This window comes from Shinella sp. JR1-6, assembly GCF_004284735.1.
In the GTDB taxonomy this organism is placed as follows: Bacteria; Pseudomonadota; Alphaproteobacteria; order Rhizobiales; family Rhizobiaceae; genus Shinella.
The window spans coordinates 1-57,198 of the sequence record NZ_SHMI01000014.1; the positions used below are offsets into that span (position 1 = coordinate 1).

The following is a 57,198-nucleotide window of genomic DNA, read 5'->3' on the forward strand; positions in this document are numbered from 1 at the left end:
GCGCGTGATGAGCGGCGTCTGCTTCGGTTCCAGAAGCAGATGGCAGCCTACAAGCTGCTCATCATCGACGAGCTGGGCTTTGTGCCGCTGTCGAAGACCGGTGCGGAGTTGCTGTTCGAGCTGATCTCGCAACGCTACGAGCGCGGCGCTACTCTGATCACCAGCAATCTGCCTTTCGATGAATGGACGGAAACCCTGGGGTCCGAGCGTCTAACTGGTGCCCTGCTCGATCGCATCACCCACCATGTCAACATCCTCGAGATGAACGGCGACAGCTATCGTCTCGCCCAAAGCCGCGCCCGAAAGGCAGGCTGAAAACCTCCCGAAAAATCGCTACGCCGGCCCGAGACCCCCGCTCGGGCTTAAGCCCTCCCGGCGGTCTCAGGCCGGCGCCGCAGTGGCCGACTTTTGCTCCGCCCCGTGGCCGGTTTTTACTCCGCCGTTGACACCCGCCCTTGCCGCGCTCGCAGAGCCCGTAGCCGAGCCGCCGTTCGAGATTGCCGATATGCATGCTGATGTTCGACTGGCTCATGTTGAGTTCGGCCTGCGCGGCTGTAAAGCCGCCGCAGCGGACCACGCGGGCAAACAACCGCAACAGGCGCAAATCGACATCCGTGACATTCTTCAGCATCGCCCCTCCGGCGAGCGGCCGCATCGCACGGCCACCTCTTGCATGGCAACCATTACATCAGTTTCGATTGATGCCAACGCAATCAAATTGGAATTCCACCTGACGTTACCTTTGTCTACCGTATGCTTGGAGGCGGCCACGATCTCAAAGAAAACAGGGACCGGGCCGGGATTCTTTCAAAGCAACCCCGACCGCAGACCCGCGCAGGAAACCCCTCGCGGCCAATGGCGCCCTGCGCCCGGTCGCAAGGCGGACGACGGGAGGTCATCATGCCGGATACCAAGTCAGCAGCGTCAAGCAACGACGAGCGGTTCCTTGCCAACCACGGCTATCGACAGGAACTGGACCGCGGCCTCAGCCTCTGGTCGTCGTTTTCCGTGGGCTTCGCCACGATCTCGCCGGTCGTCGGCATCTATTCGGTGATGTCGCTCGGGGCGATCAGCATCGGCCCGTCCTGGGTCTGGATCGTCCCGCTCTGCCTCGCCCTTCAGTTCACCGTCGCCCTGGTCTATGCCGAGCTCTCCTCGCAATACCCCCTTGCCGGGGGATGCTATCAATGGGTCCGCCATCTCGTCGGTGACCGCCTCGCCTGGTTCACCGGCTTCCTCTACCTCGCTTCCGCTCTGGCCTCGCTGACCACCGTCTCCTATCTCGGCGGCTTCTGGCTCGGCCTCTTCGTCACCGGATCCCCGCCCTCGGCCGACGGCCAGGTGGCCTGTGGCGCGGCGCTGCTGGCGCTCGGGCTCGCCGTCAATCTTCTCGGCATCAACCCGCTCAAATACTTCGTCAATGCCGGCATCATCGCGGAAGCCATCGCCTCGATCGGCATCGGCGTCGTGCTCCTTCTGTTCTTCCGCAACCACTCCTTCGACCTGCTGTTCACGAGCATGGGTGCGGAAGCGGCCTCGGACGGCTCCTATCTGAGCGGTTTCCTCACTGCGCTTGCGGTCGGTGGATGGGCGTTCCTCGGCTTCGACGCCTGCTCGCAGATCTCGGAAGAGACGACCGACGCGCGGATCTCCGTACCGCGGGCCATTCTCCGCTCGATGCTGGTGGTCGGCGGCACGGTGATGCTGACCGCTTTCGCCGTCACCCTTTCCTACAAGGATCCGGCTGCCGTGGTCAGCGGGCAGATCATCGACCCCGTCACGCCGGCCGTCGTCGATGCGCTCGGCGCCTGGTCGGAACGCCCGTTCGTCGCCGTCGTCCTGGTCGCCTTCGTCGCTTGCGTCGTCTCCGTGCAGACCTATATCGGCCGTGCGATCTTCGGCATGGCGCGGGATGGCATCCTGCCCGGCTCCGCCCTGCTGCGGCGCGTCGATCGCCGCAAGGTGCCTATGGCCGCCATGCTGTGCAGCACCGTCATCGCCGCCTTCGGCCTGGTGCTGGGCCTCAACGCCACCGCCGTCGGCACGCTGATCGCCTTCGGCAGCGGCGGCTTCTTCTTCGTGTTCCTCATCGTCACGGCGAGTGCGCTGGTCGCCCGTCTCAACGGCCGGTGGAATCCGGCAAAGGGAGCCTTCCAGCTCGGCCGCTGGAGCCTTCCGGTCAACATCGTCGCTACCCTCTGGCTCGTCTTCGAGGCGATCAACGTGGCCTGGCCGCGGGTGCTTCTCGCACCGCCCGGCGCACCGTGGTTCCAGGTCTGGGCCGTCATCCTGGTCTTCTCCGCCCTCTCGGCTTTCGGCCTTCTCTACCTTGCCGTCGCCAAGCCGCACCGGCGCATCCCCACCGCCGCGAGCTTCGCAACGACGCCCCTTCCCTGAGGCCCGCGCCACCCGCCCCTCATTCCCTTTCAATGCCTGGACATCCAATGACCGACATCCACTACTGGACCTATCCGACCGAAATCTTCTGCGGCAAGGGCGCGGTCGAGCGACTTGCGCATCGCTGCCGGCTCGCCGGCGCAACCTATCCGCTCCTGGTCACCGACCCCGGCTTGCTGACGCTGCCGCCAATGCAGAAAGTGCGGGCATGCCTGGACGAGGCCGGCATGCGCTATGACGTGTTTCATGCGCTTTCCGGCAATCCGACCTTCGAAGAAGCCCAGGCGGGCGGCCGCGCCTTCGTTGCGGGCGGGCACGATCTCGTCATCGCCGTCGGCGGCGGAAGCGCCATCGACGTGGCCAAGGGCATCGTCCTGACCAGCCGCGATCCGCAGGGCCTCCGGCGCTTCGAGTGGAGCGAGCTGCTCGCCCGCTATGCCACGCTGGCGGATTTCCCGGCCCTGGCGCTCCCGTCCCTGTTCGTCGTGCCGACGACGGCGGGAACCGGCTCGGAACTCGGGCGTGAAGCCGTGCTGACCGATACGGCGCTGGGCATCAAGAAAATCATCGGCCACCGTGACCTTCTGGCGGCCTGCGTCTTCCTTGATCCCCTCCTGACAACGGGCCTGCCGCCGGCGCTCACCGCCGCGACCGGGATGGACGCTCTCACGCACCACCTCGAATCCCTGTTCTCGCCGCTGCACCACCCGATGTCGGCCGGCGTCGCCATGGAAGGCGTCCGGCTGGTGCATGCCTATCTGGAACGCGCGGTCAACGACGGCAACGATCTGGAAGCGCGCGAAGGCATGCTGGTCGCCTCTGCCAGCGCCGCAGTCGCCTTCCAGAAGGGCCTCGGCGGGGTCCATGCCCTGGCCCACCCGATCGGCGCGCGTCATCACCTGCACCACGGCCTGCTCAACGCCGTCCTTCTGCCTTATGTGCTCGTCGCCAACCGGCCGGCGATCGAGGAGCACGCGGCCCGGCTCGCACGCTATCTCGACCTGCCCGGCGCCGGCTTCGACGGTCTCATGGCATGGCTGCTGGCCCTCAGGACCCGCATAGGCATCCCGCCCTCCCTGGCGCATCTCGGCCTCGACGGCACGGATGCAGACTGGGTCGGAGCCCAGGCACTCGCCGACATCTCCTCCTCGGACACCAATGCGCGCCCGCTGGGGGCCGACGACTATGCGGTGATCTATCGAAAGGCGGTGGCCGGCTCACTCGAGGTGAGCACCACATAGGACGCAACCTTATACCTGCCCCGCCGATCGGATGGAGTGGGATAGGCGCGCAGTTTTCCTGTCCTATACAAAAAAAACCGCACAGTCTCTCCTTCCTGCATAAAGAGAGATAAGATTGCCTTATCGGTCATTCTGGTCTTTATAGGAGAGATGGCACGAATCATCGACGAAACCAGCGAAAACCACCACCAGGAGCATCCTGCACAGCCGCAGGAAACGCCAGTGGCTGACAGCAATTCCACTGCCCTCGTTGCGGCAGATGCGCCGCCGCCTTTGCCCACTCATCTGCAGGATCTCACGGATCGCGCCCGCGGGTATGTTGAGGCAGCAAGTTCCGCCAATACAAGGAGAGCCTACGCCTCGGACTGGAAGCATTTCTCGGCGTGGTGCAGGCGTCAGAACCTCGACGCCCTTCCCCCCGATCCGCAGGTCGTCGGCCTCTACATCACCGCCTGCGCGTCCGGTACGGCCGAACGTGGCGGCAAACCGAACACCGTTTCGACGATCGAGCGTCGCCTTGCGGCGATCGGATGGAACAGCGCACAGCGTGGCATGAAGCTCGACCGCAGGGATCCCGCCATCGCCACCGTCATGGCCGGTATCCGCAACCGGCATGCCGCCCCGCCGCGCCAGAAGGAGGCCCTGCTTCCCGAAGATCTCATCGCCATGCTGGAAACGATCGATCGCGGCACGCTGCGCGGCCTGCGCGATCGGGCCATGCTGCTCGTCGGCTTTGCCGGGGGCCTGCGCCGCTCGGAGATCACGGGGCTGGACCTCGGGCGCGACCAGAGCGAGGACGGGCGTGGCTGGGTCGAAATCTTCGACAAGGGCGCCCTGGTGACGCTGCGCGGCAAGACCGGCTGGCGCGAAGTGGAGATCGGCCGCGGTTCGTCCGATGCCACCTGCCCCGTGACCGCACTTGAAACCTGGATCCGGTTTGCGAAGATCGCCCGCGGGGCCCTGTTTCGCCGCGTCACCGGCCAGGGCAAGGATGTCGGACCGGACCGGCTGAACGACCAGGAGGTGGCCCGCCTCGTCAAGAAGGCAGCGCTTTCCGCCGGGGTACGTGGCGATCTGTCGGAAGCAGAGCGGGCACAAAAATTCGCCGGCCATTCGCTGCGCGCCGGTCTTGCCACCTCGGCCGAGGTGGACGAGCGCCATGTCCAGAAGCAACTCGGCCACGCCTCGGCCGAAATGACCCGCCGCTACCAACGTCGCCGCGACCGTTTCCGGGTCAATCTTACAAAAGCGGCAGGGCTCTAAAACGCCGCAAGCGCTTTCACCCACTCCCAGTGCTATCCCCTGATTGTTGCGCGCTGGCTCCGATCTGCGGCTCATTTTGTGTGGTATGCTTTGCTATCGCTGCACAGGATTGGGAGGGTTCCATGGGTTTGCGACTTGCCACAGCTGGCTACTGCATTTTCTTGTCTATGTCCGCTCACGCTCAATCGAGCACGCCAAAGGGCTGGTTTCTGCATGACGACCAGGCACCGACACTGACCCTCGCTTACTACGATCCCTCTTCCGGCAACGTGATCTTTGCCGCCACCTGTACGCAAGGCTACAGCGACACCATCATTGCCTTCTATCCCGAAGCCGCTCTTGCAGAGGGGAAGAAAAACGTGGAGCTCGCGCTTTCCCGTAGCGCCAGCAGGCTCGCCTTTGATGGAACCGCGCAAGTGTACAACGGCCGCTACACGATCGATGGCCAGACATCCATGGAGCCGGAACTGGCCGACCTGCTGCAGGGCGGCTTCACTCTTGCCGTGGATGGGCAAGAGATGCGGGTATTTACGGCCACCGAACAGGATAGCGCACACATTCGCAAACTCACCGAAGCGTGCCGGGGCTGACATTCATACTTTAGCAAGTTCCAACCCGGCGATCGAGAAGTAACGGGAAAGCTCCGAGGACGACGAAGACCCGGCCTCTCCGGGGTGCCGCAAAAGCGGCTCTCATTCTGTCCCTCCCCCCACTATGGCTCGCACACACGAGCCACCCAATAGCAGCCCGCCGTCGCTGACAATCAACGCATGTCTGCCTGAGCATTCCGAAAAAGCGTGAGCCATTGTCGCCTACCCTGCTTGCTGTTTCTTCCCGCCGACAACACGAATAATGAGTACCGCTTTCGCTTTTGGCGCATCGATATGCAGAACCTTCACGGCCGATGCATTGTTGACATCACTCATTGTGAAAGTGCCATTCGCCATTGGCTGCGGACTGCAAGAGCAAGCAATTTGCCCTCGCCGGATATCGTCTGGGTTGCACGCAAGGCTCGGGCGAGGTTTGTAAGGGTAGATTCTCCGAAACCCGGCACCAAACGCATCGGCAACAGGATACCAATATGAGCGAACTGCAGAACAAGGCGGTCACGCTGGCATCGCAGGGAGAAGACGATCTCTCCTCTCAAGCGTCCTCGGACCGATGCATTCCATTTCTCAAGAGTGCGCTGGATCTTCACTTCGCCCTTGGCGGCAATGTCGAGGCATTGGATGCGCTTCTCCAGGCACATCGTTCACGGCGCCAGCTCAAGGTGGACGCAGCCGTTGCCAACGTGGTGATCGAACTGGCCGTCGCCAGCCACCTCAGCGATATCGACATGGTCCAGGCCACCTACAATCGCCTGGACGCAGAGCTCGACATATCCCGCCATTCGAAATAGTCCGGCTACAAACTACTGTTCCTGAGGCCGAGCAGGTAAACCGCAGCCTCCAAGCAGTCTTGCCCTGATGATGCTACGAAGTTCAAAACGGGGCTGCGCCTCGATGGCATCGACGGCTTGCTCGATTCTCTGTCTTCCCGATCGAGTTCTCACAAGCCTCTACCCTCAGCCTGACCGGGGTATAGATGTAGCGAACCGAACAGTAGGAGCCGAAGGAAGACAAAAGGGAAACGTAAGACGGCTCCAAACCCTGACAGCTGTCAGGGTTTTCTGATGTCCGCCATCATCCCACCTTTCTGCCTGTTCCGCCCTGTCCCCGAAGAAGCGCCATCAAAGCCGGCCCCAGCGAAAACTCGCCCCGCTCTGCCCGGCGCGTCAAATCCCTGAGATATCCCCCGGGAGAGTTGATGTGCCCCGCTCGTTCGAGGATGCAGGCGATCGCGACGGCCGCATTTTCTGCTCCCATTACCTCGCAGGCCACCTGATAGGCAGAAGGACTGACGCCCAGCATCGACCGGACCACCACGGCCGCCGACATCAGGTCCCTCCATCCATCGATTTTGCCGCCGGGACCGTACATCACGATCTCAGGGCATGCGTTCAAAACCATGCCAAGTGGGAAATTACGGATAGGCGTCCTCGGGATTTCGTCGTTCATCCTCCACGTCGCTCCCTGCTCTTTTTCAGAGCGAGGTTCAAATTCATGGATGGAGTCGGATTTTGAATTCTGTATGTGGCGCCCACAATGAGCATCATTGGTGCTTGAATCTTCAGAAAATTGCTGCCTTTCCAGAAGGTTGACGATCTCGCTGCGCAGAAGTTCCATCTCGACGAGCGCCGTATGGATGTCGTTTCGCGTGGGTGTCCGCGGGAGACTTGCGAGAATGTCGATGTAGGTCGCTTCGATCGCCCCCCAATCTCCCTGGGCGCCCTCTTCCATCGCGGCGGTAATCAGCTTGCGGACATCCCTCCGGCAGATCGTCAGGTTCTCCTTGGCCCGCCGAAACGCCATGCGATCCGCAACGACCTGCTGGGCCAGCATGGCCAGCTCCTCCGCGCGCGAGAGCAGCGGCGACATGTCGAAGCCGAACGCCGTTTCGATGCCGCCCGCATCGTCCTTGCGCGCATAGCGCTTGCCGTTTGCGCTGTCCTTGCGCACGATCAGGCCCGCGTCGACAAGCAAGGCGAGATGCCGCCTCAAGGTCGCGCCGGCGATGCCATGGGCCCGCAGGGCAAGCTGGGCATTGGACGGAAAGACAACAAGCTGGGCGTCCTGGCGCAGTTCGCTTTCCGGGTAGAAACTCAGGAGGGCGTCCAGCACAGCCAGACTCCTGTCCTGCAGGCCAAGCAGTATTCTCGCCTCCGAGACGTCCCGGAAGACCTTCCATTTGTCCGCTATCTTGCCTGGCTTGATTTCAGCCGTCGCCAATTGCCGGCGTACGAGCGCAAGCGACATCGGCCGCCGCCCGAAGGGCGTCGTCACATTTCCACTCTGCATTTTCCTTCACCTTGCAAAAGGCAAAAGAAATCCGCCCGCCAAAAATGGCGCCAAAGACTCTTGACTACGATTCGTGGAAATGCGATCCTCGGGGTGCTAAATCAGAGAGGGGCTTCCACGACGGCAACGTTTTGGGGGCCTTTTTCTTTTGCTGCGCTTCCTTTCATTTTCCAGAATCCTGACAGCTGTCAGGGTTGTCATTCATCCCGCAAGCGGGCAAATCGATCGGCAAGGCCCGGCAGTTCGGCCTCCACGAATTTCAGGAAAGCCATGCCAAGGGCGCCTTCCGCCGAAATCCGGACTTCCCTCGCCGATGCCGTCACGGCACCAAGCTTCCTGCCACCCGCATCCGCAAGCGCGGTCACTGAAGTGTTCTTCCCTGGAGCGGCGGGTTTCACCGCATCGAGCACGCGCTGAAATCGTTGATCGGACAGCTGGGGGCTATCTGTCCCGTTCGACAGGACCGCCCTGATCGTGCCGAGAGACTGCGCATCGCCGGCAACGATCTTGGCAAGGTCGAGCCAACGCGGTCTGCCGACCTTCGGAGCCCGGCCGATTGCCTCGATGATATCGGCCGGGAGCGCGCGGTAGACACTGCGCATCCTTGCAAGCTCGGCATCCTCGATCGAAAGCGCCGCGTAGATGTGACGCGCCTTTATTCCCGCATCATCCATACGCGACGCGAAGAGGGCACGCTCGATCCACGTCAGGTCCTGGCGGCTGGCATTCTCGATGCCCTGCGCAAGAACCAGATCGAGATCCGATATCTCCACCTCGATCGCGCGTATGGGCCTGCCGAGCAGCCTGGCGGCAAGCCAGCGACGGTGGCCATAGACGATCTGGTAGCGCCCGGCGGAGGAGGGGTGCTTGCGAACCTGGATGGGAACCTGTTGTCCCTCGCTCTCGATCGAACGCCTGAAAGCCTCGAAGCTTGCCGTATCGTCATCGGGCAACCGGTCGGGATAGGGCGAGGGGTCGATCAGCGCAGTATCCAGCTCCCGTACGGAACCGCCGCCGGCCTCTACAAGCGCCTTGAGCCGGTCCCGTTCCGAGCGGATATCGTCGATTGCACGGTGGGCAGCGCCAATCACGCCGGCACCGACACGCTGCGTCGGAGCCGCAGGGGCCGGCTGCTCGTCGCCCGCCAGCTTGTTCTCCAGTTCCGCCGACAGCAGGCCGAAGCTGGCGACAATCGATTTGCGGGAGGATTTGCTCATGTCCGCCCCCAGCTGTCATTGATGAGCCGGATGATCGCTTCATTGACGCCATCGACGGCTTCGCGCGCGCGCTTGTGGGTGTCCCGCCCGATCTGGCCCATTTCCAGCTCGTAGATCGAGCGTTTTGCGAGGCCGGCCGCTTCGACTGCCGTGCTTTCGATCGCGGTCGGAAGAAGCACGTCCGTGCCGAACATATGCCGCAGCATCGCGACGACCTGTGATTGCGGCGCATCGTTCGGATCATGGCGCGTGACCAGGTACCGGATGAAGTCCTGATCCAGCTGCGCGCCGCTTTCGTTCAGAACGCTGATAAGGTCACCCATCATCAGCAGGAACTGGCTCATTGATGCGACATCCAGCATGGCGGGATGCACGGTGATAATCATGCTGGTCGCGGCGTAAATCGCGCTCAGGGTCAGGAAGCCGAGCGAAGGCGGCGTGTCGAGGATGACGACGTCATAGTCTGCCTCGACCTCCGCGAGGGCGAGCTTCAGCCTTTCGAAGAAAATTGCGCCCGAACCTGACTTGCTCGCCAGAACACGGGGCGTTTCGTGCTCGTATTCCATGACCTCCAGGTTGCCAGGAACAAGATCGATCCCTTCGAAATAGGTCTTGCGAATGACCTCGCGGATCGAGCGCCGCTCGGTATCGTCATAGCGCAGCGCTGCATAGATCGTCTCGTTCGAGCCGACATCCACTTCCGGCTGAAAGCCGAACATGGCGGACAGGGACGCCTGCGGATCCAGATCGAGCGCAAGAACGCGATAGCCCTGGAGGGCGAGATAATGGGAAAGATGCACACAGGTCGTCGTTTTCGCACTGCCGCCCTTGAAGTTGGCGATCGCGATGACCTGGAGATGCTCGCCCGGGCGACGGCGGGGAAGAAAGCGCAAAGCCTCGGCCGGCTTCTGTTTTGCAAACAGCGCGCGAAGCTCGTTGATCTGGCCCAGCGTGTAGACGCGATGATTGTTCTCGAGCCGGCTTGGAACAGGTCCGCGTCCCTCGGTAGACATGAGCTTCAAGGTGGAATCAGGTATGGAAGTGAGCTTCGACACCTCGTTGGTCAAAAACGAACGAAGGGTCTTCTCCGACTTCGGAGGATACATACGCGTTCTGAGTTGCTGCAATTGCGCCGACAGAAGCCCCGCATGGCGCATGATCTTGCCGCCTGCGTCTTCCTTGGTGCCAACAATTGGGTCTACTCGGTTTGCTATCGCCATGTCTTCCTCTTGGCGGCCTTAAGCCGGTTTGCCGGCCATTGCCCGCCAAAGATAGAACACGATTCTCCCGGACCGTCCAGAAGTTTAGGGTTAACAAAAGGTTAATAAGAACAGTTGCGCACCTGCGGGAACGCTCTTTTTTCAGGCGTTGCACAGATGATCTCGCAAATGGCGTACCCGCCCAATACCCGTGTAAAAGCCGGCGCCGGCGACCTTGCCCTCCCTGTCAGCCGGATTCTACATGGTCCAGAGCAGGGAAATCGGCGCGGCCTGCAGCTTCTCCCCGAAGGGCGTGATGCGGTCATGATCGTGCAGGACCAGTCCCCGCACGAACCGGTCGCCCACGGCATCCTTGAGCTGGCGCAGCCCGCGGAAATCATCCGATTTTACGGTCGCAGACGCCTTCACCTCAATGCCGACGATACGGCCGCGACGGTCCTCGATGATCACATCCACCTCGTCCTGATCCTTGGTCCGGTAGTGCGAGAATGCGAGGCGCCGCTCGGACCAGGAAGCCAGTTTCAGGATCTCCGACACGACGAAGCTTTCGAGCAGCGGGCCGAATCGCGTCCGATCCCGGATCAGCCGCTCCGCCTCGTCTTCCCGCAAGGCCGCGAGCAGCCCGGTGTCGATGAAATGCAGCTTCGGCGTCTTGATCAGCCGGCTGAGGCGGTTGTTCGACCAGGGAGAAAGCGTTCTCACGAGGAACAGCCGTTCGAGGATAGCGACATATTTCTGGGCCGTGACGCTCGAAAGGCCCAGCGCTGCACCGAAGCTGCTGTGGTTGACCAGTTGTCCGGCATGTTCGGCAAGCACGCTCAGGAGACGCGGCAAACGATCGAGCTGATCGATGTTTGCGATGTCGCGCACGTCGCGGTCCAGGATCAGAGCCACGTAGTCCTCAAGCCAAGCGGTACGCCGGGCCGCAGTCGTGCGCCGAAGGACTTCAGGAAAGCCGCCCTTCACGACCACCCCCACCAGGTCATCGCCAAAGACGGCCCCGCCGCCGGCCACCGGCTCTTCGCCGTCAAAGAGACGATCCAGCAAGCGGCCGGGGGTCGAAAGGATCTCGGACTGGGCGAATGGAAAAAGGGAAATCACGGCCATCCGCCCGGCCAGAGAATCGGCAATGGCAGGCATCGTCGCCAGATTGGCCGAGCCGGTCAGCAGGAACCGTCCCGGCTCTTCATCGCGGTCGACACTCTCCTTGATCGCCAGCATCAGTTCGGGCGCGCGCTGCACCTCATCGATGACGGCCCGCCTGATGCCCCGTATGAAGCCGATCGGGTCGGACTTCGCAGCACTGAGAGTGCCGGCATCGTCCAATGTCATGAACGGCCGATCCTCGCCGGCAAACATCCGCGCCAATGTCGTCTTGCCGGCTTGACGAGGGCCGGCAATCAGGACCACACGCGTGTCGGCCAAGGCGGTTTCGACGTTCTGTCGGACCTTGCGTTCGATATGGAGACGGGGTAGGGGAGGGGAAATCATGCGGCCATTCTTAGCGAAGAATTCGTCTGATTTAAAGCCGACGTTCGTCTATTTTTAAATCAAAGGATGTCCGAATTTAAGCACCCGACGTCACATATGAGGTTATGGCCCTGAAATCCCCGCCGTTTTACGTGGTCTCGGCGCACGCCATTTTCGTGCTCCACCTGACGACACCGATCAAGCAATCGGCAAGAGAAATGTGCCTGCTCGAATACTGAACCGTTCCGGGCAACATTTCAGATGTCCCTCCTTGGCCCCCATTTCTGAGCAAGGGACAGGCATTCGCGCCAGAAAAGCATGGCTCCCGTCGTCGACACGCTGCGCAGCGAGACGGCGGCGGCGGCGTGAGCGAGTTCGAGGCACTGGGCAAGGGGCCACCCCTCGTGAAGACCGTAGAGCATGCCGGCAGCAAAGGCGTCGCCCGCCCCGTTCGCGCCCTTAATCTCCACTTCAGGGATGGCGACGGAGGGCGCGACCGCACTATCCCCGTCACGGGTGACGGCAATGGCGAAAGCCGGGCAGTGTACGGTGACGAGCCCCATCGCACCCCGTTCCAGCACCATGCGCGCCGCGCGAAGGCACGCGTCCTTGTCCGAAGTGCCGTCCAGGATGGTCTCGACACCGGCGATGGCACCGATTTCCATGTCATTGACGATGAGGAGATCGAGATGCGGCAGGCAAGGCGCGACAAGCCGGGCCATCAGACCACGGTCGATGCTCGCCAGCTCCAGATTTGTCTGAAGCCCCGCCGCGCGCGCATTCTTCAGCACCGCCACCCATCCGTTCGGCTCGCCTTGCCAGGGCGCGTCGAGAATGCGGTGCACGCCCGGTAGGCCGAGATGCAGGTAGCGCATACGCGTCTGGGAAAAATCGAAATGATCGGGCGTCAGCTGCGCGCCGGTTCCGGCATGGAAGATATGGGTACGCCGGTGCGAGCGCAGCGAGACATAGGCGTCGCAGAACTGCGTGGCGGCATCCGGCGTCACCGTCATCTGGCGCGTGTCGATCCCCGCTGCCGCAGCCGTCTTGCGCAGATAGCGGCCATCGTCATCATCCCCGACGAGGCCGATCGTCTCGACGGGGATCGACGGATCGAGCCGCTTGACGTCAAGCGCTAGATTGCAGCTGGAGCCGCCGCCGTGACGCTCCTCCTCGAAAAGCTCGGCAAGGCCGTCCTCACCCGGCCAGTGGCTGACCGTGCGGTTGTAATCCGCACACCACGTCCCACCCGTCAGGATGCCTCGCCGCCCGCCCGTCATCTGCTCTGTTCCGGCTTGAGCACAGCTTCCGTGACGACGTTATCGTTGGCGAGCTCGCGCAACGGCTTGATCCCGTCCTTGGAAAGGCTTGCGTGATAGGCCTTCACCGCCTCCGAAGGCGCAATCGTGCCGGATGCTACCTCGCGCATGAAGCGCACCATGGCCAGCGGGTCTTCGGCGAGGTTGATCTTGCGCCCGAACAGCGCGACGCGCGCGCCGAACCGCTCGGCCTGGTGGAGAAGCTCGAAGCAGTCGCGCGTCGTGCCAGCGCCACCGCCGAGAACCCCGACGATGACGCTTGGATCGTAGGAGGCGAGCTCGTCCAGCGCCTTGGCCCCGTTGAACGGGATTTTGAGGAACTGCGGCCGGTCCGCCTTGGTAACACCGGCAAGGCAGCGCATCATCACGTCGTTGACATAGTGGGGAACCACTTCAGGGTCGACGCCGCAATCCACGTTGGGATTGAAGACCTCAAGGAAGTATTTGAAGTTGTTGCGTGCCGCGTCCTCGCGGAACCAGTGGAAGGCTTCCAGCGACTGGTAGTCGTGCTCAAGATCGTTGTTGAAGGTGATGGAGTAGAGGCCGAGGTCCGTGCCGGTAATCTGCGCACCCGGCGCGGGATCGATCGTGCCGGTGGCGACGCGCGAGAGCGAGGCCGTCCGGAAGGGGCGCGAGGGCTGCTTCGAATAGGTCGCACCCCGGCAGACCCAGACGTCGGTCGTGTCGTTGGCGCGGATCGCCGGCTTGACGGCGCTTCCCCGGAACACGCCCATGTCTGTCAGCGCCTCCATGTTGGAGGCGGAGGTCAGCATGATGTCGACGATATCCTGCTCGACGACGGCGCGGATGTTCTCCAGGAATTCCGCGCGAGTGTAGTGGCGCGACCAGCTGCCGTCCTTCGCCCGCTTCGGACCGCAGGAGGTGATGGAGGGCCCCATGTCGCCGTCCTTCGCGTCGGCGATGATGAAATCGCTGCGGGTGTAGTTTCCGGCGCGGATGCGGGCGAGCTTCTGGTCGAGGCGATACATGTCTTGCTCCGTTCGGGACAGGGTCAGGCGGCCGCCGCGCCGGTCATGATGGCGACGACGTCGTTCATGGTGTGTGTCTTGGGGGTGACGACGGCCGCGCGCCGGCCAAGGCGCATGATGTGGATGCGGTCGGCGATGTCGAAGACGTTCGGCATGTTATGACTGATGAGAACGACCGGCAGGCCGCGATCGCGGATCGAGCGGATCAGCTCCAGCACCTGGCCCGTTTCGCGCACGCCGAGCGCCGCCGTCGGCTCGTCCATGATGACGAGCTTGCGGGCGAAGAGCGCGGCGCGCGCGACGGCGACACCCTGCCGCTGGCCACCCGACAGCGACTCCACCGGATTGTCGATCGCCGGCAGGCGGAACTTCAGTTCGCCCATGGCGCGGCGGGCTTCTTCACGCATGCGCGTCTTGTCGAGACGGCGGAAGAGACCGCCAAGCAGGCCCGGCGCGCGCAGCTCGCGGCCAAGGAAGAGGTTGGCGGCGATGTCGAGGGCAGGCGCGACGGCGAGATCCTGGTAGACCGTCTCGATACCGGCGTGGCGCGCATCCAGCGGCCCCTTGAAATGCACCGGCGCGCCGTCGAGCAGGATGTCACCGCTGGTCGGGCGCACGGCCCCGGTCAGCGTCTTGATCAACGTCGACTTACCGGCGCCATTGTCGCCGACGACGGCAAGGATCTCGCCGGCGCGAAGTTCGAAGTCAACGCCGTCAAGCGCGGTGACATGGCCGTAGGTCTTCACCACGTTGCGCGCTTCGAGAACCACATGCGGAACGGCGTCGGCCATCAGCTCTTCCTCCGGGACATCTGGTCGAGCGCGACGGCGATGATGACGAGGATGCCGGTCACGAGGTCCTGCCAGAGCGGGTCGATGCCGGCGAGCGTCAGGCCGTTGCGCAGCACCCCGACGATGAGCGCGCCGATCAATGTCCCGATGAGGCCGCCGCGGCCGCCGAACAGGCTGGTGCCGCCGATCACCACGGCGGTGATGGAATCGAGATTGGCGCTCTGCATGGCGTTTGGATCGGCATTGGGGATACGCCCGAGCGCCAGCCAGGCGGCGATGCCGTAGATCAGGCCGGCGAGCACGTAGACCGAGAGCAGGTGGCGGCGCACCGGAATGCCGACGAGGCGGGCAGCCTCCGCATTGTTGCCGATGGCGTAGGTATGGCGACCCCATTTCGTCTGGTTCAGGAGATACCAAACCACGGCGTAAAGGGTGAACATGATCAGCACGCCATAGGTCAGCACGAAGCCACCGAGCTTCATCGTGTTGCCCGTCCAGGCAAGGAAGGGATCGCGCACCGGAAAGGCGCCGCCTTCGGAGATCAGCCGCAGCGCTGCCGTCAGAATGCCCAAAATACCGAGCGTGACGATGAAGGGCGGGAGCCTGAGGCCGGAAACGAGACCACCCGCCGCAAGACCGGCAGCCGTGCAGAGCAGAATGGCAAACCCCATGGAGAGCACGGGGTCATAGCCGAGATTGACCAGCTTGCCGGCGACAATGGTGCCGAGCACACAGATGGCGCCGACCGCAAGGTCGATGCCCGCGGTCAGGATCACCAGCGTCTGGCCGATCGCGAGAACGCCGATGATGACGGTCTGCTGCAGGATGATCGACAGATTGTGCGTGGCGAGAAAACGGGGATTGGTCAGCGCGAAGATCACGCAGAAGCCGAGAAGGACCAGAAGCGGCCCCACCGAGGGCGTTCCCAGGATGCGGGCCTTCAGGCTCCGCGGCGTCTCGGCGTCGGAAACGGTGGCTGTATTCATGGACATCCCGTGCATCAGGTTTTGCGCGGCCGATCACCCGGTCAGGCCCGCGGCGACGCTCGGCCGCGCGCGGTCCCGCCGGGAGAAAGAAGATCAGTCACCCCAGCAGTTTTCAAGCCCCCAGGCCGTGTCCTTCGATTCCAGGCCCTCGACGGGCTTGTCCGTGATCAGGAAGGAGCCGGTGTTGACGAAACCGCTCGGCTTCTTGCCGGAGGCTGCGTACTCCACGACAGCATCGACGCCCATGGAAGCCATCTTGTAGGGGAACTGCATGACGGTCGCGGCGATCTTGCCGTCCTTCACGTCGCGCACGCCGGCGCAGCCACCGTCGATCGAGGTGAGCATCACATCGGCTTCCTTGCCGAAGGATTTCAGCGCTGCATAGGCACCGGCCGCAGCCGGTTCGTTGATCGTGTAGACCGCATTGATCTCGCCGTTCTTGGAGAGCAGGTTCTCCATGCCGACCTGACCCTTGTCCTGCGCGCCGTTGGTGATGGCCGCGCCCGCGATCGATGGGTCGCCCTCGGCGATGCCGAAGCCCTTCAGGTAGCCGTCATGGCGGAAGGTATCGACCGTGCCGCCCGGCGTGCCGTCAAGCATGGCGACGACGGCCTTCTTGTCACCCATCGCCTTGCGGGCATAGGCGCCCTGCTGCACGCCGGCCTCGAAATTGTCCGTGGCGAAGGTGGCATCGACGGCGTCGGCCGGATCCGTCGCCGTGTCGAGCGCAATGACCAGAACGCCGGCCTCGCGGGCTTTCTTGATGACGTCGAGCATGCCCGACGAGTTGTTCGGCGTGACCAGGATGCCCTTGGCTCCGGCGCTGATCAGGTCCTCGATCGCGGCGACCTGCCCTTCGTTGTCGCCGTCGAACTTGCCGGCGCGGGCGATCAGCTTGACGCCCTTTTCCGTAGCGCGGGCCTCGGCGGCCTGACGCATCTTGACGAAGAACGGATTGACCTCGGTTTTCGTGACGAGACCGACAATGACCTCCTGGGCGTTTGCGGCACCTGCGCCGAGGGCGAGGCCGAGCGCCAAGGCGGCGGCGGAATATGCGGATGCGCGAATGCGATGAAGCGACATGAAATCCTCCCAGATCCAACGGCGCCGCAGAGCCCTTCCGGCTCTTCTGGCGGGCATGACCTCTCCTCAAAGGCCAAGGGGATTAGGTCATCTCTTTTGGATAAAGTCAAATGCCAATTATGTATCTTTTGTATATTTTTATCCAAAAATAATTTCGTCACACCAACGGGCTGATTTCCAGCCCCCGCAGGGCCCGAAGCCCTGCATGCACCTCATCGCCAGCCGCCAGCCGCTGGTAGATCTCATAGGCCTTCTGATAGCGCCGGGCGTGAGCGGCGCGGGGCAAGACCTGACCGACGCTCTGCGCACCAAACCGCTCCGCGCCTTCGGCGTAAGTGGCAACGGTTCCGGCCGCCACCGCGCCATGGATCACCGCACCGACGGCGGTGGCATTGGCGATTTCAGGCACCTCGACAGGATGGTCGAGCACATCGGCCATGATCTGGATCAGCAGGGGATTGGCCCGGGCGAGACCGCTCGCCATCAGCACGCGCTCGGCCGGCAGCCCGCCGGCGGGAAATAGGTCGTAGATCGCCCGCGCGCCGAAACAGAGGCTTTCCATCAGCGCGAGGTAGATTTCCGCCGCTGTCGTCTCCCGCGTCAGGCCCGCAAGAAGCCCGGAAAGCGCGCCATCCGCATAGGGAACGCGGTTGCCGCCGAGCCAATCGAGCGCGACGAGCCGCCCCGCCACCGGCGGGAGTTCCGCCGCCTCGGCGTTGTAGATGCGAAAGCTGTCCTCTCTGTCCGCCCCACGGGGAAAAGCGCGCACGAACCAGGCAAGCGTGTCGCCGAAACTGGGCTGGCCAGCCTCGTAGCACCAGAGCTGGCGCATGGAGCCGTCGAAGGCGACGCCCTCGATGCCCCGCGGCAAAGGCCGGTAGACGTCGCTGAGATAGAGATAGGCAGCCGAAGTGCCGAGCGCCCCGACGAAGGCGCCGGGCGTCACACCGCCGATCGCCGGCAGCATGACATGGGAATCGATGACCGCGACGGCGACGATTGCCGGCCCTTCGATCCCGGTCAGATCCCGCCATTGCGGCGAAAGCGGCCCGGCGGGCGAACCGACGGGGAGCGGCGTCGCCAGCCGCCGGTCAAGGTCCGCTACAACACCCTGTGGATAGCCGGCCGCGGCGGAAAACTGCGCCTTGTAGGCGGCGAACCCGAGACCGCGGGCCTCCCGTCCCGTCAACTGCCAGGCGAGCCAGTCACCACCCTCGATGAAGCGGTCCGTCTCCGCCCAGAGCATCGGCGCCTCCGCGGCGATCTGAGCCGCTTTCGCCAGCAGCCATTCACCGGAAACCCGCCCGCCGAAATTGGCGAGAAACGGGCCCGGACGGGCATTGATCGCATCGGCATAGGTTTGCGCGTTATGCTTCCACAGCTTGACATAGGCGTGCGGCGCGTCGGGGTGGAGACGTGAGAGCGGCACGCCATCGGTCCGGGCGGGCAGGGGCGAGCTCGCGGTAAAGCCAAGGCCGACCCCCGCGACGGTGCGCCCCCGCCCGAGCCGGGAGAGGATCTCGAAGGCAGCCTCTGTATAATCCTCGGCATTCTGCAGCGCGAAATCCGGTGGCAGCGGCGTTCCGCCCGGCAGCTGCCGTGTCATGATGCCGTGCCGATAGGGATGGACGTGCTGCGCCACCTGTCGCCCACTTTCGACCTCCACCAGCACGCCCCGCGCCGATTCCGATCCGTAGTCCAGTCCGATGAGATAGGTGGTCACGCGGCGCCTCTCCAAACGCTGATGCCCCATATACACAAATACATACATAAATAGCAATCTTATGTATATTATCTTACATAAGTCCGCGCGACAGAAAAACTCCGTGCTTTATCTCATGCACCTTTGTCGCTAAACCGGTCGGGAAACAGGAGTTTTGCATGGCGCGCACGGACGACGGGCACGACAGACCAACGCTTGACGGCGCGGGCGGCATCCTGTCGCTGATCGCCGGCGGCGGTGCTGCTTCGCGGGCCGAGCTTCTCGCCGCTTCGGGCCTCTCCCGCGTGACGGTGACACAGCGGCTCAACGCGCTGCTCGCCAGCGGCCTCGTTCGCGAAACGGAAAAGACCCTGCCGAGCGGCGGCAGACCGACCCGGGTGCTGGCAATCAACGCGGCGGGCGGCTTTCTCCTCGTCGCCAATATCGGCGAAACGCATATCCACCTCGCCGCCATGGACCTGACGCCGTCGATCCTCGCCCAGACGACACTGCCCTTTTCCGTCGCGAGCGGCCCGGAGGCGACACTGGCGCAGATCGGCGACGCTTTCGACGCCCTGGCCTCGGAAGCCAAGGAGACGCACGGCTTCTTTCTCGGCATCAGCCTCAGCCTGCCGACACCCGTCGATTTCAAGCGTGGCTGCGTCGTCGGCCCCTCGGTCCTGCCCGGCTGGGACGAGTTCGACATCATCGGGCACCTCAACACGCGCTTCGACGTGCCCGTTTATGTCGAGAACGACGTGAACCTCATGACGATCTGCGAACACAAACGCCGCTTCCCCACGGTGGACGACATGCTCTTCGTGAAAGTCGGGACGGGCATGGGCAGCGGCATGATTGCCGGCGGGCGGCTGTTTCGCGGAGCGCAGGGCGCGGCCGGCGATATCGGCCACATCCAGTTCCTCTCCGAAGACGCACCGCTCTGCCGCTGCGGCAAATTCGGCTGCGTGGAGGCGCGCGCCGCCGGCTGGGCGATCGCCCGAGACCTCTCGGCTCGCGGTTTTCGCGCCGAGACCGCCCGCGACGTAATCGACCTCGTCGAACAGCGCAAACCCGAGGCCCTGATGCTGCTGCGCGCCGCCGGCCGCACGATTGGCGAAGTCATTTCCGACGTCGTCAGCATCATCAATCCGAGTCTCATCGTAATAGGCGGCACTCTGGCACGCGGCGGAGACCTGATGCTTTCAGGCATCCGCGAGCTCGTCTATCAACGCTGTCTGCCGCTCGCGACCCGCGATCTCTCCATCGTGCTCTCCACCGTGCGCGAGGATGGCGCGCTTTTCGGTGCAGCGCATCTGCTGCTGGACGATCTTTTTGCGCCGGCAAAGGCCGATCGCCTGCTGGAGCGCTACAACACCGTCCGGCAAAGGCCGGCCGCGCGACGGCAATCCGCCTGACAGGCGCCGGCGCCTGAAATCGCTCGCCCCAACTGACCCGACGGATTAAGCCTGAGCCGGACAGACCCGCGGACCGAACGTGACAGGGTTATGCATGAAAGAGATCTCCGTCCCTTCCGCCGGCATTCTGGACGGCGCCGGGTTGCCTGCGCTAACCGTGCGCCTTGCCCTCATCTATGCCGCGGCCGAGTTCCTGATCAGCAGCCCCACATGGTTTTCCATCGGCGACAACCCGATCAAACCCATCCTGGGAAAACTCGTCCTCGAGGTGGTTTTTGTCCTGCTGGCGATCCTTTTCGCCTATCTGCTCAGCCGCATCCGGCGGCAGCCCTACAGCGTGCAGCTTCTCGCGTGCCTGCTCCTCTCGCTTTTCAGCTCCCTCGGCATGTCGCTGCTCGACTACTACCTCTACAGTCTGATCATGCTGCCGGCCGCGACGCCGTTCGATCTCAGGGAATACGGCTATGCGGTCTGCTACCGCATGTCGATCTTCTTCGGCTGGTCGTTTCTCTTCGTCGCGCTGCTCAACCTTATCGACGTGCGCGACCGGGACCTGAAGCTGTTGGCCACGCGGGAGGAAGCTCTCGCCGCACAGATGCGCGCGCTGCACTACCAGATAAACCCACACTTCCTCTTCAACACGCTCAACTCGATTACCGGCCTCGTCGAAGAAGGCGCCTCGCAGCGCGCCGAGCGGATGATCATGTCGCTCTCGGCCTTCCTCCGCTCGACATTGCAGCTCGACCCTTTGCGGGAGTTGCGGCTCGTCGATGAAATGGCCCTTCAGAAGGAGTATCTCGACATCGAGAAGGAGCGGTTCTCAGACCGGATGACCGTCCGCATCGACATTCCGGCCGAACTCAACGACGCCATGGTTCCCAGCCTGATCTTGCAGCCTCTGATCGAAAACGCCGTGAAACATGGCGTCGGCTCCTCGACCGGCAGGGCCGAAATCCATGTCAGCGCGGTCAGGACAGGGCCGATGCTCTGCGTGTCGGTAGAAAACGACGTCGCAGCCGCCGCAACTGGCAAAGTTGGCCTCGGCATCGGCCTTGCCAATGTTGCCCATCGCGTCAAAACCCACTTTCCCGCCGGCGCTTTCCTGGCTGCAGGGCCTGTCGCGCCCGGGCGGTTCCGGGCATCGCTCACAATGCCGTTCAGAACGGGCTGATCCTGCCGGGCATTCCGGCTTGCCGCAGGGCAGGGGGGTCAGCCGCCAGCCCGATAGTCTTCGACAGCGAAACTCAGCTCCGGATCTGCATGAGCGTCCCAGTAGCCCTTCCAGAGGGCCTTGCTGATGGGGCCGACCTGACCGTCACCGACCGGTTGGCCATCAAGCGTGGTGATCGGCATGACGCCGCCGGCAGTCGTGACGAAGAGGATCTCGTCGCACTGGTAGGCGAGTTCCACCGGCACATCGTCGATCGTGTAGGGGTATCCGAGCTTCTCGGCGACCGCGAGCACCGATTTGCGCGTCACGCCTTCCAGCACGCCCTTTCTCGGCGTGTAGAGCTTGCCGTCCTTGATCAGGATGACATTGAAGCCCGAGCCTTCGGTGAGGTTCGCGTCGCCATCGGTCAGGATCGGGTACATCGCGCCGCGATCACGCGCCTCCATCAGGCCGCGGGTGAAATCGCCCCATTGCAGGTTCTTGACGGTCGGGTCGATGGCGCCCGGCGGCACGCGGCGGACCGTGCGGGTGATGACCGCGCTGCCACCGTTCTTCTGCGTCGCCTCGTCCATGACCCAGAGATAGGGCATGACCATGAGATAGCAGAAATTGTCGCACTCCTCGGGCGCATACTGGCGCACGAAGCGCAGGCCGCGGGTCACGATCATCATGACATAGGCATCGCGGATACCGCTCTTGACCGTCATCTCGACGAGCCGATCGCGGATTTCCTCCCGTGACAGAGGGCTCTTGAGGCGCAACTGGGCGCAGCTCTTTTCGAAACGGTCGAGATGATCCTCCAGCCGGAAGAACCGGCCGTTCCAGACGGCCGGCACGTCGTAGGTCAGATCCGAATGCAGGAAACCCTGGTCGAGGATCGGAATGCGTGCCTCGTGCAGCGGGACGTATTCCCCTGCGATATAGGCGATGCCCTTGGCGAATGGATTGTCGCTCGCTTCGAGCGCTTTCACGCGCAGGCGATAGTCGTCGAAAATGTGGTCCGTATAGGACATGATGGCCCTGCCTCGAAAAAGGGGTGACACGCCGGTGCACGCCGCCCACAGGCGGCATGCAGGGTCGGGGCGGCGGCGTTCAGGCGGCGAGCACGCCCGCCGAGACGATGTCGCGGAAGGCGCCGTCCGCGGCCTCGAGTGCCCGGTCGATATCCCCGGGCGTATGGGCGGCACACAGGAACATGTTGTGCTTGGGATGCAGATAGATGCCGCGTCTGAGGGCCGCCAGGCAGAAGGCGTTGGCGATCTTCAGCTCCTGGTCACCGTCGAACAGCACCATCGGCATCTGCACCGGACCGGTCTGCCGCAGCGTGAAGCCGTGCCGGGCAGAAATTTCCGAGAGGCCGGTCCGGAAACGCTCACCCATCGCCTCCGTATGCGCAAGGGCGTCGCTGTCCCGCAGGATCTGGACGGTCTTGACCGCGGCCGCCATGGCAGCAGAGCCGTACCAGAACGAGCCTGTGACGAAGACCTTGCCTGCGCCTTCCCGAAAGCGTTCCGCACCGGCCACGGCGGCAAGCGGCCAGCCGTTGGCGATGGCCTTCGAATAGGCCGCAAGGTCGGGCTTGACCCCGTAGCGCGCCCAGCTGCCCCGAACATCTAGGCGGAAGCCCGCGCGCACGTCATCGAGGATGAGGGCCGCGCCGGTACGGTCGCAGATCTTGCGCGCATGAGCGAGGAAGGCGGCTTGCGGCAGGTGCTGGTCCTTGCCGACATCATGCTGGAAGGCGGTCAGCAGGATAGCCGCCAGATCATCGCCCGCAGCATTGACCGCGGCATCGAGGCTTGCAGCATCGTTATAGTCGAAGACGATGATATGGGCCCGGTCTTCCGCCGTCACGCCGAGCAGCGAAGGTGAGCACCACGGAACGGCGCCGTGATAGGCACCGCGGGCGACGAGAATCTTGCGGCGCCCGGTGGCCGCACGCGCAATGGTGACGCAGGCCGTCGTCGCATCCGTGCCGTTCTTCTGGAAAAGCGTCCAGTCGGCATGATCGAGCGTATCGACGAGCAGTTCGGCCAGCTCCACCATGCTCTCTGTCGGACCATTGCCGACATCGCCCGCATCGATCCGCGCGAGAGCCGCGGCATCCACGTCCCGGTGGCGATAGCCGAGCACGTTCGGCCCCCAGGCGCACATGAAATCGATGTATTCGTTGCCATCCGCATCCCAGACGCGGCAACCGTCCGAGCGCGAGAAGAATTGCGGATAGCCCGGTGCGATCGCCCGGGTCGCCATATGTCCCCACATGCCGTTCGGCACCACGCGCTGGGCGCGTTCGACGAGTTCCGTATCGCGGCTGTTCAGCAGTTTCGCTGTCATCTTGTATGTCCTCCTGGGCGGGAGAAGCATTTCGCCTCTCCCGATGGCTCGGTCAGTTCGTGATTTCGGCGAGCGGCAGGTTGCAGCAGGCGCTGTAGCGAACGCCCTTGACGGTCGGGCTGTGCGCCAGGATGAGGTCGGGGCTGACCATCGGGATGATGATCCGGGCCTTGGCCATCTGCTCACCGGCATCGAACCAGAGTTTTTCCGCCTCCTCGGCCGGCGCGGCGAGCGCCTGTTCACGCAGCTTGCCGGTTTCGGTGCTGATGATCGAGGGATCGGTCGCGCCGCCCGCCCGCTTGGCCCAGACGGAGCCTTCCGACAGGCCGAAGACATCGACATATTGCGAGGTGCCGAAGAAGTCCGGGGCGAAGAAGACGGCGGTCAGCGGAATATGGTCGCCGTTGGCGGCTTCGCGCCAGTTGGCGAAGGGAACCGGCGACAACTCGACCGTTATGCCCACCTTGGCAAGATCCTGCTGGATCTTCTGCATCATCAGCGAAAAATCGACGCCATAGACGTTCATGTCCGGATAGATCGACTTCAGCGTGAAACCGTCACCAATGCCAGCGGCTGCCAGCAGCTCCTTGGCGCGGTCCGGATTGTAGGCAGGGATCTCATGGTTGTCGCCGCCGGGGAAGCCGAGCGGGATGGGCGTTGCGATGGCACGGCCGGCGCCGCCAACGGTAAAGTCGATCAGCGACGTGCGGTCGATGGCGATCGAGATGGCTTCGCGCACCTCGGGCGTCAGCTTGACGGTGTTGGCCTTGGCACCCGGCGACAACGCAATGTAGACAAAGTTGTAGGACGGCACCTTGTCGACCACCACATTGCTGCCTTCGAGCGTCTTGGCGGTTTCCGCGTCGATCTGCATGGCGATATCGGCGGCACCGGACTGCAGCATCTGCGCCTGCGCCACGGCATCCTTGACCTGGCGGAAGACGACCTGCGGGATCGTTGGGGCCTTGCGCCAGTAGTTGTCGTTGCGCTTCAGGCGCAGTTCCGAATTCGGCTCGTAGGATTCGAGGACGAAGGGACCGCTGCCGGCGGAGTTGCTCAGGAACCAGTTTTCCGACGTGTCCTTGTCGACCGCCGTCGCATCCGAGAGCGCGCCGTTGGCGGCGGCGACATCGCTGTTGATGATGCCGAGGAAGCCCGCAGCCGCCTGGTTGAGGAACTCCGAATTCGGCGCGGAGAGGTTCACGATGACCGTCTGCGCGTCGGGAATGTCGATCGAGCTGATGGGGTCGGCGATGAAGGCGCCGTTGCCCTTGATGTTCTTCAGCCGCTCGAACGACCATTTCACATCCTTGGCCTCGACCGGCGTGCCGTCGGAGAACTTTGCGGCCGGATCGAGCTTGAAGGTCAGCTGGGTCTGTTCCTTGTTGATCTCCCAGCTCGAGGCGATCAGCGGCTGCACCTTGTTGTCCTTGTCGAGCGTCACGAGCTGCTCATAGACGGAGGTGTTGTAGATCTGGCAGGTGTCGCACCAGGCGCGAGCCGGATCGAGCGAGTTGACGTCCATGTCACGGGCGATCACCAAAGCGCGCTCTTCGGCCGATGCCAGGTGGGTGGCTCCGCCGAGGATCGTGGCGGAGAGGGCGAGCGAGAGAAAGGCCAGTCTGGATTTCGATGGAAAAAGTCGTTTCATCGGTTGGATACCTCCAGTTTGACGGGCTGCGGATGCCCTGTTCCACTATTTTTCCGCAATTCGAAGCAAAGCGTCCCGCACGTCGGCCACTGTTGCGAGCGCTGCGCGGTTGAGGGCGGCCGAGACCGTGGGGGCGGCAAGCCCACCGGTCACGCGCAGGATTTCGTGGTCGAGACAGTCGAAGAAGCGCTCCTGGATCTCGGCGGCCCAGGTGCCGCCCATCGACAGGCTGCGTGCAGTCTGCTCGGCGATGACGACCCGGCCCGTCTTGTCGATGGATTGGCCGATGCGCTGCCAGTCGATGCCGTGATGGTCGATGTTGCGCAGGTCGATGACCTCAGCATCGATGCCCGCCTCCTCAGCCGCCCGGATCGCGTTCTGCACCATGACGGAGGTCGCAAGAACTGTGCAGGCGCTTCCCGGCCGCACGACGCGCGCCGTGCCGAAGGGAATGAAGAAGTCCCGGTCGCCGGCGGGCACCTCGAACTCCTTCTGGTAGAGTTCGGTGTGCTCGAAGACGACGACGGGGTCGTCGCAGGCCAGCGCCGAATTCATGAGGCCGATATAGTCGAAGGCGTTCGACGGTGTGACGATGCGCCAGCCGGGGAACAGGCCGAAAAGGGCCGAGGGATCGCCGGAATGCTGCGAGCCGTAGCCGGTGTGGGGCGAGATGCGCACGCGCATGACGATCGGAACGGGGAAACCGTCGCCGAACATGTGCCGCACCTTGCCGACACCATTGGCGATCTGGTCGGCCGCGGTGAAGCAGAAATCGCCGAACATGATCTCGACCACCGGTCGCAGGCCGTTAAGCGCCGCGCCGAGGGCAACGCCCGTGAAGCCGTTCTCGGCGATCGACATGGGCAGGACGCGTTCTGGCCAGCGTTCCAGAACGCCCTTGGTGAAGCCGCTGACGCCGCCGCGCATCTGGTGCGCATCCTCGCCCATGACGATGATGCGGGGATCGCGCGCCATCGCGGCAGCCAGCGTCTCGGAGGCGGCAGTAACGAACTTCACCTTCTCGACGGCGTCGGGGCGCATGTCGTCGTGGTCGAGAAAACGCTTTCCGGCAAGCTCGGAAAGGTTGCCCAGAATGCCATGGTCGCGCGTCGCCGGATCCGGCCAGAGGCTGTCGGGAATGCGCAGCGTGTTTCCACCGGGGACCGGTTCGGTCAGCCTTCCGGCCGCGGCGGCGACCCGATCCGTCACCAGCGCGTCGATCTTGGCGAACTCTTCGGGGGAGAGCAGGCCGAGCGCCGTCAGGCGCGCTTCGGCAAGCGCGATCGGATCGCGCGCGCGCCATGCGGCTTCCTCTTCCTTCGTGCGATAGCCGAAGTCGCTGCCGCTGCGGGAGCCGGACTGATGGAAATGGCGATAGCAGAGGGCTTCGACCACCACGGGGCCGCCCGTCTCGCGGATGATGCGGCGTGCCTCCGCCATGGCGCGATGCACGGCAACGACGTCCATGCCATCGCATTCGATCGAGGCGATGCCGAGCATCGCGCCGCGGGACGACAGCCGCGTCTCGCGCGTCACGTCCGAAATGTGCGTGGAGACGCCGTAGAGGTTGTTCTCGATGAAGAAGATCACCGGCAGACCCTGCGCGGCTGCGATGTTCATCGCCTCGTAGCTCGCCCCGTTCTGCGCCGCGCCGTCGCCGAAGAAAGCAACGGAGATATGGTCGCGGCCAAGCATCTTGTCGGCGAGCGCGTAGCCCGCCGCATGGGGCGGGTTGCCGCCGACGATCGCCGAGGTGCCGACGACGCCAGCGCCAGCGAAACGCATATGCATGGAGCCGCCCCGCCCGCCGCAATAGCCAGGGGTCAAACCCATGATCTCCGCCATGAAGCGGTAGATCGCCTCGTCCATGCCGGGCGTGAAGGCGTCCTTGCGGATGTCGAAGCCATCGGGAACCGAGGGATTGAGCAGCTTCAGCAACACCTGATGGTGGGCGCGGTGCGTACCGTTGATCTTGTCGTCGGTACCGAGCGCAGCCATGGCGCCGACCGCACCGGCCTCCTGGCCGATGCTGGCATGGGCCGGGCCGTGGATGAGCCCGGCCTTCTCCAGATCGAGCAGCTTTTCCTCGAACCGGCGGATGAGCAGCATCTGGCCATACCAGTGGACGAGGTCTTTTGCCTGTTCCTCGCTCCAGTCTGCCTCGTCCAGTTCCAGCCGGAACCAGGGCGCGGAGGGGGCGAGCGGTATCTGGCGTGCCATTCGTGTCCTCGGGTCGCAAGGGAGCCGCAGTGGGCTCGATTACCGTTTATGGAAATAAATTCCGATTTCTGTTGAACGGCACACTAAGCTGTGCCAGCCTTTGGATGCAACAGAAATTTTCACAGGCCGCCAAAGAGGAAGAGATGCGATGATCCGGGACGCCGATGTGCTGAACGCGCTGGTTGAGATGGTGCGCCGGTTCGTGCGCGAACGGCTGCTGCCGGCGGAGGCCCGGGTGGAGGAGGAAAACGCCATCCCACCCGAGATCATCGCGGAGATGCGGGCGCTGGGCCTTTTCGGCATGTCCATCCCGGAAGAACACGGCGGACTCGGCCTGACGATGGAGGAAGAGGTGCTCGTCGCTTTCGAGCTCGGGTATGCTTCTCCCGCCTTCCGCTCCGTCATCGGCACGAACAACGGCATCGGCTCGCAGGGCGTCATCGTCGATGGCACGGAAGCACAGAAACAGTACTGGCTGCCGCGCATGGCGACGGGCGAGGCCATCGGCTCCTTCGCCCTCACCGAACCGGACGTCGGCTCGGATGCAGGCGCCGTGAAGACCACGGCACGGCGAGACGGCAACCACTACATCCTCAACGGCACGAAACGCTACATCACGAACGCCCCGGTGGCCGATGTCTTCACCGTCATGGCGCGCACCGGCGGACCAGGACCTGCGGGCGTGACCGCCTTCCTGGTGCCGAAGGACAGCCCCGGCCTCAGCCTCGGCGCCATTGACAGGAAGATGGGGCAGCGCGGCACCCGCACCTGCGACGTCATCTTCGACAATTGCCGCATCCCCGCCGACAGCGTCATCGGTGGCGTGGAAGGCGCTGGCTTCAAGACCGCGATGAAGGTGCTCAACCGCGGCCGCCTGCATATCTCCGCCGTCTGCGTGGGCGCCGCGGAGCGGCTGTGCGACGAGGCCGTGCGGTTCTCGCGCGCGCGGGTGCAGTTCGGCAAGCCGATCGCCGAGCACCAACTCATCCAGGCCATGCTCGCCGACAGTTCCACGGAGGCCTTTGCCGGACGCGCAATGGTGCTGGAAGCAGCGCGGCGGTTCGATGCAGGTGATCGCGTCATCCAGCAGGCTGCAAGCGCGAAACTGTTCTGTTCGGAAATGGTCGGCCGGGTCGCCGACCGTGCAGTGCAGATCCACGGAGGGGCCGGCTACATGCAGGACTATCCGGTCGAGCACTTCTACCGCGACGTCCGGCTGTTCCGGCTCTACGAGGGCACATCACAGATCCAGCAGCTCATCATCGCCCGCGAAATGCTGAACGCCTGAGGCCGGACGATGCAGCGAGCCCTTGGAATCATCGCTGACGACTTTACCGGCGCCCTCATGGTCGCCGGCTATCTGGAAGGCGCCGGTATCCACTGTCCCGTACTGTTCCGTCCCGAGGGCGAAATCCCGCCCGCGGCCGTGGTGATGGCCGGCACGCGGACGCGCACGGTGCCCGTCCCGGAAGCGCTTGCCGAACTGGGCCGCTTCACCGACGCGTTTCTGCAGGCCGGCTGCAGGCGCGTCGCCTACAAGGCCTGCGCCACGTTCGATTCCACCGAAGACGGCAATATCGGCCCGGCGGCGGACTACCTCGCCGATCGTGCAGGCCAGCGGCCGGTGCTGATGAGCGCCGGCTTTCCCCGCTTCGGCACAACGGTCCATCAGGGCTACATGTTCTATCGCGGCCGCCTCGTTTCCGAATCGATCAAGCGCTTCGACCCGCTGACCCCGATGTCCGACCCCGATCTCGTCCGTTTCCTCGGGCGGCAGACGCCGCACCGGATCGCGCTCCTCAACCATGCCGCCCTTCGCAGTGGCACCGATGCGGCACGCACCTCCATCGAGGCTTTCGCGGCCGAGGGAATGGGCCACGTCTTCCTCGATACGACCGATGACGGCGACGTCGAGACTGCGGCCGAGGTCGCCGCATCGATGGACCGCGTCGTCGTCGCCAGCGACCCCCTGATCATCGCCTATGCGACCCGCCTCGGCCGTGCCATGCGGCCAGGCACGATGCCCGCACCGCGGCATGTCGATGGCCCCACGGCCGTGCTTGCCGGAAGCGTCGGGCCGATCGTCCTGGCGCAGCTTGCGGCTTTTTCAGCCGAGCACCCCTGCCTGTCGCTGGATCTGCTCGATCCGGCCGAGGAGGAGGGGCTTGTCTCTACAGCGCTCGACTGGGCCGCGAGGCGGATCGGCACGGCGCCCCTCGCCATTTCGACGGCAACCGGACCGGAAGGTGTCGCCGCGGTACAGGCCGCCTTCGGCCGCGTGGAGGCGGCCCGCCGGGCGGAGCGCATCCTTGGCGCCATCGCGAAGGGATTGTGTGATCGCGGCGTCCGACGGTTTGTCGTCGCGGGCGGAGAAACGTCGGGCGCGGTTGTCGATGCGCTCGGCATTACCGCCGTTCGGGCCCTGCCGGATGGCCCGCTCGGAACCGGCTTCTGCGTCTCCACCGGGCCAGTACCCCTTTCGCTATACCTCAAACCCGGCAAGCTGGGCGCCGACGACATCCTGCTCAGGGCCGTCAAGGCGATGAACCAAGGAAGTGCACGATGACGAACGAAGCGGTAGCGAGGATGGCCCTGGTCGAGGCGAGCCGGCGATCGGTGGCGATCGGCCTCAACAGCGGCACGGTCGGCAATTTCAGTCTGCGACACGGCGAAGGGATGCTGATCACGCCGACAGGCATCGCGCCCGACACCCTTGCGCCCGAGCAGATCGTTACGATGGATCTCGACGGAGCCTGGATCGGCGACTGGCGGCCGTCCTCGGAATGGGCCATTCACGCCAGGCTCTACGCCACGACGAATGCGGGCGCCGTCGTCCACACCCACCCCGATCACTGCGTCGCCCTTGCCGCGCTGCGCCGGGCGATCCCGCTGTTCCACTATATGGTCGCCGGCTTTGGCGGCAGCGAGATACCCTGTGCGGACTACGCCTGCTTCGGCAGTGTCGCGCTTGCGGAAACGGTGGTCGCCGCCATGGGCACGACCTACTCCGCCTGCCTGATGGCCAATCACGGAGCAGTCACGATCGGCCCCGATGTCGGGACCGCTCTGACGCGCGCGGAAAAGCTGGAAACGCTGGCGCGCCAATACGTGCTCGCCCGGTCGATCGGCGAGCCCGTTCTCCTGACGCAGGCGGAACTCGTCGATGTGCGCGCCCGCTACGGCACCTATGGTCAGCAGGCGAAACGCTGACCGTCAGCCGCTTCTGCGGACTTCGCCGAGGATCTTCATTACCAGCGCCGGATATTCGAGATGCGGCATGTGCCCGCACGCATCGACGGCATGCAGGCCGACATTGCCGGGAAGGCCTACCGTGGCACTAAAGGGGAGAATACGGTCCTGCCGGCCGAAGACGATGCGCACCGGCTGGGACAGCCGAGCGAGATCGTCACGGATGGAGATCGACTGTGTTCCATCCGGGAAGAACCGCTCGGCAAAGGCCCCCATCGCCGCCGTCAGGCTCGTGTCGTCACGCTGCTGCACCACCGCCTGCAGGAAGGCCGGCGAGATGACGGCGGCATCGTGCACCAGAAGGTCGAGCCAGGGCTTCAGGCTCTCCCGCTGCCGCGCGCGTAACACGCCCGCAACGAAGGCGCCGTTGATCTCAGGCCCGAGGCCTGCGGGAGAGACAAGGCAGAGACCGTGGATATCCAGCTGCCCGCGGCTTGCCAGCCGCGCCGCCAGCGCCCCGCCGAAGGAATGACCGGCCAGCACGAGCGGGCCGTCATGCTCTGCCGCGACGGTCGCCTCGATGGTTGCCGCCATCCGGTCGAGGTCGTCGGGGATCGCATGCGGCGAGCGGCCGTGCGCGGGAAGGTCGATCGCCAGCGCCGGCCAGTCCGCGCGCGCGCCGGCGAGCATGCCGCGCCAGTTGTTGAGGTCTGCGCTGAAGCCATGGAGAAGCACGACAGGCAGGCCGTCGCCCTTGCGCAGCCAGGTCGCATTCAGCGGCGCAGGACTGCCATCCTTTCGGACCGCGGGCAGAACGGTGGGCATTTCGATTGTCGCAAGCCGGAGAGCATCGCCGATCCTCGCAACGACGTCGGTCTTCTGGACCCGCCCGCCCGGACCGGTACCGGTGAGGCCATCCAGCACGATGCCATGCTCGCGCGCGATGCGGCGGGCGAGGGGGGTGGGGTTGGGGCCTTGCCCGCTTCGCCGCGCGCCCGGCAAGAGAATGGCTCGGCTCGCCTCGGTCACGGCTTCCCCGGTCTCGACTTCCTGTATTTCCATCCCGCCGTAGGCCTCGCCATCGCCATAGATGCGTGCGACATCCGCCCCGACATCCACCTCGATCTCGCTTTCAACAAGGGTGTGAATGACGCCGGACGCAGGGGATTCGACCTCGACGGCGGCCTTGTCGTTGTCGATCTCGAAAAGCACCTGCCCCTGCCGAACGGTTTCGCCCTCTGCAACAAGCCAGCGGGCGATACGGCCGCTCGACATTTCGAGACTGACCTTCGGATAGACGACATGGGTGGGCATTGGGGGATCCCTTGAGGCTTGAGCCTATTCGGCCGAGGTTTTCCAGGTGGGTGGTCGTTGCGAGGTCGGGAACGGATCGGGCTCCCCGGCAAGCCGCGCGCGCAGGCGGCGCGTGAGCCGGAGCAGCCCGGGACCGACGGTTTCCCGGCAATGGTTGCGCGACAGGATATCGACGATCCCGCCGCAGGTGAGGGCGACGAGGGGCGAGCCATCCGTCGGCCGGAAGGCGACGCCGACGGCATTGATGTAACTGTGCCAGCTGCCGAACGCGCTGATGAACCCGTCGCGCCGGTAGTCCTCGATTGCGTTCGTCACAAGACGGTCGAGTTCCTCGGCCTTTTCGGGCTCGGCCACGACCAGTTGCCCGACGACGGACTGGCGAATGTCCGGTTGCATTTCGGCAAGATAGGCAAGGCCCATGGCCGTGCGGTAGATCGGCAGGCGCGAGCCGACATTGAGGCGCAGCGAAACCGGGCTCATGGAGCGGCAATTGGCAAGATAGACCATTTCCAGCCCGTCGCGCGTGCCGAGCGCCACGGCTGCGCCGGTCTGGTCCGCCAGCTCCTGCATCAGGGGCCTTGCCATATGGATGACGGCGCTGGAGCTGAGCGCCGAGTAGCCGAGGGACACCGTCGCGGGCCCGATGCTGTAGCGGCCGAGCATGTCGTCGTAGTGGAGATAGCCGAGGCCGACGAGCGTCGAGGTCAGGCGCGAGACGGTTGCTTTCGGCAAGCCCGTCCGTTCGATAAGGTCCTGGTTGCCGAGCGTGGCGTCGTCGGCGGTGAACGATCGCAGGATTTCCAGCCCGCGTGTCAGCGAAGCGGCGGAATTCCCGCCCTCCGCGCCTTCGCTGCCGTCTGCCGGTTTGGTCCGTTTACGCATGTCTTGCCTTTCGTGTCAGCGCTGCTGGAGCCATAGCGGATTTTCGCGATCTGTCGATCTACCGTAAATGGAATATAATTTCATTTATGTTGACGTCCGCTTCGCCTGTTGTCAATAATGCCTGCATCGATCTCCCCATACGCCGGTCGGCACGGGATGGCACACGGGTTAAAGGACGCGATTTGTGACACGATACATTCTGCGACGCCTGGTCGCGATGCCCTTCCTGGTTCTCGGCATCGTGACGCTCGCCTTCCTGCTCACGACCGTGACGAAGGGCGACCCGCTGACGGCGATCGTGTCGGACCGGCAGATGAACGATCCGGTGGCAGTGGCCGCCGCGAAGGCGCGCTGGGGGCTCGATCGCAGTCTGCCGGAACGCTACGTCATCTATGTCGGCAATCTTCTGTCCGGCGACATGGGCACCTCCTTCATCACGCGCCGGCCCGTCGCGCAGGACGTGTTCTTCCGCCTGCCGGCCACGATGGAGCTCGTTCTTGCCGCGATGGTCATCGGCTCGACGATCGGTATCACGCTGGGCGTTCTGGCGGCCTATTTCCGCAATACGGTCATCGACCATGCGGCGCGTTTCTTCGCCCTGTTCGGATCGTCCATTCCCGTCTTCTGGCTGGGACTGGCGCTGCTTTATGTCTTCTCGGTCAAATGGGGCGTCCTGCCCGGCCCCGGCCGGCTGGATCCGCGGGCAACCCCTCCGGCCTCCGTCACCGGCTTCATGACCATCGACACGCTGATCGCCGGGAACGTGAGGCTCTTTCTGGACGCGCTGTGGCATCTGATCCTGCCGGCCTTCGTGCTCGGCTGGGCCGTCGCAGGCACCATATCGCGGCTGGTGCGCGCCAACATGCTGGAGGTGCTGGACCGGGAATTCATCCTGACGGCGCGTGCGAAGGGGGCGGGGGAGCTTCGTGTCGTGGTGCGCCATGCGCTGCGCAACACGCTGGTGCCGACGCTGACCGTCATCGGCTACTCCTTCGCCTACCTGCTCACAGGAGCCGTCCTGACCGAGACGATCTTCTCCTGGCCGGGCATGGGGTCCTACGCGGTGGAGGCGGCACGCGGCCTCGATTTTCCCGCCATCATCGGGGTCACCATCGTCGGGGGCGTCGTCTTCCTGCTGACGAACCTCATCACCGACATCGCCTATGTCATCGCCAATCCGCGCGTGCGCCTGGGGTAAGAACATGATCGCTGCGACCCTCGTTTCTTTCCGCCGGCCGGCATGGCTGTCGATCCCGCTCGCCATCGGCATCGCGATCGTGGTCTTCTGGCTCGCCGTCACGCTGCTCGCGCCGCTTATGAGCCCTTATGCCCCGCTCGACATGGTCGGCCGGCGACTCCAGGCACCGAGCTGGAGCCATTGGTTGGGGACCGACGCGCTCGGGCGGGACGTCCTGAGCCGAACCCTCTACGGCGCACAGCACTCGATCCCGATCGCCATCGTCGTGGTCGCTCTCTCCGTCACGATCGGGGCCATGCTGGGCGCGATTTCCGGGTATGCCGGCGGCCTGCTCGGCTCGGCGATCATGCGGCTCGTCGACGTCACCCTCTCCTTCCCCCCGATGCTCCTCGCCATGGCCGTGGCGGCCTCGCTGGGCCCCGGCCTTGAAAATGCGACCGTCGCCATGGTGATCGTCTGGTGGCCTGTCTATGCCCGCCTGATGCGTGCGCAGGTTCTGGAGACCCGGGAGCGCGAGCATGTCGAGGCTGCGGTCGCGGCAGGTGCCGGCAAGGGCCGCATCCTCTTCAAGCACATCCTGCCGCTCTGTTGGACGCCGGTGCTGATCAGCGCGACGATGGATCTCGGCCAGGTGATCCTGCTTGCCGCCTCGCTCAGCTTCATCGGCCTCGGCGCCACGCCGCCAACGCCGGAATGGGGTTCGATGATCTCCGACGGTGCAGCGCAGTTTTATTCCTGGTGGGTCGCCCTCGGGCCGGGCCTTGCCATCCTGACCATCGTGCTCGGCTTCAACTTCATCGGTGACGGCCTGCACGACTACTTCGACCCGAAGTCGAAATGAGGCGCACCATGCAACAGGAACCGCTCTTTGCCGTTCGCGACCTTCGCGTCTCCTTCACCCGCCACGGGCAATCCTTTGAGGCCGTGCGCGGCATCAGCCTCGCGGTCGATCACGGCGAGGTGCTGGGCATCGTCGGTGAATCCGGCTCCGGCAAGTCGGTCGGCATGCTTTCCGCCCTCGGGCTGCAACCGAAGACCGCCTCCGTCAGCGGATCGGCACGGTTCAAGGGGCGCGAGCTGGTCGGCATGCCCATGGCGCAATTGCGTGCCCTGCGCGGCTCACGCATCGCCATGATCTTCCAGGATCCGCTGTCCTCGCTCAATCCCGTCATGACGGTCGGCGCGCAGATCGCCGAAACGATCCGGCTGCACAATGCCGGCGTCTCGAAGAAAGCGGCCATGGATCGCGCAGCCGAACTGCTCGCCCTCGTCGCCATTCCCCAGCCCGACCGGCGCATCCACCAGTACCCGCACGAATTTTCCGGCGGCATGCGCCAGCGCGTGATGATCGCCATGGCCGTGGCCAACGACCCCGATCTCCTGATCGCCGACGAGCCGACGACCGCCCTCGACGTGACCGTGCAGGCGCAGATCATGGACGTCCTCACGGACCTGCGGCGCAGGCTGAACCTGGGGCTCGTCCTGATCACCCACGATCTCGGCGTGCTCGCCGGGCATGCCGACAGGGTCGCTGTCGTCTATTCGGGCGAGGTCGTCGAACAGGCGAGCGTCGGTGCCCTCTTCGCGCGGCCGGCCCATCCCTATACGCGAGGTCTTATCGCCTCGATCCCCAACATGGCAGAGGAGAAAGAGCGGCTCTTCTCCATCGACGGCGCGCCGCCGCCCCTCGGCAAACTGCCTGGCGGGTGCGCCTTCCATCCCCGCTGTCCGCAGGCGCAGGATATCTGCAAGCATATGCCGCCGCCCGTCCGCACGGAGGGCGACCACCGGGCGGCCTGCCATTTCGCCACCCTTCTTGTCGGGAGCGCTGCATGACCGGGCCGGACCCCATCCTCTCCGTCAGGGACCTCTCGAAGCGCTTCTCCGTCACCGGCGGGCTGATCTTCGAGCGCGAGATTGCCCAGGTCAACGCTGTGACCGGCGTGTCCTTCGACGTCAAGCCCGGCGAAACGCTGGGGCTGGTCGGTGAATCCGGCTGCGGCAAGTCCACCCTCGGCCGCTGCATCCTGCGACTGATCGAGCCTACCGGCGGGCAGACCCTGTTCCGCGGCCGCGATATCAACGCGGTGAACCCCGCCGAGATGCGCGCGCTGCGCCGCAAGATCCAGCTGGTCTTCCAGGATCCCTACGCATCGCTGCATCCGCGCATGCGCGTTGCCGAAAACATTGCCGAGCCGCTGCGCATCAGCGACCTCTCGCAGGCCGGGCGCAAGGAACGGGTCGCCGAGATGCTCGACCTCGTCCGCCTCAACCCGGAACACGGCCAGCGCTATCCGCACGAATTGTCCGGCGGCCAGCGCCAGCGCGTGGTGATCGCCCGGGCACTGGCATTGAAACCGGAACTGCTCGTGCTCGACGAGCCGGTCTCCGCGCTCGACGTCTCCGTGCAGGCGGGCGTGCTCAACCTCCTCAAGGATATCCAGCGGGATTTCGGCACGGCCTATGTCTTCATTGCGCATGACCTGTCCGTCGTGCAGCACATCTCGCACCGGGTGGCTGTCATGTATCTCGGCAAGATTGTCGAGATCGCTGAAAAGCGCCGGCTCTACCGGGCGCCGATGCATCCCTATACCCAGGCACTGATGTCCGCCGTGCCGCTCGCCGACCCGGCGCTGGAACGCAGCCGCTCGCGCATCGTGCTGAAGGGTGACCTGCCGAGCCCGCTCAATCCGCCGTCCGGGTGTCGCTTCCGCACGCGCTGCCCCATCGCCCAGAAGGTCTGCGCGGAGGTGGAGCCGCCGCTGAACGAACGAGAGGAAGGCCATTCGGTCGCCTGCCACTTTCCGAATGCCATGGAGACCGGTTTGTCGGCTCGCGAGAAGAGCGGGCCTGGAGGAATGGAATGACGCAATTGAGATTGCCGCTCGAGGGTATCCGTGTGCTCGACCTGACACGCGTTCTTGCAGGACCATGGACAACCATGAGCCTCGGGGATCTCGGCGCCGAGGTCTGGAAGATCGAGAACATCAAGGGCGGCGACGACACGCGCGCCTGGTCCGTGCCGAACTTCAAGGGGGTCAGCACCTACTATCTGTGCGCCAACCGCGGCAAGCAGAGCATCGCGCTCGACCTGAAGACACCGGAAGGCCGGCAGATCGTGCTCGACCTTGCGGCCAGAGCCGATGTCGTGGTGGAGAATTTTCGCGCCGGCACCGTGGAGCGACTGGGTATCGGCTACGAGGATATCCGGAAGATCAATCCGGGCGTCGTCTACTGCGCGATTTCCGGATACGGCCAGACAGGCCCCGAGCGTGACCGGCCGGGCTACGATTTCATCATGCAGGCGGAAAGCGGCCTGATGTCGATCACGGGCGAGGAGGATGGCCCCCCAAACCGGCTCGGTGTCGCCTTCACCGATGTGGTGGCCGGCATGGTCGCCACCCAGTCGATCCTCGCCGCGCTCTACCAGCGCCGGGATACGGGCACCGGGCAGTATATCGACGTCGCGCTGCTCGATGCCACGCTCAACCTCTTGATCAACGTCGGGACCGGCTATCTCAACGCCGGCGTGGAGCCGGTGCGTTACGGCAACGCGCATCCGACGGTCGTGCCCTACCAGATCTTCGCGGCAAGCGACGGCACGTTCGCGCTTGCCGTCGGCAATGACCGCATGTTCGTCGATTTCTGTGAAAAGGTGATCGACCGGCCGGACCTTGCCCGCGATCCGCGGTTCGTGACTTCTCATCAGCGCGCCGTGCACAGGGACGAGCTGCTGCCGCTCCTCACAACGATCATCGCCGGGGAAACCTGCGAGCACTGGCTTGCCGCCTGCCTCGCGGCGAGCGTGCCGGCCGGACAGGTGAAGTCCGTGTCCGAAGCACTCCAGAGCCCGAGCGTGACGGAGCGGGGCGTCGTACAGCGCCTCGAGCATCCGGAACTCGGCACGGTCTCGCTGATCCGGCCCGCGCACGGACTTGCCGCACAGGCACATGCCGATGCCAAGGCGCCGCCGCTTCTCGGCGAGGATACGCGTAGCGTGCTGCGCGACGTGCTGGGTTTCGAGGAGGCGCAGATCGAAAGCCTGGTGCGCGCCGGCGTCGTCACCTGCCACGATATCAAGAGCGCGCCGTCGCCGCTGCCCGCCCAAAGCGCGATCGCATAGGCGCGCGGCCGCACGATACGAGCCTGCAACACCGGGAAACAAGATGACCGTCAACATCGATATCGACGGCGGAATCGCGATCGTCACGATCGCAAATCCGCCGGTCAACGCCATCAACGCGGCCGTGCGGGAACGGCTGCTGACCCTGGCCCAGGCGTTCGACAAGGATCCGGCGATCCGGGCCGTCATCCTCACAGGAACCGGCGCCCTCTTCGTCGCGGGAGCCGATATCACCGAATTCGACCGCCCTGTGGAGCCGCCGTTCCTTCCCGATGTCGTCGCCCGGATCGAGCGGGCGGCAAAGCCATGGGTTGCGGCGATCCGCGGTGCGGCGCTCGGCGGCGGCCTGGAACTGGCGCTCGGATGCCGCATGAGAGTTGCGACCGGAACCGCCCGCTTCGCCCTGCCGGAGGTCAATCTCGGCATCATTCCGGGTTCCGGCGGCACGCAGCGCCTGCCGCGGGTGATCGGCATTGCCGAGGCGATCCGGGTCGTTGCGGAGAACCATACATTGGACGCCGCAGAGGCTGTACGGCTCGGACTGGTCGATGCCATTGTCGAGGAACCGCTGCTGCCGGGCGCCATTGCCTTCGTGCGCGTGGCGCTCGAAAGGGCCCTGCCCCCGCCAACCCTCGATCGTCCCCTATCCGAACCGGCGCAGGAGATCTGGACGGAAGCGGAACAGAGGATCGCTTCGCGCGCGAAGGGTGCTTCGGCGCCCCTGCAGGCACTAGAGGTCCTCAAATGCGGGGTCGAGCAAGGTGCCGCGGCCGGGCTTGCGCGCGAGCGGGCGACCTTCCTCTCGCTGCGCGGAAGCGAAGAGGCCGCCGCCCTGCGCCATCTCTTCTTCGCCGAGCGCGCAGCGATGCGACCGGCGGATATCCGCGGGACAGCGCCGAGACCCGTCGACACCGCCGGCGTCGTCGGTGGCGGAACGATGGGCAGCGGGATCGCCGCCGCACTTCTCAATGCCGGTCTCTCCGTCGTGCTTGTCGAGCAGGACGCTGCCGGCGTTTCACGGGCACGCGAAACGCTCGCAAACCTTTTCGAGGCATCGCAGCGCCGGGGACAGACAACGGGCGAAGAGGTGGCCGAGCGGTTGGGCCGTCTCGAAACGAACATCGGCTATGGCGGCGTGGAGCGCTGCGACGTCGTGATCGAAGCCGTGTTCGAGGATATCGCCGTCAAGCGCACCGTCTTCGCGGAGCTGGGGCGTTTCTGCCGGCCGGATGCCATTCTTGCGACCAACACCTCCTACATCGACCCGCGGCTGATCGCGGAAGGCCTGCCGGAACCGGGGCGTTTCCTGGGCCTCCATTTCTTCAGTCCGGCGCATGTCATGAAACTCCTCGAAATCGTACCGACACCGGAAACGGCGCCGGGCGTGCTGGCGACGGTCTTCGAAATCGCCCGGCGCCTCGGCAAGATCCCCGTGCGCGCGGGCATCTGCGACGGCTTCATCGGCAACCGCATCCTCCGAAGGTTCCGGACGGAAGCGGAGGCGCTGGTTCGCGATGGCGTCGGCATCGCCGCCATCGACGCGGCGATGCGCGGCTTCGGCTTTGCCATGGGACCATTCGAAATGCAGGACATGGCGGGCCTCGATATTGCCTTTCTCCATCGCGAGGCGGCCCGCAAGCGGGGCGAACCCGTACCGGACATGCCGGGCGATCTGCTGGTGCGTGCGGGGCGCAAGGGCCAGAAGACCGGTGGCGGGTGGTACGACTACGCGCCCGGCGACCGCCGCCCGCAGCCCTCCGCCGAGGCCGAGCGGATTCTCGCACCACTCATGGGGCCGCGAACGGACATGGCCGGCGAGGTAATCGTTGCCAGACTGATGGCCGCGATGGCACAGGAGGGACAGGCGATCCTCGCAGAAGGCATCGCCGCAAGCGCCGCCGATATCGACCTCGTCGAAGTCCACGGCTATGGCTTTCCGCGAAGGCGCGGCGGGCCGATGTTCCAGATCGGCCGCGCCGATGCGAACCGCGTATGATACGAATGAGGATTTTACGATGACGACCTATCCTGACACATTGCTTTTCATCGACGGTGTTTGGCGGCCGGCCTCCGGCGGACGGACCATTCCGGTTCTCAACCCGGCGACGGCCCAGCCGATCGGCACCGTCGCCTGGGCGGATCGGGCGGATCTCGACGAGGCGCTGGCGGCCGTCGACCGCACCTTCCCGCAGTGGAGCGCGACATCGGCTTACGAGCGCGCGAGGTTGATGCGCCGCGCGGCCGACATCCTGCGTGAGCGCGCCGACGAGATTGCCGTCACGATGACGCTGGAGCAGGGCAAGCCGGTATCGCAGGCACGGATGGAGACGCTGGCCGGCGCCGATATCATCGAGTGGTTTGCCGGCGAGGCACAGCGCGCCTACGGACAGGTCATCCCCTCCCGCGCACCGGATGTGCTGCAGATCACCCTGAAGCGGCCCGTCGGGCCTGTCGCCGCCTTCACGCCGTGGAACTTCCCCATCAACCAGGTCGTTCGCAAGCTTTCCGCAGCGATTGCCGCCGGCTGCACGATCATCGTCAAGGCGCCCGAGGAAACTCCGGCATCGCCCGCGGCCCTCATCAAGGCCTTCGCGGACGCGGGTATCCCGGCCGGCGTCATCAATCTCGTCTATGGTGTTCCGGCCGAGATTTCGGAATACCTCATCCCGCATCCGGTCATCCGCAAGATCAGCTTCACGGGGTCCACGCCTGTCGGCAAGCAGCTCGCCGCGCTTGCCGGCGCACACATGAAGCGCGCCACGATGGAACTTGGCGGCCATGCGCCCGTCATCGTCGCCGAGGATGCGGACCTCGACCTTGCCGTGAACCTGATGGTCGGCAACAAGTTCCGCAATGCGGGGCAGGTCTGCGTTTCGCCCACGCGTTTCCTCGTCCAGGAGAAGATCGCCGATGCCTTCACCGAGCGCTTTACGGCCGGGGCGAAGGCGGTGCGGGTCGGCAACGGCCTTGATGCCGATATCGAGATGGGGCCACTGGCGAACGATCGGCGCATCCCGGCGCTGGAAAGCCTGATCGGCGACGCCGTCGAACACGGTGCGAAGCTGACGACCGGCGGCCGTCGCATCGGCAATGAAGGGTGGTTCTTCGAGCCGACGGTGCTGGCCGACGTGCCGGTAGCGGCGCGCATCATGAACGAAGAACCCTTCGGCCCCGTCGCTGTCGTCAACCGCTTCGGTGATCTCGGAGAGGCGATCAGCGAGGCGAACCGCCTGCCCTATGGCCTTGCCGCCTTTGCCTTCACGCGCAGCAGCGCCACCGCGACGCGCCTCGGTAACGAGGTGGAGGCCGGAATGGTCTCCATCAACCATCTCGGCCTCGCCCTGCCCGAAGTCCCCTTCGGCGGGATCAAGGATTCGGGCCATGGTACGGAGGGAGGCTCGGAAGCGCTGCAGGCCTATCTCGATACCCGGCTCGTGACCCGCAAGGGCTGACACGCCGGTCCTTTCGTGCAACCGATGGGAGGAGGATTCCACCTCCTCCCATCGGCAAAACGGATGGTTCGGATCAGCCGGGGTGTTCGCTGACATGCCGCCGCGGAGCGGGTCGCGAGGCTGCGTCTACTTCATGTCTCTTTCGCCGACTTGCCTCTCAAGCGCAGGGCCGTATCCTGACGTGCCTTTGCTTTGCGCCATCGGGCCCCGAACCGCTTCGAAGCGGTCTGCCTTCCGCCGGCCGGCTTCGAGCAACAGCGGGAGACGAGCATGCCAGAGATCGAGCTGAAGCTGGACGTCACATCGGAGGATTTCGAAGCTCTCCTCGCCTCAAGACTGCTCGGTGAGCCGGTCGGCTCCATCAAGCGGCACGAGACCTATTTCGACACCGCCGAGAACAGCCTCGAAAAGGCGGGGTTTTCGCTTCGCATACGCCGGACGGGGACATCACTCGTTCAGACCATCAGGGCAACCGGCCCCGCCGCCCCCCTGTTCATCCGGCCGGAATGGGAAATGTCCGTGGCCTCGCTGGAGCCGGCCCTCGACGAAGCAGCGCCCCTGGCCTCGAGGTTCGGAACGATCGTCCCTGCGCTCTGCCCCCTGTTTGAGGTTGATATCGTCCGCCAGACCTGGACCGCGACCGAGAATGGGTCCCATATCGATGTTTCTGCCGATCGCGGCGAGGTGATCGCGGGGGAACGGCGGCTCGCCGTTTGCGAACTGGACCTTGAGCTGAAAGGCGGCAAGCCGGCCGACCTGTTCCGGCTGGCACGGAAGATCGAAGCGACCATACCGGTTGCGATCGGTGTCCAATCCAAAACCGAACGCGGCTATCGCCTTCTCGATGCGGCCCCCGTTGCCATCAAGGCCGACCCCATTCACCTCGAAACAGGCCACACCGCAGGGCACGCCTTTCGCGTGATCGCCGGATCCTGCTTTCGCCAGTTCCGGCTCAACGAAACAATCCTGCGTCGCCGGCACAGCGCACAAGAGGCCCTTCATCAGGCGCGGGTCGCCTTGCGGCGACTGCGCACCGCGTTCTCGGTGTTCAGACCCCATCTCGGGGGCGAGGCGGAGCGACTGTCCGACGCGTTTCGCTGGCTCGCCCGCCTGCTGGGCGACGCCCGCGATCTCGATGTGCTGATGGCGAAGACGACATCGCACGCATCCGACGCAACACTCCGGCAGGCCCAAAATACCGCCCAAGAAGCCGCGCTCGCCGCGCTGTCGTCGCCCCAGGCCCGGGTTCTCATGATCGATTTCAACGAGTGGCTCCAGTCCGGGGATTACTTGCAGGCATCCGCACTCGACGAGCCGGTGGCCGATTTTGCCGCGCGTGCTCTCGATAAGCTGCGAAGGAAGCTGAAGAAGAATGGTCGGGACCTCGCCGGCTTGACCGATGACGAACGGCACCAGATCCGCAAGGACGCCAAGAGGTTGCGCTATGCCGCCGAGTTCTTCGGCTGCCCGTTCGACGACAAGCGCGGGCAGCGCCGCCTCGCACATTTCTCCGACGCAATGGAGCGCCTGCAGGATCAGCTCGGTGCCTTGAACGACCTTGTGACCGGCCCGCAGATCGCGGCAAGATATGGTCTTGCTGCACTGGAGGAAGGCGAACAGGCGTATCGGCCGCGTGACAAGGCGAAGCTGATCGGGCGTTCGCAGGCCGCGCTGGACGACTTGCTCGATGCAAAGAAATTCTGGCGCTGAACTGTTCGAGGCGATACGGCAGTGCCGGGAACCCTCAGCGCTTCCCGCAGCGGGCTCTGCCAACAGGGTAGATTCTCGTCGTGAACTTGATATCCCTCTTGCCGTGCGCAACATCCCGCGCTCGCCGTCGGACGCCGGGCTTGCCAGAAGGAGACGCCGTGAGCACTGCGAGCCCCCCGAGGACAAAAGCGTCTGCCGGAAAGCAGGCGGCCGGCCGCATGACGCGGGAGGCCTGGATCGAGGCGGGCATTGCAGCGCTTGTGGAAGAGGGCATTGCCAATGTGAAGATCCAGGTCATGGCGAAGACACTCGCCGTGTCGCGGTCCAGTTTCTACTGGTTCTTCGCCGATTTGCAGGAGCTGCACCGGGAGCTTCTCGAACACTGGCTGCGCAAGAACACCAGTCCGATCATCGAACGAGCGCTGCGCCCCGCGCTCACGGTCACGAAGGCCGTATGCCACATCTTCGAATGCTGGGTGGATCCCGGCCTCTTCAGCCCCCGCCTCGACGCCGCAGTCCGCTCCTGGGCACAGGTGGATGCGTCGGTACGCAACGTCGTCGATCAGGCGGACGACCAGCGCGTCGATGCTGTCGCACGCATGTTCCAGCGCTACAGCTACCCGGAGGACGAGGCCTTCATCCGCGCGCGCGTCCTCTATTTCACGCAGATCGGCCACTACACGCTCGGCATGCGCGATGACCGTGAAATGCGGCTGCGCCTTCTCAGGCCCTATCTCCTCAGTTTCACGGGCCGCACGGCTTCGGACGAGGAGGTCGAAGCCTTCGAAACCTTGATGCGGCGCGTTCAGCCGGATGGCTGAACAACGGACATGTTTGTACGCTTCGCGATTTACGGCCTTTAAGGCGACCCTCCGCACGAGGTTCGCCAAAGTGTGCATTCCATCGCAATCTTCTGGACATTAGTGTACAGAGAGAATACGCATAGGATCCGTCGAGCAGGGATGGCTCGGGGGCGGTCTTTCAACCATGGGGCAGCGCATGAAGCAGCACTCAGCCTTGTTGTCGCAGGGCCGCGCATGGGGCGGCGCGCGATGACACGACACTACTCCGCATTCTCGCTTCTCAAGGAAGGCCTCAAGGGGCAGAAGGGCTGGCAGCAGGCCTGGCGCTCGCCGCAGCCCAAGCCGCGCTACGACATCCTGATCATCGGCGGCGGCGGACATGGCCTTGCGACAGCCTATTATCTCGCCAGGACGCACAATATCCGCAATGTCGCGGTCATTGAAAAGGGCTGGCTGGGCGGTGGCAACACCGGGCGCAACACCACCGTCGTACGCTCGAACTACTTCTTTCCCGAAAGCACCGCGCTCTACGACCTTGCGCTCCGTCTCTACGAAACGCTCGGCCGGGACCTCAACTACAACATCATGCTCTCCCAGCGCGGCATCATCACGCTTGCCCATAGCGAAGCGGAGATGGAGATGGCGGCGCGGACGGTCAACGCCATGCAGATCAACGGCACCGATGCCGAACTCTTCGACGCGGGAGACGTGCGGCGCGTGCTGCCGCTCCTCAACGTCTCGCCCGCGGCGCGCTATCCGGTTTTCGGCGGCGTCTGGCAGGGCAGGGCCGGGACGGCGCGCCACGATGCGGTCGCCTGGGGTTACGCCCGCGCCGCCGACAGGCTGGGCGTGGATATCATCCAGTCCTGCGAGGTGGAGGGCTTCCTGATCGAGGGCGGGCACTGCCGCGGCGTCAGGACGAGCCGCGGCGAGATCCGCGCCGAACGCACGGGCATGGTCGTCGCCGGCCATTCCTCGCATCTTGCGGCCAAGGCCGGTTTCCGCCTGCCGATCACCTCCTATGCCTTGCAGGCCTGCGTTTCCGAGCCGATCAAGCCGGCGCTCGATACGGTCGTACTCTCTCCCGGAACCGGTACCTATGCCAGCCAGTCGGACAAGGGCGAGCTCGTCATCGGCGGCGCTCTCGACCGGATCCCGTCCTATGGGCAGCGCGGCAACCTGCCGGTGCTAGAAGACGTCGTCGCGGGCCTTCTGGAAATGTTCCCCTCGTTCCGCCAGCTCCGGCTGATGCGGCAATGGGCCGGCATCGTGGACGTGACCCCGGATTCATCGCCCATCCTCGGGGAGAGCCCGCTGCCCGGCCTCTTTCTCAACTGCGGCTGGGGAACGGGTGGCTTCAAGGCCATTCCGGCCGGCGGCACGCTGCTCGCCCATCTCCTGGCGACGGGCAAGCACCACGACGTCAGCCGCCCCTTCGATCTCGACCGCTTCGCACGCGGCCGCCTGATCGACGAGGCCGCCGGCTCCGGCATCGCGCACTAGGAGGCGACCCATGCAGCTCTTTCCCTGCCCCTTCTGCGGCCCGCGAAGCGAGAGCGAATTCCACTTCGGTGGCGATGCCGGCAATCACCGCCCCGAAGGGTTTCGCGCCGTGACGGACGGCGAATGGAGCAGCTATCTGCACGCGCGCAACAATCCGCGCGGACAGGCAAGCGAGATCTGGATGCACATGACCTGCGGCGAGGTCTTCCGCATGGAGCGGGACACCGTAAATCACCGCGTGGCACGGTCCTTCGCGCTTGGAGAGGGAGACGGCCATGACGGCATGGCGCACTGAGGGCGGCTCCGCCATCGACCGTTCGCGGCGGCTGCGCTTTTCCTTCGATGGGCGCGCGGTCGAGGGTTTTATTGGCGATACGGTGGCTTCGGCACTGCTGGCCGGCGGGGTCTCTGTGCTCGGTCGCAGCTTCAAGTATCACCGCCCTCGGGGCCTCTGGGGCGCCGGCGTCGAAGAGCCGAACGCCCTGGTCGACATCGCCGGCGGTATGCCGAACACGCGGGCAACGCAGGTGCACGCCGTGGATGGCATGGTGGTGCGCAGCGTGAATGCCGATCCGAGCGCGCAGAAGGATCGCCACGCCTTCCTCGATGCCTTCTCGCGCTTCATTCCAGCCGCCTTCTACTACAAGACCTTCATGTTCCCGGACTGGCACCTCTTCGAGCCGCGTATCCGGCAGATGGCGGGCCTCGGGGCGCTGGACGCGGCCGTACAAGGCCCCGCCTTCGCCGAGCAGGTGAACCACCATTGCGACATGCTGGTGGTCGGCGCTGGCCCGGCGGGTCTGCTTGCCGCCCGCAAGGCGCTGCATGCCGGCAAACGCGTCGTCCTGTGCGACGACAGCCGGGAGGTCGGCGGCAGCCTGCTTTTCCGCACCGCGACCATCGAGGACAAAGCCGGCCTCGAATGGGCGGCAGACGTGGCTAGGGAACTGGCCGAGGCCGGAGCTCTCGTGCTGACCGGAACGACGGCCTTCGGCATCTACGACCATCATCTGGTCGGCCTTCACCAGAAGGGGGAAGATGGCGCAACGGACCGTCTCTGGCGGGTCCGCGCCGGATCGATCGTGCTCGCCACCGGCGCCATCGAGCGGCCGCTTCCCTTCGGCAACAACGACCTGCCGGGCATCATGTCGGCGGAAGCCGCCCTTGTCTATCTTCGCCGTTTCGGCGTCGCCGCGGGGCGCAAGATCGTGGTCGCGACGAACAACGGCCTTGCCTACGAGACGGCGGAGGCCCTGGTCGCGGCCGGGGCGGAGGTGACCGTCGTCGATTATCGCGCCGATGCACCGTCACCCGCCGGCCTCCGCGTTCTGGCGGGGCGCACCGTGCTTTCCGCCAGCGGCCGCGGCGCCGTCCGTGCCGTCCGGCTTTCCGACGGCAGCATGCTGGAAGCGGATGCCGTGCTTGCCTCCGGCGGCTTCACGCCGACCGTGCACCTTTACTGCCAGGCGCAGGGCAAGCTCGACTGGCGCGACGACATCCTCGCCTTCGTCCCCGGCCGGCCGGTCGAGGGCGTTGCGGTTGTGGGGGCCGCCGCCGGTGACTTCGGCCTTCCCGCAGGCCTGACAGAGGGCGCCGACCGGACGCTTGGCATCGTCGCGGCCTGGCCGAAACCGGGCGCGAAGGAACGGGTCTGGATCGATCTTCAGAACGATGTCACCGCCAAGGACGTGGAACTCGCCGTGCGGGAAAACTTCGTCTCCGTCGAGCATCTGAAGCGCTACACGACGCTCGGCATGGCGACGGACCAGGGCAAGACCTCCAACGTCAATGGCCTGGCGCTGATGGCGGAGATCACCGGCCGCCGCATTCCCGAGGTCGGCACGACGACCTACCGCCCGCCCTTTGCGCCGGTCCCGCTCGCGTCCTTCGCGGGCGCCCGCTCCGGCACGCGCATGAACCCGCTCCGCCGCCTGCCGCTGGAAAGGCAGCACCGCGCCGAGGGTGCCGTCTTCCGTGACTATGGCGGCTGGCTGCGCCCCGCCTATTATGGCGGCGGCGCTGCGGAGGTGCGCATTCAGGCAGAAGCAAAGACCGCCCGCCAGGGTGTCGCGCTCTTCGACGGCTCGCCACTCGGCAAGATCGAGGTGATCGGCCCGGATGCCGCCACTTTCCTCGATTTCATCTACTACAACACCGTGTCGACGCTCCCGCCCGGCCGCTGCCGCTACGGCTTCATCCTCACGGAAGGCGGCAACATCTATGATGATGGCGTGCTGGTGCGGCTCGACGAGAACCGTTTCGTCGTTTCCTGCTCCTCCTCACACGTGGCCGGTGTACACGCCCTGCTGGAGGAGTGGCGTCAGGACCGCTTCGACAGGCGACGGGTATTCATCCACAACGCGACGGCCGAAATGGCGACGCTGACCGTCACCGGACCGCGTGCACGAGCGCTGATGGACACCATCGGCTTCGACGTTCCGCTTGATGATGCGGCCCTGCCGCACATGGCCGTGGCGGCCGGCGTATTCGAAGGCGTCGCCGTACGGATCGCCCGCGTCAGCTTCACCGGCGACCGTTCCTACGAGGTTTCCATGCCCGCCGACCATGCCGCGACACTCTGGACGCGGCTGCGGCGGGAAGGCGAGGCCTTCGGCGCCACCTTGCTCGGCCTCGAAGCCCTCATGATCCTGCGTGCCGAAAAGGGCTATATCGTCATCGGTAAGGACACCGACGGAACGAGCCGCCCGATGGATTTCGGTCTCACCGCGCCGCTGGAGCGCAAGAAGGTCGAGTTCATCGGTCGCCGGTCGCTCATCACAGAGGACGCTGCGCGCCTGGATCGACGGCAGTTCGTCGGCCTCGAAGCCATCGACGGCAAGGGCGTGCTGCCGAGCGGGGCGCACGGCATCGAACGGGAGGCGGGCAGCCTGCGCAGCACGGGCTATGTCACCTCCAGCTATTTCAGCCCGGCGCTGCAGACGCCGATCGCGCTGGGGCTGATCGAGCGCGGTCTTTCCCGTATGGGTGAGATCATCGAGCTGCAGCATCTCCGGGAGATCAGACGCGCCCGGATCATCTCCCCCTGCGCCTTCGACGCGGAAGGAAACCGCCTCCATGCTTGACGTGTCCGCGAAATGGCGCCCCGAACCGGACTGGACGCTTGCCCGTCTCGCCGGCCCCAACCTCACGATCGGGACTGTCGCCGGACTCACGCAGCGCCTCGTCAGCGGTGATGTCGAGCGGTTTCTCGCCCGTCATGATCTCGGCAAGGATATCGGCGCACTGGGGCTTGCTGTTGGCGAGCGCTATGTCGTGCGTGTTGCCCGTGATCGGTTGCTGGTCGTCGGGATCTCGTCTGGGGAGCTGGCAGACGGATGGCACGACGAGGGCTGGGCCGCAACGACCGTCAGCGCCGCCCTCCGCGTCATCGAAGCGAAAGGAGACGGTGTTCGCGACCTCCTCGCGCGGGGAACGGCCCTCGACCCGGACAATGCCGGGCCTTGCGCCGCCATGTCGTTTGCAGGGATGATGGCGACGATCTACCGGCACGCCGACACCGGGAGCCTGCGGATTCATATCGACAGGGGGCTTGCTTCCTATCTCTGGGAGTGGCTCGAATGTCAGCCTCTTCTGGGCGGGAACGGAGAGCCCGTCCCGAGTTGATGTTTTATTGTGAAAAGAACGACCCGCACTGGTGCGGGCGAAAAAGGGAGTTGAGACATTGAAGAGCCTTCTGATTATCGGCACGGCCCTCGGCCTGCTCATGAGCACCGCCGCACGGGCGGAAGACCTGACATTCGCCGTCGCCGGCCCGCTGACCGGGCCGCTCGCCACGATCGGTGACCAGTTCAAGCAGGGTGCGCAGGCCGCCGCCGACGCCATCAACGCCAAGGGCGGCGTGATGGGCCGCCAGATCAAGCTGCAGTTCGAGGACGACCAGTGCGATCCGAAGCAAGCCGTTTCGGTCGCAAACCGCATCGCCGCCAGCGGCATCCAGTTCGTCGATGGCCACGCCTGCTCCGGTTCCAGCATTCCGGCATCGGCCGTCTACGCCGAGAACGGTACGCTGATGATGAGCCCGGCCTCCTCGAACCCGGTCATGACGGACGATGCGGCCGCCAAGGGCTGGACCAACATCATGCGCCTCTACACCCGTGACGACGCCCAGGGCGCTTTCATCGGCCCGTGGATCGCAAAGCAATATGCCGGCAAGAACGTCGCAGTGCTGCACGACAAGACGGCCTATGGCCAGGGCGTTGCAGATGCCGTGCGCGCCACGATGAATGAAAACGGCCTCAAGGAGGTTCTTGCCGAAGGCATCAATGCCGGTGAGAAGGACTACAATGCGCTGGTGACCAAGCTGAAAGACGCCAAGGTCGATGTCGTCTATTTCGGCGGCTATCATCCGGAAGCGGGCCTCATCCTGCGCCAGGCCGCCGAGCAGGGCTACAAGTTCCAGCTGATCATGCCGGACTCGATTGCCTCCCCGGAATTCTGGCAGGTCGCAGGCCCGGCCGGCGAAGGCACGATGTTTGTCTTCCCGTCCGATCCGCAGGCCAAGCCCGAAGCGAAGGAAGCCGTCGAGAAGATCCAGGCCGGCGGCTTCAAGCCGGAAGGGTTCACCCTCTTCTCCTACGCCGTGATCCAGGCCTTTGCCCAGGGTATCGAACGTGCCGGCTCGGACGATCCGACCAAGGTCGCCGAAGCCCTGAAGAACGGCCAGCCGATCGACACCGTTGTCGGAACGGTCACCTTCGACGAGAAGGGCGATCTGAAGAACGCCAGCTACGACATCAACCGCTGGAGCAATGGCAACTACGCGCCGATCGCACAGTAAGGACACCACCGTCGGATGGCGCCGCCATCCTTCAGGAAAGCGACCTCCGCAACGAACAGGCCCGGTCACGCGCCGGGCCTGCTTGCTGAATGCATGGCCCCGGGAACCGGCACATCCCTTTACCGGGCCGGTCCAAGGGAGCGGAGATAGGCGATGACGTCATCGGCGTCGCCGGGCTTCAGTCCGGAAAACGCCATGCGTGTTTTCGGGATCATTTTCTTCGGTCCGGCCAGATAGGCGGACAGCGCCGCCTCGTCCCATCTGAGCCCCTTCTCGCCTTCCGCCTTCATTGCCTCGGAATACTTCCCATAGTCGCCAAGGGAAGCCGCCGGACGGTCGATGATACCGACCAGATGGGGACCGACCTTGTTCACCGGCTGTTCGGCGCTGTGGCAGGCGGTGCATTTCTTGAAGACCGCAGCGCCAGCCTCTGCCGAGCCTTCGGCGGCATTGGCAGCAATGGGGAGCAGCAGGGTGGTTAGAAGGATGACGTTTTTCATGCTTGATCCACGATGACGGCAAAAAGCGGCCGGCGGAAGCCGGCCAAAGGTGGCGCGGCCTCAGGAGCCGCACGCGATCACCGGCCGCCCGCAGGCGACCGGGGAGGATCGCGGTTTTGCTCAGATCGAGCCGGCGCCCATTTCCTTGGCGATGTAGTCCGCCTGGCGGATGGCGAGCGTGACGATCGTCAGGGTCGGGTTCTCCGCCGCTCCCGTGGTGAACTGGCTGCCGTCTGAGACGAAGAGGTTCTTGATGTCGTGCGTCTGGCCCCACTTGTTGACGACGCCGTCCTCAGCCTTCTCGCTCATGCGGTTGGTGCCGAGATTGTGCGTCGAGGGATAGGGCGGTGTCGGGAAGCTGCGCGTCGCGCCGACCGCAGCGTAGAGCGCTTCGCCCTGTTTGTAGGCGTGGTTGCGCATGGCCACATCGTTCGCATGGTCGGTGAACCAGACATCCGGGATCGGCATGCCGTACTTGTCCTTCAATTCGCCATGCAGCTTCACGGCGTTCTGTTCCTGCGGCATGTCCTCGCCGACGATCCACAGGCCCGCCATGTTGGCATAGCTGTCCATGGCCGAGGCAAAGGAACGGCCCCAGCCGCCGGGATCGAGGAACGCCGCCATGAACGGCACGCCGAGCGCCAGCGTCTCCAGTTCGTAGCCGCCGACGAAGCCGCGCGAGGGATCGTGTTTGGCCTCGTCGCGGATGATGCCGGCCATGGTGGTGCCGCGGTAGAAATGCACCGGCTTTTCGAACACGGCATAGACCGAGCCGGTCGTATGCCGCATGTAGTTCTTGCCGACCTGGCCGGAGGAGTTGGCGAGGCCATCAGGATATTTGCTCGATGCAGAATTGAGCAGAAGGCGCGGGCTTTCGATGGAATTGCCGGCGACGCAGACGATGCGGGCCTTCTGGCTCTGCAGCTTGCCATCCTTGTCGGCATAGACGACAGCCGTCACCTTGCCGCTGTCGTCATGCTCGATCTTGACGACATGGGAATTCGGCCGCACTTCAAGCTTGCCGGTCGCCTCCCCCTTCGGGATCTCGGTATAGAGCGTCGACCACTTGGCGCCCCATTTGCAGCCCTGGAAACAGAAGCCGGTCTGCTGACAGCTCATGCGGTCGTCGCGATCGGCCGAGTTGATCGCCATGTTGCCGGTGTGACATTCCTTGTAGCCGAGCTTGTCGGCACCGGCTTTCAGGATCTTGAAGTTGTTGTTGCCCGGCAGGCCTTCGATGCCGTTGGTGCGCGTCACGCCCATCTTGTCTTCGGCCTTGGCGTAGTAAGGCTCCAGCTCGGCCAGTGTCAGCGGCCAGTCGAGCAGGTTGGCGCCCTCGACCTTGCCGTAGTGCGTCAGGGTCTTGAACTCGTGCTCCTGGAAGCGCAGCGAGGCGCCGGCCCAGTGCGTCGTGGTGCCGCCGACGGCCTTGACGATCCAGGCCGGCAGGTTGGGAAAGTCTTTCGAGACACGCCAGCCACCGCCCGTCGTGCGATGGTCCAGCCAGGCGAGCTGGGCAAAGCTGTCCCATTCGTCGTTGATGAAGTCCTCGTGTTCGATACGCGCGCCGGCCTCGAGCACGACGACGTCGATGCCCTTCTGCGCGAGTTCGTTGCCCAGCGTACCGCCGCCGGCACCCGAACCGATGATGACGACCACGCTGTCGTCGTTGAGATCATAAGGAGCTGCCATGGTTTCCTCCCGAAACATGGGCGATCGGCGCCATGCGCCTTGCAGCCGCGCCTCCTCCGGCGCTGGCCGTCAGATCGCCGTCAGAGCCATTCGATATCGTCGAAGCCGCGGGCGATGTAGCCGCCCTTGGAATAGGATTCGCCCTCGTAGCCGAAATGCGGCCAGAGCTCCTTCTGGTTATAGAGCGAGACCACGAGATCGCTGCGCACCGCCTGGAAGAAGGGCGTCGTCTCGATCTGCTTGAGGATATCGACGCGGTCGTCCTCCCAGCCGAGTGCGCGGTAGCCGCCTGCGCCGGCACGCTTGTCGAGATCGGCAATGCCAGCCTCGATCAGTTCCTTGTGCTTGGCGTCCGTGCCGGCCTTGGTGTCATGGCCTTTCACCGCGATGGCGTAGAACCGGTCGGCTATCGAATCGTGCGGGTAGATGTCGCGGGCGAGCTTGATGAGGGTCGCCATGGTGTCCGGCTTCAGCGCCGCCGTCTCCAGCCCCCAGGCCTTGTCGGGGCTGAGCACCGCATTGCCGGTGATGATCAGCGCGGCGCCGATCGTGCCGCGCTTCAAAAGCTCGCGCCGGGAGAGCCCAGGGCGCTGCTCGTAGATGGTCGTCATGTCGCATTCCTCCCGTTGCATTGGAACGGGCGACCCTCCTCCGGCCGCCCGCCCGTTCATTTGAAGCGGCCGTGCCGTTGCAAAACCTCGATCTTGTAGCCGTCAGGATCGGTGACGAAGAAAAAGCGGGCGAGCAGGCCGCCGTCACGGTTGAACTCGACGATCTTGCCGGTCGTGAAGCCGAGGGCGGAGATGCGCGCGTGCTCGCCGTCGAGATCGGAAACGGAGACCGCAAAATGGCCATAGCCGTCGCCGAGATTGTAGGCCTCGGAGCGCCCCTTGTTGATCGTCAGCTCGAGTTCGAAGTCGCTTTCGGCATTGCTCATGTAGACGAGCGTGAAGGTCTCGAAGTCGAGCCGGTCGGCCACGTCGAGCCCGAAGGCCTTGTTGTAGAAGTCCACGGACCGGCCTTCATCCAGAACCCGGATCATGGAATGGATCGACTTCGCCACGCTGTTCTTCTCCTCTTTGCAGTTCGTATCGTGAGGAGATTTTGCGCCGGGATTCACCGCGGTGGGTAGCAGCCCATTACCGCATGAGGATTTTCATTTCTGGAGTTTCCTTCGAAGGATTTTTCGCCAAGCCGGCGTCACCCGGATGATTTGACCAAAGCCCGGGGTCACCGCATAATCGCGGCCATAAAAACAAGACTGGAGGATATACCATGTGTGAGGTCTTTGCGGGCCAGGACCCGCAACGCTACCGGCCCGTCAACCGCTCGGTGCGGATCGGCGGACATTCGACCAGCATCCAGATCGAGGCAGCCTTCTGGGACCTGATCGACGAGATAGCCGCAGGCCAGGGCCTGTCGACATCCCGCTTCCTTTCGACGCTCTACGACGAGGCGCTTGAGATCAACGGCTCGGTGTCGAATTTCGCCTCGCTGCTGAGGACGAGCTGTCTCATCTACATCATGGGCGGCGCCGGAAAATGCGACGGCGCAACCCAGTTCCATATCGTCGCGGCGGAGTAGCACCCCGGGACAAGTTCCAGGACGGTGAAGAAGGGGTGGCCGCAGCCTCCCCTTCGTCGCCTGCCCGAAGATGCGGTCGAAGACCTCCCCGAAAGGACCTGCCGGCCGCAGGTTCATCTCGATGCCGGCGAAGGCATCGATAAGCCTGCTGCGTCTCTGCCTGATCAGTCGAGCGCGAGAGGTGGCGCCGCCAAGCGGCTGGAGGTGAACCGGATGAAGGGCCGCGAGAGCATGATCGGCAGTATCCAGGATTGCAGGCGCATGCCCAGGGTGCTCTGCGGGATATAGTGCCCGCCGATCTTGCGCGAAACGGACTGCATTCGCGTCACAAGCGGCCGCATGCGGGCCTCGTAGCTTTCCAGGGCCTCCGTATGGGTCTTGCGGGCGAGCTCGGCAGCAAGGATGTAGGCACCGGCCATGGCAGTGGAAGTGCCCTGGCCGGCAAGGAAGGTCAGGCACCAGGCGGCGTCCCCGAGCAGGACGATCCGCCCCTTCGACCACGTCGGCATCTCGATCTGGGCGACCGTGTCGAAAAAGGCCTGATCCCAGTCGATGGCAGATCTCAGCGCGGAGGCCACCGGTTCCGGCCAATGGCCGAACGCCTTCTGCAGCACCGTGCGCCGCGCTTCGGGATCCAGCCGGTCGGTCCGTTCGTCGCGCCAGTAGAACAGCGTGGCGGCGGTGCCGTCGCCGACGGCATAGAGGCCGCCTTGATGATCGACATCCATCATGCCGACAAAACTGGCCCCGAGCGGCTCTTCGAGCGGAACGCGCCAGGCGCTGGCACGGTAGCCGAGCGGTCGGAGAAAATCCTCATGGGGACCGAAGGCGAGGGCACGAACCGTGCTGCGATAACCATCCGCGCCGACGACGAGATCGAAGCGCTCTCGGCTGCCGTCGGAGAAGATGGCATCGACGCCGCTCCCGTCATCCTCCAGCGCAGTGACGGTCGTCTCGTAGCGGATCGGACACCTACCCTCCACGGCTTTGGTCAGGATCTCGTGGAAATCGCTTCGCATGATGGCGAGGAGCCTCCCCTCCGCCGCCTTCGCCAGAGTGCGGTAGTCGTAGGAAAAGAGCTTCCGGCCGCGGCGGTCGAGATGATGCGCGGGGCCGAGCGGCATGGCCTTCGCGCGAAAGGCCTCGACGAGACCGAGCCGTTCGGCGACCTGCCAACCGTTGATGTGCAGGCCGATGGAATAGCCGCCGGTACGGCCGTGTGCGGCCTTTTCCACGACGACCGGTTCGATGCCGTGCCGCAGCAGGCAGGCAGCGAGGGTCAAGCCCGCAGGCCCGCCGCCGACGATGAGGATGCGCATGCCGGGCTCCTCAGAACGTCATGTTGATGCGGCCGCCGATCGTGCGGCCCTGTCCGAGCTGGTAGAGATTGCCGAGACCGGGATACTGGAAACCGTAGGTCGTGTAGGTCTTGTCGAAGACGTTGGTGACGAAGGCCTCGGCGGTAACCTTGTCGTCCAGCTCCCATTTCACGCCGAGATCCACCAGGGCATAGCCCTTCTGGCCGATCGTGTTCGTCTCGTCGAAGTAGTGCTCGCTGACATAGGTGAGGCCGGCATAGGGAACCAGCACACCGCGACCGCTCTCCAGTTCGAAGCGATAGTCGAACAGCAGGTTGGCCGTGAACTCCGGGGCATAGGGCACGGTATTGCCGGTAAAATCGGTGCCCGGCGCTACTGGATTGTCGTAGTCCGTAAAGCGTGTGTGATTGTAGGCAAGGCCCGCTGTGATGCCGAGTTCTTCCGTCGGCTTCGCACGGACCTTGAGGTCGATGCCCTTCGCCGTCACCTCGCCGACATTCTGCAGGTATTGCCATGGCTGAACGTCAACGAACATCTGGTAGTCCTTGGTGACGTTGTAGTAGGCGGAAAGCTGCACCTCCATCAGACCGGCCTCGTCGCGGTATTTCAGCCCCACCTCGCCGTTGTAGGTGTGCTGCGGATCATAGGTGAAAGCGTTGTTGGCGGACGTCACGTTTCGGGTGAAACCGCCGGCCTTGAAGCCGGTGCTGAGAAGGCCGTAGACGCGCCATTCGTCGGTCAGGCCGTAGCTCACGCCGAGTTTCGGTGAAAGGGCGGTGAACGCATTGTCGTCACTGAAATTCACACCGCCCACCGCCTCCGCACTTGCCCTCTCGTAGTCGAGGCGAAGGCCGGGCGAGACATCGAGGCGGTCGGTGGCATGCCAGGTCACATCGCCGAAGAGCGCGTAGGAATCGATCTTTTGCCGCGATGTCTGGCTGGCGACCGGCACGGCCCGCGTGAAGTCGAGATGCTGGTAGTAAAGGCCGGCCACATAGTCGACGGGGCTGCCCTGGTCAGGGTTGGAAGCGATACGCAGTTCCTGGCTCAGCGTCCATTGCTTTTCCGGCGTGTAGGTGCCGAAGACCGTGCGGTCGAGATCGCTCTTCTGGTAACCGGTCAGCGCCGTGACGGTGGCAAAGCCGAGATCGTAGGCGGCATTGATGCCGAAATTCCAAGTGTCGAGATCGTATTCCGACGGTGCATCGAAGGCGATGCGGTCCTCCAGCATCGATTCCAGGACGAAGTATTCTTCGGTCGAGGAGACCTGGCCGCGACCACCGCTGATGGTCACGTCCCAAGGGCTGTCTGTCGGAGCATACCGCAGGCGGACCTGTCCGTTGACATTCCTCGTGCCGCCGACATCCGCGCCGGTGGTGGTCGTGTACATGTCCTTGGTGTCCAGCAGCGAGAGATTCACGTCGCCATAGAGCACATCCTCGATCAGCGGCGTGCTGGCATGGAAGGTGCCGCCAGCGCCTTCATTCGTCAGGTTGGCGTCGAAGCCGAACCGTGCCTCGTTGTCCGGCTTGCGGGTGACAATGTTGATGACGCCACCGATCGCGCCGCGGCCATAGAGCGAGCCCTGCGGACCATAGAGCAGCTCGACGTTTTCAACGCCGCCCGGTAGGGCGCGGGTAAGGTTGAAACTGTCCTGCGGCAGGCCGTCGACATAGACCTGCGTGCTCGGATTGTAGAAATCGAGCGAGGCCTGGCCGCGAATGGTGAAATTGGCATAGGCGCGGCTGGACCGCGAGCGGAT

At 64.6% G+C, this 57,198-nt stretch carries 49 protein-coding genes (1 of these 49 only partly in view); 26 read left to right on the forward strand and 23 right to left on the reverse strand.

What is annotated here, in order from left to right:
- Window positions 1-315, forward strand: a 315-nt coding sequence (locus EXZ48_RS21760) for an ATP-binding protein (RefSeq protein WP_130518197.1), incomplete at its 5' end; no start/stop codon positions are given.
- On the opposite strand, the gene EXZ48_RS35275 is transcribed toward EXZ48_RS21760, so the two are convergent.
- Complete coding sequence (locus tag EXZ48_RS35275) at window positions 248-655, reverse strand: LysR family transcriptional regulator (protein WP_371687671.1); 408 nt, start codon at window positions 653-655, stop codon at window positions 248-250. The genes EXZ48_RS21760 and EXZ48_RS35275 overlap by 68 nt on opposite strands.
- A gap of 245 nt (window positions 656-900) precedes the next feature.
- Between EXZ48_RS35275 and EXZ48_RS21770 the strand changes: the two genes are divergently transcribed.
- The 5 genes from EXZ48_RS21770 (at window position 901) to EXZ48_RS21790 (ending at window position 6,300) form a co-directional block, all read left to right on the forward strand.
- Window positions 901-2,397 (forward strand): APC family permease, encoded by a 1,497-nt coding sequence (locus EXZ48_RS21770; protein WP_130518199.1) that lies wholly within the window; start codon window positions 901-903, stop codon window positions 2,395-2,397.
- A gap of 47 nt (window positions 2,398-2,444) precedes the next feature.
- Entirely contained in the window at window positions 2,445-3,638 is a 1,194-nt protein-coding gene (locus EXZ48_RS21775; RefSeq protein ID WP_130518201.1) for an iron-containing alcohol dehydrogenase, read from the forward strand.
- Window positions 3,639-3,788: 150 nt separating this feature from the next.
- Window positions 3,789-4,901, forward strand: coding sequence for a tyrosine-type recombinase/integrase (locus EXZ48_RS21780; protein WP_130518203.1), 1,113 nt, complete (start codon window positions 3,789-3,791; stop codon window positions 4,899-4,901).
- Between the two features lie 122 nt (window positions 4,902-5,023).
- A complete protein-coding gene (locus EXZ48_RS21785) occupies window positions 5,024-5,491 on the forward strand; it encodes a hypothetical protein (protein WP_130518205.1) in 468 nt (155 codons plus the stop codon).
- A gap of 491 nt (window positions 5,492-5,982) precedes the next feature.
- Complete coding sequence (locus EXZ48_RS21790) at window positions 5,983-6,300, forward strand: hypothetical protein (RefSeq protein ID WP_130518207.1); 318 nt, start codon at window positions 5,983-5,985, stop codon at window positions 6,298-6,300.
- Between the two features lie 283 nt (window positions 6,301-6,583).
- Here the strand turns inward: EXZ48_RS21790 and repC are convergent, their stop codons facing one another.
- The 10 genes from repC to EXZ48_RS21840 form a co-directional block, all read right to left on the reverse strand.
- A complete protein-coding gene (gene repC / locus EXZ48_RS21795) occupies window positions 6,584-7,798 on the reverse strand; it encodes a plasmid replication protein RepC (protein ID WP_130518209.1) in 1,215 nt (404 codons plus the stop codon).
- A 197-nt stretch (window positions 7,799-7,995) separates the two neighbouring features.
- Complete coding sequence (gene repB / locus EXZ48_RS21800) at window positions 7,996-9,015, reverse strand: plasmid partitioning protein RepB (protein ID WP_130518211.1); 1,020 nt, start codon at window positions 9,013-9,015, stop codon at window positions 7,996-7,998.
- Window positions 9,012-10,235 carry a plasmid partitioning protein RepA gene (repA, locus tag EXZ48_RS21805; protein ID WP_023512896.1) on the reverse strand — a complete coding sequence of 408 codons (1,224 nt, stop codon included), beginning with the start codon at window positions 10,233-10,235 and terminating at the stop codon, window positions 9,012-9,014. The genes repB and repA overlap by 4 nt, the downstream gene beginning before the upstream one ends.
- A gap of 237 nt (window positions 10,236-10,472) precedes the next feature.
- Complete coding sequence (locus EXZ48_RS21810) at window positions 10,473-11,726, reverse strand: ATP-binding protein (RefSeq protein ID WP_130518214.1); 1,254 nt, start codon at window positions 11,724-11,726, stop codon at window positions 10,473-10,475.
- A 236-nt stretch (window positions 11,727-11,962) separates the two neighbouring features.
- The gene (locus tag EXZ48_RS21815) at window positions 11,963-12,985 is read right to left on the reverse strand and encodes a carbohydrate kinase family protein (RefSeq protein ID WP_023512898.1); all 1,023 of its coding nucleotides are present in this window, start codon (window positions 12,983-12,985) and stop codon (window positions 11,963-11,965) included.
- On the reverse strand, window positions 12,982-14,013 hold the full coding sequence (locus EXZ48_RS21820) for a hypothetical protein (RefSeq protein ID WP_130518216.1): 1,032 nt from the start codon (window positions 14,011-14,013) through the stop codon (window positions 12,982-12,984). The genes EXZ48_RS21815 and EXZ48_RS21820 overlap by 4 nt, the downstream gene beginning before the upstream one ends.
- Before the next feature lie 23 nt (window positions 14,014-14,036).
- Window positions 14,037-14,804 (reverse strand): ATP-binding cassette domain-containing protein, encoded by a 768-nt coding sequence (locus EXZ48_RS21825; protein ID WP_130518218.1) that lies wholly within the window; start codon window positions 14,802-14,804, stop codon window positions 14,037-14,039.
- The gene (locus EXZ48_RS21830; RefSeq protein ID WP_023512901.1) at window positions 14,804-15,790 is read right to left on the reverse strand and encodes an ABC transporter permease; all 987 of its coding nucleotides are present in this window, start codon (window positions 15,788-15,790) and stop codon (window positions 14,804-14,806) included. Before EXZ48_RS21830 ends, EXZ48_RS21825 begins: the two co-directional genes overlap by 1 nt.
- Before the next feature lie 93 nt (window positions 15,791-15,883).
- Window positions 15,884-16,873, reverse strand: a complete 990-nt coding sequence (locus EXZ48_RS21835; protein ID WP_023512902.1) for a substrate-binding domain-containing protein — start codon at window positions 16,871-16,873, stop codon at window positions 15,884-15,886.
- Between the two features lie 157 nt (window positions 16,874-17,030).
- On the reverse strand, window positions 17,031-18,596 hold the full coding sequence (locus tag EXZ48_RS21840; RefSeq protein WP_245462263.1) for an FGGY-family carbohydrate kinase: 1,566 nt from the start codon (window positions 18,594-18,596) through the stop codon (window positions 17,031-17,033).
- Window positions 18,597-18,754: 158 nt separating this feature from the next.
- Between EXZ48_RS21840 and EXZ48_RS21845 the strand changes: the two genes are divergently transcribed.
- Window positions 18,755-19,990, forward strand: coding sequence for an ROK family transcriptional regulator (locus EXZ48_RS21845; protein ID WP_130518221.1), 1,236 nt, complete (start codon window positions 18,755-18,757; stop codon window positions 19,988-19,990).
- A gap of 94 nt (window positions 19,991-20,084) precedes the next feature.
- On the forward strand, window positions 20,085-21,161 hold the full coding sequence (locus EXZ48_RS21850; RefSeq protein WP_207900464.1) for a sensor histidine kinase: 1,077 nt from the start codon (window positions 20,085-20,087) through the stop codon (window positions 21,159-21,161).
- Between the two features lie 38 nt (window positions 21,162-21,199).
- Here EXZ48_RS21850 and EXZ48_RS21855 read toward each other — a convergent pair whose 3' ends face one another.
- The 4 genes from EXZ48_RS21855 to EXZ48_RS21870 all read right to left on the reverse strand — a co-directional run bounded on the left by EXZ48_RS21855 (window position 21,200) and on the right by EXZ48_RS21870 (window position 27,369).
- On the reverse strand, window positions 21,200-22,174 hold the full coding sequence (locus tag EXZ48_RS21855; protein ID WP_050745125.1) for an aminotransferase class IV: 975 nt from the start codon (window positions 22,172-22,174) through the stop codon (window positions 21,200-21,202).
- 79 nt (window positions 22,175-22,253) lie between these two features.
- Entirely contained in the window at window positions 22,254-23,498 is a 1,245-nt protein-coding gene (locus EXZ48_RS21860) for an aminotransferase class III-fold pyridoxal phosphate-dependent enzyme (protein WP_023515890.1), read from the reverse strand.
- 52 nt (window positions 23,499-23,550) lie between these two features.
- Complete coding sequence (locus tag EXZ48_RS21865) at window positions 23,551-25,149, reverse strand: ABC transporter substrate-binding protein (RefSeq protein WP_130518222.1); 1,599 nt, start codon at window positions 25,147-25,149, stop codon at window positions 23,551-23,553.
- 45 nt (window positions 25,150-25,194) lie between these two features.
- The gene (locus tag EXZ48_RS21870; RefSeq protein ID WP_130518225.1) at window positions 25,195-27,369 is read right to left on the reverse strand and encodes a thiamine pyrophosphate-dependent enzyme; all 2,175 of its coding nucleotides are present in this window, start codon (window positions 27,367-27,369) and stop codon (window positions 25,195-25,197) included.
- Window positions 27,370-27,517: 148 nt separating this feature from the next.
- Between EXZ48_RS21870 and EXZ48_RS21875 the strand changes: the two genes are divergently transcribed.
- From EXZ48_RS21875 to EXZ48_RS21885, 3 genes are read left to right on the forward strand one after another with little or no spacing between them, the layout of a single operon-like run.
- Window positions 27,518-28,657 carry an acyl-CoA dehydrogenase family protein gene (locus EXZ48_RS21875; protein WP_130518227.1) on the forward strand — a complete coding sequence of 380 codons (1,140 nt, stop codon included), beginning with the start codon at window positions 27,518-27,520 and terminating at the stop codon, window positions 28,655-28,657.
- Window positions 28,658-28,666: 9 nt separating this feature from the next.
- On the forward strand, window positions 28,667-29,935 hold the full coding sequence (locus EXZ48_RS21880; protein ID WP_130518229.1) for a four-carbon acid sugar kinase family protein: 1,269 nt from the start codon (window positions 28,667-28,669) through the stop codon (window positions 29,933-29,935).
- A complete protein-coding gene (locus tag EXZ48_RS21885) occupies window positions 29,932-30,579 on the forward strand; it encodes a class II aldolase/adducin family protein (RefSeq protein ID WP_130518231.1) in 648 nt (215 codons plus the stop codon). The genes EXZ48_RS21880 and EXZ48_RS21885 overlap by 4 nt, the downstream gene beginning before the upstream one ends.
- A gap of 3 nt (window positions 30,580-30,582) precedes the next feature.
- On the opposite strand, the gene EXZ48_RS21890 is transcribed toward EXZ48_RS21885, so the two are convergent.
- Window positions 30,583-31,872 carry an acetoin dehydrogenase dihydrolipoyllysine-residue acetyltransferase subunit gene (locus tag EXZ48_RS21890; RefSeq protein ID WP_130518233.1) on the reverse strand — a complete coding sequence of 430 codons (1,290 nt, stop codon included), beginning with the start codon at window positions 31,870-31,872 and terminating at the stop codon, window positions 30,583-30,585.
- A gap of 24 nt (window positions 31,873-31,896) precedes the next feature.
- Window positions 31,897-32,754 carry an IclR family transcriptional regulator gene (locus EXZ48_RS21895; protein WP_130518235.1) on the reverse strand — a complete coding sequence of 286 codons (858 nt, stop codon included), beginning with the start codon at window positions 32,752-32,754 and terminating at the stop codon, window positions 31,897-31,899.
- A gap of 184 nt (window positions 32,755-32,938) precedes the next feature.
- Between EXZ48_RS21895 and EXZ48_RS21900 the strand changes: the two genes are divergently transcribed.
- The 14 genes from EXZ48_RS21900 to EXZ48_RS21965 all read left to right on the forward strand — a co-directional run bounded on the left by EXZ48_RS21900 (window position 32,939) and on the right by EXZ48_RS21965 (window position 50,341).
- Window positions 32,939-33,952: an ABC transporter permease gene (locus tag EXZ48_RS21900; RefSeq protein ID WP_130518237.1), complete on the forward strand. Its 1,014-nt coding sequence runs from the start codon at window positions 32,939-32,941 to the stop codon at window positions 33,950-33,952.
- Between the two features lie 4 nt (window positions 33,953-33,956).
- Window positions 33,957-34,793 (forward strand): ABC transporter permease, encoded by an 837-nt coding sequence (locus EXZ48_RS21905; protein ID WP_130518239.1) that lies wholly within the window; start codon window positions 33,957-33,959, stop codon window positions 34,791-34,793.
- Window positions 34,790-35,788 (forward strand): ABC transporter ATP-binding protein, encoded by a 999-nt coding sequence (locus EXZ48_RS21910; RefSeq protein ID WP_130518241.1) that lies wholly within the window; start codon window positions 34,790-34,792, stop codon window positions 35,786-35,788. The genes EXZ48_RS21905 and EXZ48_RS21910 overlap by 4 nt, the downstream gene beginning before the upstream one ends.
- Window positions 35,785-36,819, forward strand: a complete 1,035-nt coding sequence (locus tag EXZ48_RS21915) for an ABC transporter ATP-binding protein (RefSeq protein WP_130518243.1) — start codon at window positions 35,785-35,787, stop codon at window positions 36,817-36,819. The genes EXZ48_RS21910 and EXZ48_RS21915 overlap by 4 nt, the downstream gene beginning before the upstream one ends.
- Window positions 36,816-38,075: a CaiB/BaiF CoA-transferase family protein gene (locus tag EXZ48_RS21920; RefSeq protein ID WP_130518245.1), complete on the forward strand. Its 1,260-nt coding sequence runs from the start codon at window positions 36,816-36,818 to the stop codon at window positions 38,073-38,075. The genes EXZ48_RS21915 and EXZ48_RS21920 overlap by 4 nt, the downstream gene beginning before the upstream one ends.
- Window positions 38,076-38,118: 43 nt before the next feature.
- The gene (locus EXZ48_RS21925; RefSeq protein ID WP_130518247.1) at window positions 38,119-40,071 is read left to right on the forward strand and encodes a 3-hydroxyacyl-CoA dehydrogenase NAD-binding domain-containing protein; all 1,953 of its coding nucleotides are present in this window, start codon (window positions 38,119-38,121) and stop codon (window positions 40,069-40,071) included.
- A 19-nt stretch (window positions 40,072-40,090) separates the two neighbouring features.
- Complete coding sequence (locus tag EXZ48_RS21930) at window positions 40,091-41,527, forward strand: NAD-dependent succinate-semialdehyde dehydrogenase (RefSeq protein WP_023516967.1); 1,437 nt, start codon at window positions 40,091-40,093, stop codon at window positions 41,525-41,527.
- 270 nt (window positions 41,528-41,797) lie between these two features.
- A complete protein-coding gene (locus EXZ48_RS21935; RefSeq protein WP_130518250.1) occupies window positions 41,798-43,237 on the forward strand; it encodes a CYTH and CHAD domain-containing protein in 1,440 nt (479 codons plus the stop codon).
- Between the two features lie 158 nt (window positions 43,238-43,395).
- Window positions 43,396-44,058: a TetR/AcrR family transcriptional regulator gene (locus EXZ48_RS21940; RefSeq protein ID WP_245290170.1), complete on the forward strand. Its 663-nt coding sequence runs from the start codon at window positions 43,396-43,398 to the stop codon at window positions 44,056-44,058.
- A gap of 231 nt (window positions 44,059-44,289) precedes the next feature.
- On the forward strand, window positions 44,290-45,543 hold the full coding sequence (locus EXZ48_RS21945; RefSeq protein WP_130518252.1) for a sarcosine oxidase subunit beta family protein: 1,254 nt from the start codon (window positions 44,290-44,292) through the stop codon (window positions 45,541-45,543).
- Window positions 45,544-45,553: 10 nt separating this feature from the next.
- The gene (locus EXZ48_RS21950) at window positions 45,554-45,838 is read left to right on the forward strand and encodes a sarcosine oxidase subunit delta (protein ID WP_023511998.1); all 285 of its coding nucleotides are present in this window, start codon (window positions 45,554-45,556) and stop codon (window positions 45,836-45,838) included.
- On the forward strand, window positions 45,819-48,626 hold the full coding sequence (locus EXZ48_RS21955; protein ID WP_130518254.1) for a 2Fe-2S iron-sulfur cluster-binding protein: 2,808 nt from the start codon (window positions 45,819-45,821) through the stop codon (window positions 48,624-48,626). The genes EXZ48_RS21950 and EXZ48_RS21955 overlap by 20 nt, the downstream gene beginning before the upstream one ends.
- Entirely contained in the window at window positions 48,619-49,167 is a 549-nt protein-coding gene (locus tag EXZ48_RS21960) for a hypothetical protein (RefSeq protein WP_023512000.1), read from the forward strand. Before EXZ48_RS21955 ends, EXZ48_RS21960 begins: the two co-directional genes overlap by 8 nt.
- Before the next feature lie 100 nt (window positions 49,168-49,267).
- Window positions 49,268-50,341, forward strand: coding sequence for a branched-chain amino acid ABC transporter substrate-binding protein (locus tag EXZ48_RS21965; RefSeq protein ID WP_371687674.1), 1,074 nt, complete (start codon window positions 49,268-49,270; stop codon window positions 50,339-50,341).
- Between the two features lie 119 nt (window positions 50,342-50,460).
- Here the strand turns inward: EXZ48_RS21965 and EXZ48_RS21970 are convergent, their stop codons facing one another.
- The 4 genes from EXZ48_RS21970 to EXZ48_RS21985 form a co-directional block, all read right to left on the reverse strand.
- Window positions 50,461-50,841, reverse strand: a complete 381-nt coding sequence (locus EXZ48_RS21970; protein WP_130518258.1) for a cytochrome c family protein — start codon at window positions 50,839-50,841, stop codon at window positions 50,461-50,463.
- 120 nt (window positions 50,842-50,961) lie between these two features.
- Window positions 50,962-52,533 (reverse strand): GMC family oxidoreductase, encoded by a 1,572-nt coding sequence (locus tag EXZ48_RS21975; protein ID WP_023512003.1) that lies wholly within the window; start codon window positions 52,531-52,533, stop codon window positions 50,962-50,964.
- 80 nt (window positions 52,534-52,613) lie between these two features.
- Window positions 52,614-53,144 (reverse strand): gluconate 2-dehydrogenase subunit 3 family protein, encoded by a 531-nt coding sequence (locus tag EXZ48_RS21980; RefSeq protein WP_130518260.1) that lies wholly within the window; start codon window positions 53,142-53,144, stop codon window positions 52,614-52,616.
- Window positions 53,145-53,200: 56 nt separating this feature from the next.
- Window positions 53,201-53,596 carry a VOC family protein gene (locus EXZ48_RS21985; RefSeq protein WP_023512005.1) on the reverse strand — a complete coding sequence of 132 codons (396 nt, stop codon included), beginning with the start codon at window positions 53,594-53,596 and terminating at the stop codon, window positions 53,201-53,203.
- Between the two features lie 212 nt (window positions 53,597-53,808).
- On the opposite strand from EXZ48_RS21985, the gene EXZ48_RS21990 reads away from it, so the two are divergent.
- Window positions 53,809-54,117, forward strand: a complete 309-nt coding sequence (locus tag EXZ48_RS21990) for a ribbon-helix-helix domain-containing protein (RefSeq protein WP_130518262.1) — start codon at window positions 53,809-53,811, stop codon at window positions 54,115-54,117.
- 164 nt (window positions 54,118-54,281) lie between these two features.
- Here the strand turns inward: EXZ48_RS21990 and EXZ48_RS21995 are convergent, their stop codons facing one another.
- Window positions 54,282-55,436, reverse strand: coding sequence for an FAD-dependent monooxygenase (locus tag EXZ48_RS21995; RefSeq protein WP_130518264.1), 1,155 nt, complete (start codon window positions 55,434-55,436; stop codon window positions 54,282-54,284).
- Window positions 55,437-55,446: 10 nt separating this feature from the next.
- Window positions 55,447-57,198, reverse strand: partial view of a TonB-dependent receptor gene (locus EXZ48_RS22000; protein ID WP_130518266.1) — the 3' portion only. Its footprint extends 246 nt past the window's final position; only the last 1,752 of its 1,998 coding nucleotides appear in the window; the start codon falls outside the window, past its right edge; the stop codon is at window positions 55,447-55,449.

Bases quoted from the DNA above. Each gene is read 5' to 3' on its own strand.
- EXZ48_RS21810 (WP_130518214.1), bottom strand. From the start codon at position 11,726: ATGATTTCCCCTCCCCTACCCCGTCTCCATATCGAACGCAAGGTCCGA.
- EXZ48_RS21860 (WP_023515890.1), bottom strand. From the start codon at position 23,498: ATGACAGCGAAACTGCTGAACAGCCGCGATACGGAACTCGTCGAACGC.
- EXZ48_RS21815 (WP_023512898.1), bottom strand. From the start codon at position 12,985: ATGACGGGCGGGCGGCGAGGCATCCTGACGGGTGGGACGTGGTGTGCG.
- EXZ48_RS21970 (WP_130518258.1), bottom strand. From the start codon at position 50,841: ATGAAAAACGTCATCCTTCTAACCACCCTGCTGCTCCCCATTGCTGCC.
- EXZ48_RS21870 (WP_130518225.1), bottom strand. From the start codon at position 27,369: ATGGCACGCCAGATACCGCTCGCCCCCTCCGCGCCCTGGTTCCGGCTG.
- repB (WP_130518211.1), bottom strand. From the start codon at position 9,015: ATGAGCAAATCCTCCCGCAAATCGATTGTCGCCAGCTTCGGCCTGCTG.
- EXZ48_RS35275 (WP_371687671.1), bottom strand. From the start codon at position 655: ATGCGGCCGCTCGCCGGAGGGGCGATGCTGAAGAATGTCACGGATGTC.
- EXZ48_RS21780 (WP_130518203.1), top strand. From the start codon at position 3,789: ATGGCACGAATCATCGACGAAACCAGCGAAAACCACCACCAGGAGCAT.
- EXZ48_RS21850 (WP_207900464.1), top strand. From the start codon at position 20,085: ATGAAAGAGATCTCCGTCCCTTCCGCCGGCATTCTGGACGGCGCCGGG.
- EXZ48_RS21910 (WP_130518241.1), top strand. From the start codon at position 34,790: ATGAGGCGCACCATGCAACAGGAACCGCTCTTTGCCGTTCGCGACCTT.
- EXZ48_RS21890 (WP_130518233.1), bottom strand. From the start codon at position 31,872: ATGCCCACCCATGTCGTCTATCCGAAGGTCAGTCTCGAAATGTCGAGC.
- EXZ48_RS21835 (WP_023512902.1), bottom strand. From the start codon at position 16,873: ATGTCGCTTCATCGCATTCGCGCATCCGCATATTCCGCCGCCGCCTTG.
- EXZ48_RS21830 (WP_023512901.1), bottom strand. From the start codon at position 15,790: ATGAATACAGCCACCGTTTCCGACGCCGAGACGCCGCGGAGCCTGAAG.
- repA (WP_023512896.1), bottom strand. From the start codon at position 10,235: ATGGCGATAGCAAACCGAGTAGACCCAATTGTTGGCACCAAGGAAGAC.
- EXZ48_RS21905 (WP_130518239.1), top strand. From the start codon at position 33,957: ATGATCGCTGCGACCCTCGTTTCTTTCCGCCGGCCGGCATGGCTGTCG.
- EXZ48_RS21790 (WP_130518207.1), top strand. From the start codon at position 5,983: ATGAGCGAACTGCAGAACAAGGCGGTCACGCTGGCATCGCAGGGAGAA.
- EXZ48_RS21995 (WP_130518264.1), bottom strand. From the start codon at position 55,436: ATGCGCATCCTCATCGTCGGCGGCGGGCCTGCGGGCTTGACCCTCGCT.
- EXZ48_RS21775 (WP_130518201.1), top strand. From the start codon at position 2,445: ATGACCGACATCCACTACTGGACCTATCCGACCGAAATCTTCTGCGGC.
- EXZ48_RS21875 (WP_130518227.1), top strand. From the start codon at position 27,518: ATGATCCGGGACGCCGATGTGCTGAACGCGCTGGTTGAGATGGTGCGC.
- EXZ48_RS21865 (WP_130518222.1), bottom strand. From the start codon at position 25,149: ATGAAACGACTTTTTCCATCGAAATCCAGACTGGCCTTTCTCTCGCTC.
- EXZ48_RS21895 (WP_130518235.1), bottom strand. From the start codon at position 32,754: ATGCGTAAACGGACCAAACCGGCAGACGGCAGCGAAGGCGCGGAGGGC.
- EXZ48_RS21955 (WP_130518254.1), top strand. From the start codon at position 45,819: ATGACGGCATGGCGCACTGAGGGCGGCTCCGCCATCGACCGTTCGCGG.
- EXZ48_RS21825 (WP_130518218.1), bottom strand. From the start codon at position 14,804: ATGGCCGACGCCGTTCCGCATGTGGTTCTCGAAGCGCGCAACGTGGTG.
- EXZ48_RS21845 (WP_130518221.1), top strand. From the start codon at position 18,755: ATGGCGCGCACGGACGACGGGCACGACAGACCAACGCTTGACGGCGCG.
- EXZ48_RS21990 (WP_130518262.1), top strand. From the start codon at position 53,809: ATGTGTGAGGTCTTTGCGGGCCAGGACCCGCAACGCTACCGGCCCGTC.
- EXZ48_RS21885 (WP_130518231.1), top strand. From the start codon at position 29,932: ATGACGAACGAAGCGGTAGCGAGGATGGCCCTGGTCGAGGCGAGCCGG.
- EXZ48_RS21785 (WP_130518205.1), top strand. From the start codon at position 5,024: ATGGGTTTGCGACTTGCCACAGCTGGCTACTGCATTTTCTTGTCTATG.
- EXZ48_RS21770 (WP_130518199.1), top strand. From the start codon at position 901: ATGCCGGATACCAAGTCAGCAGCGTCAAGCAACGACGAGCGGTTCCTT.
- EXZ48_RS21945 (WP_130518252.1), top strand. From the start codon at position 44,290: ATGACACGACACTACTCCGCATTCTCGCTTCTCAAGGAAGGCCTCAAG.
- EXZ48_RS21915 (WP_130518243.1), top strand. From the start codon at position 35,785: ATGACCGGGCCGGACCCCATCCTCTCCGTCAGGGACCTCTCGAAGCGC.
- EXZ48_RS21975 (WP_023512003.1), bottom strand. From the start codon at position 52,533: ATGGCAGCTCCTTATGATCTCAACGACGACAGCGTGGTCGTCATCATC.
- EXZ48_RS21880 (WP_130518229.1), top strand. From the start codon at position 28,667: ATGCAGCGAGCCCTTGGAATCATCGCTGACGACTTTACCGGCGCCCTC.
- EXZ48_RS21855 (WP_050745125.1), bottom strand. From the start codon at position 22,174: ATGTCCTATACGGACCACATTTTCGACGACTATCGCCTGCGCGTGAAA.
- EXZ48_RS21950 (WP_023511998.1), top strand. From the start codon at position 45,554: ATGCAGCTCTTTCCCTGCCCCTTCTGCGGCCCGCGAAGCGAGAGCGAA.
- EXZ48_RS21935 (WP_130518250.1), top strand. From the start codon at position 41,798: ATGCCAGAGATCGAGCTGAAGCTGGACGTCACATCGGAGGATTTCGAA.
- EXZ48_RS21960 (WP_023512000.1), top strand. From the start codon at position 48,619: ATGCTTGACGTGTCCGCGAAATGGCGCCCCGAACCGGACTGGACGCTT.
- repC (WP_130518209.1), bottom strand. From the start codon at position 7,798: ATGCAGAGTGGAAATGTGACGACGCCCTTCGGGCGGCGGCCGATGTCG.
- EXZ48_RS21930 (WP_023516967.1), top strand. From the start codon at position 40,091: ATGACGACCTATCCTGACACATTGCTTTTCATCGACGGTGTTTGGCGG.
- EXZ48_RS21920 (WP_130518245.1), top strand. From the start codon at position 36,816: ATGACGCAATTGAGATTGCCGCTCGAGGGTATCCGTGTGCTCGACCTG.
- EXZ48_RS21980 (WP_130518260.1), bottom strand. From the start codon at position 53,144: ATGACGACCATCTACGAGCAGCGCCCTGGGCTCTCCCGGCGCGAGCTT.
- EXZ48_RS21925 (WP_130518247.1), top strand. From the start codon at position 38,119: ATGACCGTCAACATCGATATCGACGGCGGAATCGCGATCGTCACGATC.
- EXZ48_RS21965 (WP_371687674.1), top strand. From the start codon at position 49,268: ATGAGCACCGCCGCACGGGCGGAAGACCTGACATTCGCCGTCGCCGGC.
- EXZ48_RS21820 (WP_130518216.1), bottom strand. From the start codon at position 14,013: ATGTATCGCCTCGACCAGAAGCTCGCCCGCATCCGCGCCGGAAACTAC.